General features: G+C 47.9%; 45 protein-coding genes, 1 pseudogene and 1 riboswitch (1 of these 47 only partly in view). Of the genes and pseudogenes, 36 read left to right on the top strand and 10 right to left on the bottom strand.

Annotated features, from left to right (window positions below; translation table 11 throughout):
• Nucleotides 1-53: 53 nt before the first annotated feature.
• From G9G53_RS18195 to G9G53_RS18060, 28 genes and pseudogenes are all read left to right on the top strand, one after another.
• Nucleotides 54-854 (top strand): DUF1836 domain-containing protein, encoded by an 801-nt coding sequence (locus G9G53_RS18195; RefSeq protein ID WP_039273781.1) that lies wholly within the window; start codon nt 54-56, stop codon nt 852-854.
• A 204-nt stretch (nt 855-1,058) separates the two neighbouring features.
• A complete protein-coding gene (locus G9G53_RS18190) occupies nt 1,059-2,000 on the top strand; it encodes a glycosyltransferase family 2 protein (RefSeq protein ID WP_029519255.1) in 942 nt (313 codons plus the stop codon).
• A 40-nt stretch (nt 2,001-2,040) separates the two neighbouring features.
• Nucleotides 2,041-2,994 carry a glycosyltransferase family 2 protein gene (locus tag G9G53_RS18185; protein ID WP_165149472.1) on the top strand — a complete coding sequence of 318 codons (954 nt, stop codon included), beginning with the start codon at nt 2,041-2,043 and terminating at the stop codon, nt 2,992-2,994.
• 73 nt (nt 2,995-3,067) lie between these two features.
• Nucleotides 3,068-4,447 (top strand): lipopolysaccharide biosynthesis protein, encoded by a 1,380-nt coding sequence (locus G9G53_RS18180; protein ID WP_029519252.1) that lies wholly within the window; start codon nt 3,068-3,070, stop codon nt 4,445-4,447.
• Nucleotides 4,422-5,396, top strand: a complete 975-nt coding sequence (locus G9G53_RS18175; protein ID WP_165149470.1) for a polysaccharide pyruvyl transferase family protein — start codon at nt 4,422-4,424, stop codon at nt 5,394-5,396. The genes G9G53_RS18180 and G9G53_RS18175 overlap by 26 nt, the downstream gene beginning before the upstream one ends.
• A 340-nt stretch (nt 5,397-5,736) precedes the next feature.
• Entirely contained in the window at nt 5,737-6,318 is a 582-nt protein-coding gene (gene def, locus G9G53_RS18170) for a peptide deformylase (RefSeq protein ID WP_165149468.1), read from the top strand.
• 170 nt (nt 6,319-6,488) lie between these two features.
• Entirely contained in the window at nt 6,489-8,279 is a 1,791-nt protein-coding gene (locus G9G53_RS18165) for a cache domain-containing sensor histidine kinase (protein ID WP_165149466.1), read from the top strand.
• Nucleotides 8,272-9,930 (top strand): response regulator transcription factor, encoded by a 1,659-nt coding sequence (locus G9G53_RS18160; protein WP_165149464.1) that lies wholly within the window; start codon nt 8,272-8,274, stop codon nt 9,928-9,930. The genes G9G53_RS18165 and G9G53_RS18160 overlap by 8 nt, the downstream gene beginning before the upstream one ends.
• A gap of 405 nt (nt 9,931-10,335) precedes the next feature.
• Nucleotides 10,336-11,742 (top strand): cytochrome ubiquinol oxidase subunit I, encoded by a 1,407-nt coding sequence (locus G9G53_RS18155; RefSeq protein WP_165149462.1) that lies wholly within the window; start codon nt 10,336-10,338, stop codon nt 11,740-11,742.
• Complete coding sequence (gene cydB, locus G9G53_RS18150) at nt 11,729-12,742, top strand: cytochrome d ubiquinol oxidase subunit II (RefSeq protein ID WP_165149460.1); 1,014 nt, start codon at nt 11,729-11,731, stop codon at nt 12,740-12,742. The genes G9G53_RS18155 and cydB overlap by 14 nt, the downstream gene beginning before the upstream one ends.
• Nucleotides 12,742-14,499 (top strand): thiol reductant ABC exporter subunit CydD, encoded by a 1,758-nt coding sequence (cydD, locus tag G9G53_RS18145; RefSeq protein WP_029519244.1) that lies wholly within the window; start codon nt 12,742-12,744, stop codon nt 14,497-14,499. Before cydB ends, cydD begins: the two co-directional genes overlap by 1 nt.
• On the top strand, nt 14,483-16,291 hold the full coding sequence (gene cydC, locus G9G53_RS18140) for a thiol reductant ABC exporter subunit CydC (RefSeq protein ID WP_029519243.1): 1,809 nt from the start codon (nt 14,483-14,485) through the stop codon (nt 16,289-16,291). The genes cydD and cydC overlap by 17 nt, the downstream gene beginning before the upstream one ends.
• Before the next feature lie 90 nt (nt 16,292-16,381).
• Complete coding sequence (locus G9G53_RS18135; protein WP_029519241.1) at nt 16,382-16,798, top strand: cupredoxin domain-containing protein; 417 nt, start codon at nt 16,382-16,384, stop codon at nt 16,796-16,798.
• Nucleotides 16,799-17,310: 512 nt separating this feature from the next.
• Nucleotides 17,311-18,324, top strand: a complete 1,014-nt coding sequence (locus G9G53_RS18130; protein ID WP_165149458.1) for an ABC transporter permease — start codon at nt 17,311-17,313, stop codon at nt 18,322-18,324.
• A gap of 15 nt (nt 18,325-18,339) precedes the next feature.
• Nucleotides 18,340-19,242, top strand: coding sequence for a carbohydrate ABC transporter permease (locus G9G53_RS18125; RefSeq protein ID WP_023990333.1), 903 nt, complete (start codon nt 18,340-18,342; stop codon nt 19,240-19,242).
• Nucleotides 19,243-19,316: 74 nt separating this feature from the next.
• The gene (locus G9G53_RS18120) at nt 19,317-21,011 is read left to right on the top strand and encodes an ABC transporter substrate-binding protein (RefSeq protein WP_165149456.1); all 1,695 of its coding nucleotides are present in this window, start codon (nt 19,317-19,319) and stop codon (nt 21,009-21,011) included.
• Nucleotides 21,012-21,117: 106 nt separating this feature from the next.
• Nucleotides 21,118-23,595 carry a glycoside hydrolase family 95 protein gene (locus G9G53_RS18115; protein WP_165149454.1) on the top strand — a complete coding sequence of 826 codons (2,478 nt, stop codon included), beginning with the start codon at nt 21,118-21,120 and terminating at the stop codon, nt 23,593-23,595.
• Nucleotides 23,592-24,937: pseudogene (locus G9G53_RS18110) on the top strand (GH1 family beta-glucosidase). Before G9G53_RS18115 ends, G9G53_RS18110 begins: the two are co-directional and overlap by 4 nt.
• A 216-nt stretch (nt 24,938-25,153) precedes the next feature.
• Nucleotides 25,154-25,402 carry a hypothetical protein gene (locus tag G9G53_RS18105; protein ID WP_061828909.1) on the top strand — a complete coding sequence of 83 codons (249 nt, stop codon included), beginning with the start codon at nt 25,154-25,156 and terminating at the stop codon, nt 25,400-25,402.
• A gap of 346 nt (nt 25,403-25,748) precedes the next feature.
• Nucleotides 25,749-26,732, top strand: a complete 984-nt coding sequence (gene cyoA / locus G9G53_RS18100; protein WP_061828908.1) for a ubiquinol oxidase subunit II — start codon at nt 25,749-25,751, stop codon at nt 26,730-26,732.
• A 25-nt stretch (nt 26,733-26,757) separates the two neighbouring features.
• Nucleotides 26,758-28,734: a cbb3-type cytochrome c oxidase subunit I gene (locus G9G53_RS18095; RefSeq protein WP_013311982.1), complete on the top strand. Its 1,977-nt coding sequence runs from the start codon at nt 26,758-26,760 to the stop codon at nt 28,732-28,734.
• Nucleotides 28,734-29,342 (top strand): cytochrome o ubiquinol oxidase subunit III, encoded by a 609-nt coding sequence (gene cyoC, locus G9G53_RS18090; protein ID WP_165149452.1) that lies wholly within the window; start codon nt 28,734-28,736, stop codon nt 29,340-29,342. Before G9G53_RS18095 ends, cyoC begins: the two co-directional genes overlap by 1 nt.
• On the top strand, nt 29,343-29,678 hold the full coding sequence (gene cyoD, locus G9G53_RS18085) for a cytochrome o ubiquinol oxidase subunit IV (protein ID WP_013311980.1): 336 nt from the start codon (nt 29,343-29,345) through the stop codon (nt 29,676-29,678).
• 204 nt (nt 29,679-29,882) lie between these two features.
• Nucleotides 29,883-31,007 carry an NADH:flavin oxidoreductase gene (locus tag G9G53_RS18080; protein WP_165149450.1) on the top strand — a complete coding sequence of 375 codons (1,125 nt, stop codon included), beginning with the start codon at nt 29,883-29,885 and terminating at the stop codon, nt 31,005-31,007.
• 158 nt (nt 31,008-31,165) lie between these two features.
• Nucleotides 31,166-31,534, top strand: a complete 369-nt coding sequence (locus tag G9G53_RS18075) for an ArsR/SmtB family transcription factor (protein WP_007432172.1) — start codon at nt 31,166-31,168, stop codon at nt 31,532-31,534.
• A gap of 188 nt (nt 31,535-31,722) precedes the next feature.
• Nucleotides 31,723-34,059: a heavy metal translocating P-type ATPase gene (locus tag G9G53_RS18070; protein ID WP_165149448.1), complete on the top strand. Its 2,337-nt coding sequence runs from the start codon at nt 31,723-31,725 to the stop codon at nt 34,057-34,059.
• A gap of 305 nt (nt 34,060-34,364) precedes the next feature.
• Nucleotides 34,365-35,816 carry a PEP-utilizing protein gene (locus G9G53_RS18065; protein ID WP_029519225.1) on the top strand — a complete coding sequence of 484 codons (1,452 nt, stop codon included), beginning with the start codon at nt 34,365-34,367 and terminating at the stop codon, nt 35,814-35,816.
• A 430-nt stretch (nt 35,817-36,246) separates the two neighbouring features.
• The gene (locus G9G53_RS18060; protein WP_049817084.1) at nt 36,247-38,229 is read left to right on the top strand and encodes a heavy metal translocating P-type ATPase; all 1,983 of its coding nucleotides are present in this window, start codon (nt 36,247-36,249) and stop codon (nt 38,227-38,229) included.
• An 88-nt stretch (nt 38,230-38,317) separates the two neighbouring features.
• Here G9G53_RS18060 and G9G53_RS18055 read toward each other — a convergent pair whose 3' ends face one another.
• Together G9G53_RS18055 and G9G53_RS18050 are read right to left on the bottom strand one after the other, a co-directional pair.
• The gene (locus G9G53_RS18055) at nt 38,318-39,841 is read right to left on the bottom strand and encodes a DHA2 family efflux MFS transporter permease subunit (RefSeq protein WP_165149446.1); all 1,524 of its coding nucleotides are present in this window, start codon (nt 39,839-39,841) and stop codon (nt 38,318-38,320) included.
• Nucleotides 39,842-39,850: 9 nt separating this feature from the next.
• Entirely contained in the window at nt 39,851-40,486 is a 636-nt protein-coding gene (locus G9G53_RS18050; RefSeq protein ID WP_025724158.1) for an HlyD family secretion protein, read from the bottom strand.
• A 134-nt stretch (nt 40,487-40,620) separates the two neighbouring features.
• Here G9G53_RS18050 and G9G53_RS18045 point away from each other — a divergent pair, with 134 nt between their 5' ends.
• Nucleotides 40,621-41,178 (top strand): NAD(P)H-dependent oxidoreductase, encoded by a 558-nt coding sequence (locus G9G53_RS18045; RefSeq protein ID WP_165149444.1) that lies wholly within the window; start codon nt 40,621-40,623, stop codon nt 41,176-41,178.
• 10 nt (nt 41,179-41,188) lie between these two features.
• A complete protein-coding gene (locus tag G9G53_RS18040; protein WP_165149442.1) occupies nt 41,189-41,650 on the top strand; it encodes a hypothetical protein in 462 nt (153 codons plus the stop codon).
• Between the two features lie 82 nt (nt 41,651-41,732).
• On the opposite strand, the gene G9G53_RS18035 is transcribed toward G9G53_RS18040, so the two are convergent.
• Complete coding sequence (locus G9G53_RS18035) at nt 41,733-42,464, bottom strand: ZIP family metal transporter (RefSeq protein ID WP_013311970.1); 732 nt, start codon at nt 42,462-42,464, stop codon at nt 41,733-41,735.
• Nucleotides 42,465-42,745: 281 nt separating this feature from the next.
• Here G9G53_RS18035 and trxB point away from each other — a divergent pair, with 281 nt between their 5' ends.
• The gene (gene trxB, locus G9G53_RS18030) at nt 42,746-43,687 is read left to right on the top strand and encodes a thioredoxin-disulfide reductase (protein WP_013311969.1); all 942 of its coding nucleotides are present in this window, start codon (nt 42,746-42,748) and stop codon (nt 43,685-43,687) included.
• A gap of 58 nt (nt 43,688-43,745) precedes the next feature.
• Entirely contained in the window at nt 43,746-43,976 is a 231-nt protein-coding gene (locus G9G53_RS18025; protein WP_007432162.1) for a glutaredoxin family protein, read from the top strand.
• Between the two features lie 93 nt (nt 43,977-44,069).
• On the opposite strand, the gene G9G53_RS18020 is transcribed toward G9G53_RS18025, so the two are convergent.
• Nucleotides 44,070-45,242, bottom strand: a complete 1,173-nt coding sequence (locus G9G53_RS18020; protein WP_165149440.1) for an ROK family transcriptional regulator — start codon at nt 45,240-45,242, stop codon at nt 44,070-44,072.
• 134 nt (nt 45,243-45,376) lie between these two features.
• On the opposite strand from G9G53_RS18020, the gene xylA reads away from it, so the two are divergent.
• Both xylA and xylB read left to right on the top strand, forming a co-directional pair.
• The gene (xylA, locus tag G9G53_RS18015; RefSeq protein WP_039273722.1) at nt 45,377-46,693 is read left to right on the top strand and encodes a xylose isomerase; all 1,317 of its coding nucleotides are present in this window, start codon (nt 45,377-45,379) and stop codon (nt 46,691-46,693) included.
• 58 nt (nt 46,694-46,751) lie between these two features.
• The gene (xylB, locus tag G9G53_RS18010; RefSeq protein WP_165149438.1) at nt 46,752-48,275 is read left to right on the top strand and encodes a xylulokinase; all 1,524 of its coding nucleotides are present in this window, start codon (nt 46,752-46,754) and stop codon (nt 48,273-48,275) included.
• An 86-nt stretch (nt 48,276-48,361) separates the two neighbouring features.
• Here xylB and G9G53_RS18005 read toward each other — a convergent pair whose 3' ends face one another.
• From G9G53_RS18005 to G9G53_RS17995, 3 genes are read right to left on the bottom strand one after another with little or no spacing between them, the layout of a single operon-like run.
• Complete coding sequence (locus tag G9G53_RS18005; protein WP_080658679.1) at nt 48,362-48,538, bottom strand: FeoB-associated Cys-rich membrane protein; 177 nt, start codon at nt 48,536-48,538, stop codon at nt 48,362-48,364.
• A gap of 37 nt (nt 48,539-48,575) precedes the next feature.
• Nucleotides 48,576-50,585: a ferrous iron transport protein B gene (gene feoB / locus G9G53_RS18000; RefSeq protein ID WP_165149436.1), complete on the bottom strand. Its 2,010-nt coding sequence runs from the start codon at nt 50,583-50,585 to the stop codon at nt 48,576-48,578.
• On the bottom strand, nt 50,576-50,821 hold the full coding sequence (locus G9G53_RS17995) for a FeoA family protein (protein WP_029519210.1): 246 nt from the start codon (nt 50,819-50,821) through the stop codon (nt 50,576-50,578). Before G9G53_RS17995 ends, feoB begins: the two co-directional genes overlap by 10 nt.
• A gap of 284 nt (nt 50,822-51,105) precedes the next feature.
• Here G9G53_RS17995 and G9G53_RS17990 point away from each other — a divergent pair, with 284 nt between their 5' ends.
• Nucleotides 51,106-52,233, top strand: a complete 1,128-nt coding sequence (locus G9G53_RS17990; protein WP_165149434.1) for a transglutaminase domain-containing protein — start codon at nt 51,106-51,108, stop codon at nt 52,231-52,233.
• Nucleotides 52,234-52,279: 46 nt separating this feature from the next.
• The gene (locus tag G9G53_RS17985; protein ID WP_029519207.1) at nt 52,280-53,656 is read left to right on the top strand and encodes an MFS transporter; all 1,377 of its coding nucleotides are present in this window, start codon (nt 52,280-52,282) and stop codon (nt 53,654-53,656) included.
• 130 nt (nt 53,657-53,786) lie between these two features.
• Here G9G53_RS17985 and G9G53_RS17980 read toward each other — a convergent pair whose 3' ends face one another.
• The 3 genes from G9G53_RS17980 to G9G53_RS17970 form a co-directional block, all read right to left on the bottom strand.
• Nucleotides 53,787-55,253, bottom strand: a complete 1,467-nt coding sequence (locus G9G53_RS17980; RefSeq protein WP_029519205.1) for an amino acid permease — start codon at nt 55,251-55,253, stop codon at nt 53,787-53,789.
• A 134-nt stretch (nt 55,254-55,387) separates the two neighbouring features.
• A riboswitch (Lysine riboswitch) is annotated at nt 55,388-55,590 on the bottom strand.
• A 121-nt stretch (nt 55,591-55,711) separates the two neighbouring features.
• Nucleotides 55,712-56,845 carry a virulence factor gene (locus G9G53_RS17975; RefSeq protein WP_165149432.1) on the bottom strand — a complete coding sequence of 378 codons (1,134 nt, stop codon included), beginning with the start codon at nt 56,843-56,845 and terminating at the stop codon, nt 55,712-55,714.
• Between the two features lie 289 nt (nt 56,846-57,134).
• A protein-coding gene (locus tag G9G53_RS17970) for an MFS transporter (protein ID WP_165149430.1) crosses the window boundary here: on the bottom strand, nt 57,135-57,671 show its 3' portion. The gene runs 696 nt beyond the window's last position; 537 of the gene's 1,233 nt are visible here — the last part of the coding sequence; its start codon lies off the right edge, out of view; it ends in the stop codon at nt 57,135-57,137.

The following is a 57,671-nucleotide window of genomic DNA, read 5'->3' as shown; positions in this document are numbered from 1 at the left end:
GGGCGTATGATGAGTTCAAATGAACTTGAAATGTAATAAAGGGAGGAAAGCAGATGGAGTCTTTTACCCTTACTCGTCGTGATATGGCCCATTTGCTGCTGGCCATGGAAGGTCGCCGCGAATTGCAGCCTTTGGCCGTTCTGCAGGACGCCTGGAGGCGCACTCATAGCCATCTCGCCCGCTCCGGGAGCGCAATGCCGACATTTTTATACACCGATGTGACACCTGTGCTAGATAAAATCATCAAGGGTAAGCACAGCGCAGCCTTTTCGCTGCAAGAGATTGTTTCCCTGGGGCAACTAGTCGAGTACAGCCATGTGTCACTAGCATCTATGCAAAATTGGGTCAAACGCGACTTCAAGGAATTTCTCGGCGCTCCGAAGATCGGCAAAAAATACTCGGTCAACCAGGCAGCTATATTGCTCATTGTAGAAGATTTAAAATCATGTCTTGATTTTGAATCCATTCGTCAGCTATTTCATATCCTGTTCCAACAGCCCGAAGATGATACGGACGATCTGATTCAGCCGGTCGATTTGTACGCTGCCTACTCAACTTTGTTTGAGGAGCTGGATGCGAACGGAGACCAACTGCTCGATGTTGCTGGTGCAGGCTATGTAAAGGATAACGGAGATTCCGTTACAGTACAGCAGCGTCAGGAAGGTGCGACAGAGGAGTTGCTGGTTCAGGCGGCTGATCAATACACCAGTCGTTTACAGCATTTGACCCCTAACCAGTGTGAAGCAGTGCGTAATACTTTGCTGGTGGCTGCAGTAGCGGTGCAAAATAGTTATTTTTTGTCCATGGCACGTCGGTATGTGAATGCGACGTTGTTTCTGGACTTCCAAGGGTAAATCAGGATTGGCATTAGAAGCCAATCCTATTTTTTTGCTCTTTTTAGAGGATTGTCTACCCTTTTGGAGACTGAAAAAGTATACAAAAGAGGTATATACACTAAAACGCTGTCAAAGATACAATAAACATATATAATCCAGCAATTGGAAAAACTTTGAATATCTCTTCCAAAGCATCTGGATACACACACAGGAGGTAATGGCATGTCCGATGTCTCCATCATCATTTGTACCCGCAACCGGATCGAAGACCTGACACGCTGTATACAATCTATTGCAGTACAACAGCAATTGGAGCATACGGCTGTAGAACTGCTGATTGTTGATGACGGCGATATTTCCGACCAACAGATCGAGCAGTACCGTCACATGGTATCCGGATTGCCTCAAAGCGTTTTGAAATATTATAAAAAAAGTCGTCCCGGCGTTTGGTTATCTCGCTATGAGGCCTTGTCCCTTGTGCGGTATGATATTGTGCTGTATTTTGACGACGATGCAGAACTGGACGATAAACTCTATATCCGGCGCTTGCTCGATACCTATGATCAGGATAAAACGATTGTGGGTGTTGGAGGGATTGCAAAGGGATTACATTCGAGCCGGGCAGGAAAGCTGCTGGGCGTTTTGACATTTCAGATGTCTTCATCCCTCGGCAAGCTCTCGCCTAGTAGTCTGGCAGGTTCTTTGCTGCGTTGGGGCGAAGCAACAGAGGTTTTCGATACAGAATTTTTCCATGGCTGCAATATGTCATTTCGGAGGGATGCGCTTCGGGACATGAAGCCGTATCCGTGGATGACCAGTTATGCTGTGGCTGATGATTTGTACATGTGCCAGTTAGCGAGCCGTTACGGCAAATTGGTTATCAATCCTGACTTAACCATCATTCATCATGAATCTCCAAGCTCGCGCGATAAGGCGGGCAAAGTAGCCAAGGCTACAGCGATTAACCACTATTATTTTCTTGCTTTGAAAAAGGCTGGAGTGATTCAGTATGGAGCCCTTTTATGGACCTTATCCTACTTGATGCTCAAAGAAACGCTGCGTCGCAATTTTAATGCCGCAGATGGATACAAGCAGGGGGTGTTGTTCATTCTGAACCCGCGCAAGCAAAAATATAACGAATATTTAGGCCCGGCGGTTCAGTAATCTGTTTTTTTACACATTGACAGGATAAAGGGGGAGTATGATGTTAAGCTTGTCCATTGCTCTGTGCACCCGAAATCGGGTTGACGATCTGACCCGATGCATCAATTCAATTGCCATTGGGGGAGCACCGGAGGCATGTGAAACCGAGCTATGGATTATTGACGACGGAGAACTGCCGAAGCATGTGCTGGAACGCTATGAGCGTCAGTTGGGCGGAGCGGGAATTACCTACCGATATCATCGTAAGGAGCAGCCGGGATTATGGTTATCTCGTGTAAAGACAGCTGAACTTGCGCAGGGTGACATTATTTTGTTCCTTGACGATGATGTTGAGTTGCCGAGCAACTATTTAAATGAGTTGATGCGTACCTATGAGGTTTACCCGCAGGCTGCTGGTGTCGGCGGTATTGCACAGGGAATGAGTAACAGCTTCATGGGAACGATTCGATGCTTGCTGTCATTCCAGCAGTCTTTGTCCAAAGGGAGGTTGTCCCTCAGCGGTCAGTCCGGCTCGATGTATAACTGGCATAAGGCCAAGAAGACGTTTAGAACCCAGTTTTTTCATGGCTGTAATATGTCATTTCGCCGTGAGGCGATTCGCAGTCTAGAGCCGGTACCTTGGTTGCAAAGCTATAGCGTAGGCGAGGATCTGTTACTTTCGCGCATCGCAATGAAAAGCGGCCCATTGTACATTAACCCGGCGCTTACGCTGCTTCATCACGAATCGCCGTCCTCACGCGACAATATGGAGCAGGTTACTTATATGCGGGTGATGAATCATATTCATTTACTGCGTGATGAGGGATCTGGGCCGATTGGTTATGCAGCGCTATACTGGACGACGTTGTATCAGATTTTGAGAGAAAAGCCCAAGAAAAATCATACTGCCATTCAAGGCTATAGAAGAGCGTTGAAAGCGATCTTTTCAAGTCCAAAGGATCTTGTTGGCGGGGGGCAGTTGCCTGAACGCAATTCCAAAAAAACGGTAGGCTGATGGAGGTGCGTCAAAAGACGCGATGCGAGCATAGAGACGAGAGGCTTAATAAGGAACAGGAGTTGGACGTAACATGAGCACATGGACAGCAGCAAGGAAAGTATTCACGGGTGACAGTCTCGCCAAAACGATCATGCGCACGAGCTTTAACAATTTTTTTGTGCTAATCGTTACGACCCTGACTTCCATCCTGACCGCACGTATGCTCGGAGTAGAGGGGAAAGGAGAACTGGCGGCAGTTCTGTTCTGGCCTACGCTGATCGGCAGTGTGTTGAGCTTCGGGTTACCAACGTCGTTAATTTATAACATCAAGAAGAAAACAGGCACGACGGAAGAATTGCTGGCGTTGTCGCTCTGGATTCAGTTGCCTGCCAGCTTGTTGGCAGGAGCGGTGGCCTGGATATGCATGCCGCTGTGGCTGAATGGTTATGGTGCGGACATCATCCAACTGTCCCAGCTTTATTGTGCGGCAGCCATACCGCTGGCAGTGCTTACAGCGCTGACGACAGCATTGTCGCAAGGGCTGGATCGATTTAGCGTATATAATGGTCTGTTGTTTTACTACCCACTACTGAATTTCATCGGTCTGGTGACACTGTGGCTGATGGGCTTGCTCAATGTGCAACTGGCTGGAGCAGTGAATTTTGCCGCGAGTTTCCTTGCACTAGTGTGGGCGTTCCTCCGTTTGCGCAAGTATATGAATTTGCGTACTTTCCGCCCATTTACCAGCCGCCAAGTGCTTCGTCCTTATTATAGCTATGGAGCGAGGGTTTACGGGATGGAGTTGATGGGGACGCTGTCCACACAAACGGACAAAATCGTTATTGTGGCACTGCTATCACCCAAAGCGTTCGGCCTGTACTCTGTCGTCTACGCCTTGTCTCGTGTGTTCAATGTAGTGCAAAATGCCGTCACTAACGTTACCTTTCCAAAGGTTACGGGAATGGAGCACAGCAAGATTGTCGAAACGGTAGGACGTGCTTTTCGCATCTCTATGGCTGCGATGCTAATCGTCATTGTGCCTGCTCTCTTCATTGGACGATACATGCTGGGTTTGCTGTACGGCCCCGCTTTTCTGGAAGCATCGCTAACGTTCTACCTGCTGTCACTGGAATGTATCATTGGTGGCGGCTCATGGATTCTGGCTTCGGCCTTTAACGCGCTGGGGCGTCCGGGACTGGTATTGTTCCGGCAAATTGTAGCCTATGCGATCACCGTCGGTCTGTTTTTTATTTGTACACCGATCTTCGGTCTGGATGGCATTGCGATTGCTTTGCTTGTAGGCGCTTGTGTTCGGTTGGCGTTCTCACTGTTCTCGTTCCCCATGTTTTTCAATGTTCCGCTATCACGGATCATTTTTGATAAAAGTGATATTACATTTGTCATTCAAACTATACAAAAGAAGCGCAGGAAGGGAGAACTGAAAGATGCCGAATTTGCATCCCATGGCTAAACTGAAAAATAAGCTGAGCGTCATTCTCGACGTAGTCCCCCAAGGTTCGAATATCATTTATGTCGACTATCCCGTCTATAATAACGGTGGGGATGTACTCATCATGAAAGGCACCGAGGCGTTCTTCAAGGATAATGGCATCCGTGTCCGTGCTCGTTATAGCGCCATGGATATTCCCGATCAGCTTCAAATTCCGGGTGACTGGATTATCGTGTGCCACGGCGGCGGCAACTTCGGCGATCTCTATTCAAATCACCAAAATTTGCGGGAACGCATCGTTCGCGATTTCCCTAACCACCGAATTGTGATTATGCCGCAAACGATCCACTTTCAATCTGAACAGAAGGCTAATGAGGTCGCTGCCCTGTTTAATGCTCACCCGGATCTACATATGTTTGTGCGGGATACTCGCTCTTATCAGTGGGCTAAGGACAAGCTGAACCAGTGCAGTATCACACTATGTCCTGATATGGCTCACCAGCTCTGGCCATTGAAGCCGACTACGGAAACCGTGAAGGACGTACTGTACTTCCTGCGTACGGATATTGAAACGGTGGGGGGCCAAAAAAAATTCGATGACGAGGCTGATGCCGCTCACCGTCTGGACTGGGATACTTTATTCACTCCGCTGGAAGTGAAGGGGATCGTCTATTTCCAAAAGTTTTACCGACTGAATAAGAAAATCGGCGGCCCGTTGCCTACCCGTACATTCTGGTACAAGTACACCGACCATCTCATGAACAAGGCGGTTACGCTGTTCAGTTCTTATCGCGAGGTTCGCACTTCACGGCTACACGGTCACATTCTGGCCTGCCTGCTTGATATGCCGCACGTTGTCATTGACAATTCCTACGGCAAGAACTCGCAATATTATAATACCTGGACACACCCGAATCCAAAGGCGAAGCTGTTTAGTGAAGCTCCAAGTGCGTTGGAGCAGCCATCTTAATAGTAAGAAAAATTATTTTCAAAAGCCTCCTGATCATTGAAATGATTTAGGAGGCTTTTATATAGAGACAAAATCATTTAATGTGATAAATAATAAAGGCAGTGTATATTTAATGACTTAATCTAAAAGAGTAGGACGCCCCCGTAGAGGTCTTTATTGCGCCAATTTCCCCCCCAAAAAACGTCGCTTTATTTTGACAATTCATTTCATGAATAGATATAATTTATGGGATAAAACTTGCAGAAAACCGGGAAATCCCACAGTTTTTGCACCGCATCACATATTACATGGCAGTACATCACATGAAAATATATTTATTTTAATGAATCGAGGCTGACGAATGAGTAATCAATCGATGGACATGCTTCTCACGAAGGATATCGTGCGTGAAGGGGAGTCTATTTTGCGTACGAAGGTTGATCCGGTATGCTTGCCACTATCTGAAGAGGATCTTCAACAGATGCAATGGATGCTGGATTATCTGAAAAATAGCCAAAATGAAGAGCTGGCTACCCGCTATGAACTGCGCCCGGGTGTGGGGTTATCTGCAAACCAGGTAGGTTTGAACAAAAGAATGTGCGCTATTTATTATGAAGATGGAGACAAAACGGTAGAGTATGCGTTGTTTAATCCGAAGTTAGTCAGCCACTCCACGTCCATGATTTATTTGGAGCAGGGTGAGGGGTGCTTGTCGGTAGATCGGTACGTAGCCGGATATGTACCGCGTTACGAAAAAATTCGTATTAAGGCCACTTTACCAGACGGAACACAGGAGCTATTGACGTTCAAAGGTTATGCAGCGATTGTTGTACAGCATGAAATGGACCATTTGGATGGTATTATGTTCTATGACCGTATCAACCCGGAAGATCCGCACAAGCTACCGCAGGGAGTGCATGTCGAACCTTTTGTACGTAAATAGTTTAGGAATCGTAAAGTGTGGTGACTCTGTTCGCCACATTTTTTAAATTTTGCAAAAAACATAGATATAGAGGTTACGAAGCATTAAACTGGATACATACATATAGGTCGAGATGGAGGATGTGAAAACACGCAAAAAAATGTAAGCGCTTATCTTGTGGGAGGGATGGCATGAATCGTGGAGTATGGCTTCTGATGAGTAATATGCGTATGCGGAATAAGCTGCTGTTCTCCTACGTACTAATTGTCATGATTCCGGTGCTGGTGGTTGGCGGCTGCGTTACTTTTTATTTGCGAGAACAGGCATTGAATAGTGCAATTGCCCAGACGGTAAACAATGTGGAAAAGATCAAGAGCCAGACGGCAAATTTACTGCGTGTGCCAACGGATATTTCAAATGGGCTCATGTTCGATAAAAGGCTGAGGGAGATGGCGAACCGACGGTATCCGGGTATGGTAGAGCTGATGAATGCGTATCATCAATACAAGGATTTTAATGAGTACACTCAGCAATATAGAGAGGTTGCTACCATTCGGTTCTATTCGTACAATCCGACGCTTGTCAATAATCTGGAGTTTATTCCAGTGGACTCTAACATTGAGCGGCAACAGTGGTTCCAGACGGCATTGAAGGGGACGGCGATTAACTGGTTTTACATTCAGGATAAGGAAGATAATCCGGTTAATCGCCTGAGCCTGATACGGCAAATTCCATTTCCTGAATACAATACCAAGGGAATTCTGATGATATCGCTGAGTCAGACCGAGTTGAATCATATGCTGAGCAAGGAGCCTTTTGAAACATTGATTACGGATCGTAACGGGATTGTGGTCGCAGCTACTCGCCCGCAGTCGGTGGGGCAGACGTTGGGCGATTTACATTTGGGCTTTGATGTCCAGCGTGCGGGTAAGGGGATATATGAAGCGAAAATCAACGGAATACCCTCCAACATCATTGTGGATGAGCTGCTGCCCGCCTCCAGTGTGAGCGGATTTACGATTATTTCAGTGTTTTCAACGGAGCATATTGTACAGGGAGCCAATCGAATCAGTCTGATTGGTGCTTTATGTGTCCTTGCAGTGCTGATTATGGCACTGATTCTGATCACCATCATTTCCTGGCTGATTACCAAACGCCTACAGCGGTTGAGCTATGAGCTGGGTAAGGTAGCCGCGGGCGATTTTCATGTGGTATCGAGTGTGGAGGGAAGGGACGAGATCGGGGATTTATCCCGCCGTTTCAACTATATGGTGAGTAGTATTCGCCAACTCATGGCGCAGGTCTATGAGACGAGTGAGCACAACAACAGGCTGGAATTGGCACAAAAGGATATCAAGTTAAAAATGATGGCCAGCCAAATTAATCCACACTTTCTGTTTAATGCATTAGAATCTATTCGAATGAAAGCACATCTGAATGGGGAAGCGGAAATTGCAACGACGGTGCGTTTGCTTGGCAGGCTGATGCGCCGGAATCTGGAGATTGGCAGTGGTAAAACGACGGTACTACAGGAGCTGGATATGGTGCGATCCTATTTGCAAATTCAGCAATTCAGATTTGGAAATCGCTTGATCTATGAAGTGAATTTGGAAGAAGATGCGACGGACATGTCGATTCCTCCCTTAATCATACAACCGCTGGTGGAAAATGCGGTCATTCATGGACTGGAAAATAAGGAAGAGCCGGTTACCGTGAAGGTAAATATTGCAATAGAACAAAGAAAGTTGAAAATTAAAGTAGAAGATGACGGGATCGGCATGGAAGCTGGGCAACTGACCCGTCTGCTAGCTCGGATCAGGGGGACGGATGAGCCGGAAGGGAGCAGTATTGGCCTGCGTAATGTACATCAACGTCTGACATTGATGTATGGTGAACGTTATGGATTGCATATTGAAAGCGCATTACAAGTAGGAACAACCGTATACTTTTCCATACCAAGGGAGGAAGAGTCGAATGTATAAAGCGATGATTGTAGATGATGAGCCTGCGATTCGTGAAGGATTGTCCTCCATTATTGACTGGGGGGATTGTGGCTTCCGTATTGTCGATACGGCAGGGAATGGACGTGAGGCTCTGGATAAGTTCGGAGAGCATCGACCGGAGCTGGTCATTGTAGATATTCGTATGCCCGGGATGAGTGGACTGGAGGTTATACGTAGTATACGTGAAAAGAACGGGGAGCCGTATCATTTTCTCATATTAAGCGGATATGCAGACTTTGATTATGCACGGCAAGCCATGGGCTTCGGAGTAGATGGCTATCTACTGAAGCCAGTTGATGAGGAAGAAATGACGTCAGAGTTGAAACGGGTACGGCAAAACATTGAGGACGAGAAAGAAGACGGCAAATGGGGAAGTCCACCTTCCCATGAGCGTAATTGGATCGAAGCGCTATTGTTTCCGGTTCATCGTGAGCATGCTCGCAATGCTGTGGAAAGCAACGATTCTCTGCACAAAGCATCCAAGCAAGCTGAACATCAAAGAGGTAACGAAAAACTTGGGCAACAGCCCGCGTTACCAGCGTTGGACTGGAGTAGCTATCAGATTATTCTGCTGGATTTGCGTATACCTGACTGGGATCGGCAAGTCCGGCAGTCGGCAGCAAAGCAGCGGCTAACAGAAATGTGCCATGAGCAAGGCAGAGGTATCGTGTTTGAGGCTGGAATATATATGGGTCTTTTGCTTCCCGCCACGTTAAAAACGGAGAAAGATGCTGTTCAGTTACTGGCTGCTTGGCGACAGGAGCTAAAGGCGTGGGCTACGGAAATTTATGCGGCTGCCGGTGATCCTGTAGCCATTCTTAACGACATTCCCAGATCTTTTGAGCAGGCACTGCGATTATTGGAGCGTACGTTTTTGTTCCGGGCAGAAAGAGTCATGCTTTCCGGAGACCTACACAAATTGGAGACAGTCGAGACTGAAATGAGTGGAACGTCTGATAGTGCCACAGATGATCCCCTACGTTATGCAGAAAAGCTGTACTATGCGCTAGATATGGCTAATAGTGAAGCTGCAACCCGTGTCATTAAGGAAATGGAAGGCCAATTTCCACGGATTTATCGTACAGAATCCGCAATCAAGGCGGCGTTCGCCCAAACATTCACACTGGCGTTGAACAAGTATGCAGCCGGACAGGATCACAGCCGAACCGTGCTGGAGGAGCACTCCAGCTTTATAACCGATGTATATGCTTATTCCACATTGGGCGAGCTGGTGGATCACTCGCTGGAGCATGTGTTGCAATGGATTGGACAGACTGATCCCGGTGGCAAGGACATCATCATGAAACAAATGATTGACTTTATTCATAGTCATTATGATGAAAATTTGCGATTGGAGTTACTGGCAGATATGTTTAATTACAATAGTGGCTATTTGGGCAAATTGTTCAAAAGTCATACTGGCGAGGCCTTTAATGCCTACCTGGATAAGGTGAGGATTGAGCGAGCAAGGGAGTTGCTTGCACAAGGAATTAAGGTACACCAGGTGGCGGAACGCGTAGGGTATGCGAACGCAGATTATTTTCATAGTAAATTTAAAAAGTATGCTGGAATGTCACCTTCCTCCTATCGTAATCGGGTTCAAAAGAACGGAGGAACAGATGGCTGTTGATAGAATCCCTAGGTTTAACGCTATGAAGTCTCTCTTGCAGATGTCGGAGGTACGACCTCCGAACGAAGAGAGGCTTTTTTTATGGCGAAAAAACAGATAGATCAATCGAAAATGTCACATTTATTATGGAGTTTAGGTCGTTTTCATCAAATCGCCATCATTATGACACAGCTTTGACACGATGTTCACATTTTCGATTCTATTTCATTTAAATTTATTCTATATAATGGGGATAATCTGAAGCCGGATCATGATAACCATAGTGAAGGTAGTTGAGTGAGTCATTTTCTAAAAAAGTGACCGCTGCATATGTAAGAATGTGAATACTATCACAAATGTAGAAGACTTCAGATTACAGACACTATAAATCAATGTTAAGAGAAGTGTAGGGGGAGGAGCAACATCATGGACGTATTGGATTTGGCACGGTTGCAGTTTGCAACCACAACGATTCTTCACTTTGTTTATGTGCCGATCTCCATTGGATTGTCGTTATTGGTGGCAATTATGGAGACTATGTATGTTATTAAGAAAAATGACTTGTACAAAAAAATGGCTCAATTCTGGGGAACGTTTCTGCTGATTAACTTTGCACTGGGCGTAGTCACTGGGATTTTGCAAGAATTTCAGTTCGGGATGAACTGGTCGGACTTTTCCCGTTTTGTGGGTGATGTATTTGGTACGCCGCTGGCGATTGAAGCGCTGCTTGCATTTTTCCTGGAATCGACCTTTATCGGATTATGGGTATTCGGTTGGGAAAGATTGTCCAAAACGGTCCATTTAATTTGTATGTGGTTGGTATCTATCGGTACGATGTTATCGGCATTGTGGATTCTAGCTGCTAATTCCTTCATGCAGCGTCCAGTAGGCTATGAGATTCAAAATGGACGTGCAGAAATGAAAGATTTTGCTGCTCTGCTAACGAATGAACAACTGTTATGGGAATTCCCACATACATTGTTTGCTGCTTTTGCGACAGGAGCATTTCTGATCGCGGGTATCAGTGCATGGAAGCTGATGCACAAAAAGAATCTGGACTTTTTTAAACCTTCTTTCAAATTGAGCATTATTGTTGCATTAATTAGTGCCATTGCTATTCCGTTGTTTGGTCATGGACAGGCTCAATATTTGGTGAAAACACAACCGATGAAGATGGCTGCCAGTGAGGGCTTATGGGAGAACAGTGGTGACCCCGCTCCTTGGACCGTTATCGCATGGATTGATCCTGGAAACAAGGAAAATTCCTTTGAGATTAAAGTTCCTTTTGCTTTGAGTTTTCTATCCTATAGTAAATTTACCGGCTCTGTGCCTGGTATGAATGAGCTGCAAGCCCAATATGAAAAAACGTATGGTCCGGGCGATTATATCCCGCCAGTACGTACCACGTTTTGGAGCTTCCGCATTATGATTGCGGCTGGATGTGGCATGATTGCACTCGCCTTATACGGGGCTTACCTGACGTTCCGTAAAAAGCTGGAAGGTTCACATCGCTGGTTCTTCCGTCTGATGATATGGGGGATATGCCTTCCATTCATTGGGAATACTTCAGGTTGGATCATGACTGAAATAGGTCGCCAACCGTGGACGGTATTTGGTTTGCTTCAAACGAAAGATTCTGTTTCGCCTACAGTTGTGGCAGGAGAAGTGCTATTCTCGTTCATCTCATTTACCACATTGTATTTAATTTTAACAGGTGTGCTGGCGTTTCTGTTTTACCGTACGGCTCGCAAAGGTCCAGATATTGAGCCACATCAGCAAACGGTAATTCATGATCCTTTTGCTCAAGGGGGTGACACCATTGTCGCTAAATGATTTATGGTTCTTATTGATCGCTGTGCTGTTTACCGGCTTCTTTTTTCTGGAGGGCTTTGATTTTGGCGTAGGAATGGCCACAGGATTGGTGCCGCGTAACGACCAACAAAAACGTTTGATGATCAATACGATTGGTCCATTCTGGGATGCCAACGAAGTGTGGCTGATTACAGCAGCAGGTGCAATGTTTGCCGCTTTTCCGCATTTTTATGCGACTATGTTCAGCGGATATTATCTCGTATTTGTGTTTATTTTGCTAGGTTTGATCTTGCGTGGAGTTTCTTTTGAGTTCCGCGGCAAGGCTGAAGGAAAATGGTGGACAGGAACGTGGGATGCCTGCATTCTGATTGGCAGCTTTCTACCGCCGATGCTGTTCGGTATGGCTTTTGCGGCTTTGGTGAAAGGTGTACCTATTCAGCAAAACATGGATTTGAAAGCTGGATTTCCCGATGTATTCAATGGATATACCGTATGGATTGGACTGACAGTGGTCGGAATGTGCCTAATGCACGGACTGACGTTTATTTCTCTGCGGACGATTGGAGAAGTACGGGATCGTGCTCGCGTGATTGCGTCCAAATTTCTTCCGGTATTGGGCATTTTACTTGCGGGCATGGTGGTATGGACTTATTTTGCAACGGATTTATTTGCGCGTCGCGGTCCCTTTATGTATGCTGCGGTAGCAGTCGGAATTGTCGCCTATGTGCTGACGTGGTACTTCCTGAAGCAGCGCCGCGAAGGATGGGCCTTCGGGATGACAGGTGCAGTGATTTTGCTGACCTTCGTTTCGTTATTCGTCGGTTTGTTCCCAAGATTTATGGTGAGCTCGATTAACAGTGCTTTTGATTTGACGATTTATAATGCAAGCTCCAGTCATTACACACTGAAAGCCATGACGATTGTTGCAGCAACGCTTTTACCCTTTGTGCTGGCTTATCAGGCGTGGAGCTATTTTGTTTTCCATAAGCGTCTCAGTGAGAAGGATCATTTGGAATACTAATGGATAAGGCATGGTTTGAATTAAAGGGCATTCGGCCAGTGATGCTGCTACTGGCTGCCCTTTCCCTGCTCCAGGGGGCCGCAGTGATTGCACAAGCAGTCTTCTTGGCAAAGGCTGTTACGATTTTGTTTGAACAAAATCCGCTGGTGATGGCTTGGCCGTCGCTGGCGTTGTTTTTCGCTGCTTTTGCAACGAGGCATACGGCGATCTGGCTGCAACGCCGGACAGCAGGCCGTTTTGCTGAAGCTTCAGGCGCTTCCTTACGGGAGCGTCTGCTTGCACGTTTGTTCGAACGGGGACCGGGTTTTGCAGCGCAGGAAGGTAGCGGCAAGTTGGTGACGCTAGCGCTGGACGGCATGGATCGTTTTCGCACGTATTTGGAACTGTCCATTCCTCGTATGATTGACATGATGGCTGTCACTATACTTGTACTTGTGTATGTTTTCACATTGGATGTCATTTCAGGTGTGATTTTGACGACTACGATGCCAATCCTGGTAGGCTTTTTTATTTTGCTCGGCTTGGCGGCGCGGAAGCAGGCAGACAAGCAGTGGCGTTCCTATCGTCTGTTATCTCATCATTTCACGGATTCGCTGCGCGGACTTCAGACACTAAGGTTTTTGGGTCGTAGCCAAGAGCATGGGGAAACGGTTGGGAAGGTCAGCGACCAATACCGCACGGCAACGATGCGCACGCTGCGGGTAGCGTTTCTTTCCTCATTTGCCCTTGATTTTTTTAGTATGCTATCGGTCGCATTTGTCGCGGTAGGCTTGGGTTTGCGCCTGATTAGTGGCTCGGTGGGTTTGGAGGCAGCGCTTGCGGTGCTTATTCTGGCCCCAGAATATTTTATGCCCATACGCCAGTTGGGATCAGACTATCATGCTTCACTGGATGGGAAGGAGGCTTGGGGAGCAATCCGCTCCATTCTCAGTAAAGAAGATGATGCGACCGAGCCGAATAAACAGGCAGTTAACGATAAAGGATTGGACATCACGGGACAGGACATTCTCGAGCTGTCCGATGTGTGCCTCCTTAATGAAGACGGTTCGGCTCGGCTTGAACATGTGTCTGCCAATGTTGAACCGCACATGAACATGATCGGCATCGTTGGAGCTAGTGGTGCAGGTAAAACGACGCTGCTTAGTCTGCTTGGCGGCTTTGCTGATCCCACTTCGGGCGAACTGCTCCTGAATGGATGCAGATTGGCTGGGGATGCAAAAGCTGAATGGCAACGGCATATTGCGTATATTCCACAGCATCCATACCTGTTTAGCACTTCTCTGGCAGATAATATTCGTTTTTATGAACCGGAGGCATCCAACCAGCAGGTGGAGTGGGCGGTTGACGCGGTTGGACTGCGTGAACTGGTAGACGGTCTTCCGGGTGGAATGAATGAGCCCATTGGTGAAGCGGGTAGGACGTTGAGCGGAGGACAGGCGCAGCGGATTGCATTGGCGCGGGCGTTGCTCAGTAACCGTCCGGTCATTTTATTGGATGAGCCTACGGCGCATCTGGATATTGAGACAGAGTGGGAGCTAAAACAGACGATTTTATCGGTTTTGAAACACAAAAGAGTGTTTCTTGCCACCCACCGGCTACATTGGATGCCAGATATGGACTGTGTCTGGATGATGAATCAAGGTCGTCTGGAAGAAGTAGGTTCCCATCAACAATTGATTGCCCGTAAGGGGGCATATTACCGATTGCTGACGGGGATGTCGGAAGGAGGGAACGGACGATATGAGAGTAACGGATAATAGCAGACAAGGCTGGTTTGTGACGTATCTGAGACAATATTTTTGGGCCTTTCTGCTAGCTGCTCTTTTGGGCGCGCTGGCCATTGGATGTGCGGGCGCGTTGCTTTTTACGTCCGGTCATCTGATTACCCGTTCGGCCTTAAAACCGGAAAATATATTAATGGTGTACGTGCCCATTGTACTTGTGCGGACGTTTGGCTTTAGTAAAGCGGTTATTCAGTACCTGGAACGCTTGGTAGGACATGATGCAGCATTGCGCCTTGTGTCCCGTATGCGAGTACGCTTATATCGGGCAGTGGAACCGCAGGCGCTGATGATTCGCAGCAAATTCCGTACGGGGGACCTCTTGGGTTTGCTGGCAGAGGATATTGAGCAGCTTCAAAACATCTATTTGAAGCTAGTTCTGCCTGCGTTATCGGCTTTGCTGATTTATGCAGCAGGCATCTCGGCGCTCGGACGGATGGACGGAACCTTTGCCTTGCTTATGGCGCTATATGGAGGATTTTTGCTTTTTATTGCCCCAGCTATCTCACTATGGACCTCACTCGCCAAACGGCGAATGTTCAAGCAGGAACGGAGTAAAGCCTATCAGGACCTGACGGATGCTCTGTTCGGCATGAGTGATCTGGTGCTGAGCGGACGGACTGGGCATTTCCTGAGTACCTTTACACAACGGCACAATAGGGCTGCCGTGATGGAAAATTCACTTCGCCGGAGCGAGTGGCGTTCTCATTGGATAGCACAATGCGTTGTAGGCGGCGGGATTGTGATTATGACTGTGTGGGCCGGAGGCCTAGTAGCACAGAATCGAATAGAAGCCACATGGTTGGCATCCTTTGCCCTTGTGGCTTTTCCATTGCTGGATGCCTTCGTTCGCGCTGGAGAAGCAGTGGTGCATGCGCCGGAGTATCAGGATTCCCTTCGACGGTTGAAGGATTCGGAGAAAGATACACATACACCTGTGTCATCATCGCTTCCGGTTACTGGGGATGCAGGACACCCAGCAGCAGGCCGCACAGCTGACACTATAGATGAGCAGTCTACCGCTCTGGGATTGGGCAACGGAGGAGACCTGCTGCTGAACAACGTAAGCTACCGCTATGCGGCAACGCAGGAATGGAGCGTGCGTGATATCTCCTTGCACGTACCGCAGGGGGGCAAGGTTGCATTGCTTGGCCGCAGTGGTGCGGGCAAGTCCACGCTACTGAACCTGATTCAGGGAGCATTGCAGCCTGATGAAGGTAGCGTCACTGTCGCAGGGATTCCCGTATATACAGGTGGAGCATACTCCAGTTTATTTGCGGTGCTAAACCAGCAGCCATATTTATTCGATACAACGGTAGCGAACAATATTCGGCTGGGACGACCCGATGCTACGCTGGATGAGGTGCGTGCAGTGACGGAGCAGGTAGGGCTTGGAACTCTAATTGATTCTTTGCCGGAGGGCTACGATACCCGAATGCAGGAGACGGGCCTTCGTTTTTCCGGTGGAGAAAAACAGCGAATTGCACTGGCGCGGATATTGCTGCAAAATCACCCGATTGTTTTGCTGGATGAGCCGACAGTGGGGCTTGACCCGCTGACAGAGCATGAGCTCATGCAGACGATGTTTCGTGTGCTGAAGGGCAAAACATTGATCTGGATCACGCATCATCTGACGGGGATGGAGCATATGGACGAGGTGATCTTTATGGAACAGGGCACCATTTCCATGCGCGGCAGTCATGAGCAGCTGTGGCAGGAGCAGTCTCGTTACCGTAATCTGTATGAGCTGGATCATCCGAGCCTGTGAAATGAGGTATTTAAAATTTTGATTAACTTTTATATACTGGTTAGAGTTGATGCGTCACATGTAGACATTCAACTGGAGGGGCTGATATGAATGAAAACACTTATCTCTAAGCATTGGCATTTGATGCTGATTGGTTTTGTAGCCCTGAGCATGGGCGGGTTTGTCTTGTTTTATTTTCAGGGGAGCGTGTCGTCATTTCCGGTCATTCAACCTAAACAGGCTCAGGAAGAGCCAGACAAAACTAAATATGAGATTGTTACAGTGGGTGTAAAAGGGGACGGTTTCTATCCTAAAAATATTGAAGTGAAAGCCGGCGTTCCAACCAAAATCAATTTCAAGAAAATGACATCCTTCACTTGCATTGATGAAGTGCAGTCGTTGAAGATCGGAATGGACGTTTACCTGGATCACGAAAATAATTATTTTACCGTCCAGGACTTGAAACCAGGCGTATATGAGTACAATTGCGGTATGTACATGTACTACGGGACGATCACAGTAAAATAAATCAAAAAAGCTTTCTGGCACATTGATGCCAGAAAGCTTTTTTTCCTTCAATCAATCATTAGGTTAATTGCGACAGTGTGTATATACCATCCACCACCTGTGGTGCAGTATGCATTATCCCTTTTGCATTATGCTTTATCCTTTACCCTTTACCTCTGATCAGCTTACATTGCTGATCTTTTGTTTTTTACAAGACTTCTTTCAGGGAATTTACATTAGAACGGAACAGGCGGAATGTGCTGGACAAGCGAAGCGGTCGCCTTAAAGCTTTCTGCAGGAAAGTTCGCATCGCAAGCATAAACTGTCCCCGGCTTTCTACCTTTGTGTGCTTATTCAAGAAATCCGGGGACAACAGCGATGGGAAGCACCATCCGCATGCGTAGTGGCACGAATGTAATTTTTTTCATCCCATATATCTAATTTTGAACTGATTTTTCTCCTAATTCGTCGGGTATCCGCTTCCAAGCCAGCAAAGTATGATAATAGTATCTAGAGATGAGGAGGAGCTTGTTATGGGATCTTCAACTGAAACCGCTTCCAGTAATGGTGCTGTGATTCCTGAATCCAACCGGGGAAGACCGCGCAAGGCTCGCGGCCCGAAGCCTGAACGTGGTAGAAAAGGCTTGTGGGACAGTGTGAAGCAGCAAAAGTATCTTTATTTTATGTCCATTCCTTTCGTCATATGGGTGTTTGTTTTCAGCTATCTTCCGCTCTGGGGCTGGACGATGGCGTTTCAAAATTATAAGCCAGCCAAATCTTTTTCAGACCAGAAATGGGTAGGGCTGGATAACTTTATTGAGCTATTTCAGGATGAACGATTTTATCTGGTATTACGTAATACGCTAGCGATGAGCCTGATGGGGATTGTATTTGGTTTTGTCGTACCGATCTTCTTTGCAATTCTGTTAAATGAGCTGCGTGGTATGCTGTTCAAACGGTTTGTGCAGACAATATCCTACCTCCCGCATTTTGTATCCTGGGTAGTTGTGGCCGGTTTGGTCACCAAGATGCTGTCCATTGACGGAGGCATTGTCAACGATGTATTGGTAGCGCTTCATATTGTGGATGAACCGATTCAGTTTATGGCAAAGGGGAGTTGGTTCTGGTACATTGTAACCGCTTCCGATATATGGAAAGAGACAGGTTGGAATACGATTATTTATTTAGCTGCAATCACCGGAATTGATCAAGAACAGTATGAAGCATCGCGCGTGGATGGAGCGAGCCGCTGGAGACAGATGTGGCATATTACACTGCCGGGTATCCGCTCGACGATTGCCGTTCTGTTCATTATGGCGATTGGACATCTGGTGAGCAACGGTTTTGAAAAGCAGTTCTTGCTTGGCAATAGTCTCGTGACAGATTATTCCGAGGTGCTGGATCTGTACGCGCTCAATTACGGGATTAATTTGGGTCGCTTCTCTTATGGGACGGCAATTGGTATTTTCAACTCACTGGTTAGTATTCTGCTGTTGTTTACGGCGAACGGTATATTTAAAAAACTGACCAAAGAAAGCATCATGTAGGGAGGGAGAAGCGAAATGACGAATAAGGCATTTAATGCTACCCGGTCTGAGAAGCTGTTTGACCTATTTAACTATATCCTCATGGCTCTGATCGTGGTGTTGACGCTGTACCCGTTTCTGAACGTACTTGCGATTTCCCTGAACAATTCAACGGACACGGTTCGCGGTGGTATTTATATATGGCCCCGCCAATTTACGCTCGAAAATTACAAAACGATTTTCCAGTACGATGGTCTTCTTCAGGGACTGCAAATATCTATTCTTCGTACTTTGGTCGGAACAGTACTCGGATTGATCTGCGCGTCTATGCTTGCTTTTACATTGAGTCGGGTCGAGTTTCGCGCTCGTAAGTTTATTTCTACGTTTTTGGCGTTGACGATGTATTTTTCTGGCGGGATGGTGCCCGTGTTTATTTTGATGCGTGATCTGCATCTGCTGGGTTCGTTTTGGGTGTATATTTTCCCAGGCTTAATTAGCGCTTTTAACGTGTTTGTTATTCGTTCCTTTATGGACGGTTTGCCGTATGCGCTGCAGGAGTCTGCCAAACTCGATGGGGCAAATGATTTTACGATTTACTGGAGAATTATTTTGCCGCTGTGCAAACCAGTATTGGCAACGATTGCTCTTTTTCTGGCAGTAGGTCAGTGGAATGCTTGGTTTGATACGTATTTGTATAATGGTGGGGCGCCGCAATGGACGACGCTACAGTATGAGCTGATGAAGATACTGCAAAGTACGCAGCAAGGCGGCTCCAGTATGACGAATAGTAACGATATGGCTAAGCAAATGGCTCAAATTTCACCAGAGTCGATTAAAATGGCAATCACGATTACGGTTACGCTCCCCATCCTGATGGTATATCCGTTCTTGCAAAAATATTTTGTAGGCGGTATGACGCTGGGAGCAGTGAAATCATAAAAACCGGGATTCCGGTAGTGAAATAGAAGTTATTTGCAGGAGAAGTCATCATAGGAATATAGGAGGATTTATACATGAAAAAACACTGGTCCAGATTTGCACTGATTCCCTTCCTCGTAGTGTCACTTACCGCACTCGCAGGTTGTGGAGGAAGCGATAAAGCAGCGAAGGAAGGCACATCCAGCAGCACAGACCCGATTACGTTTAGCTTCTTCGGAGCAGATACAAGCCCGCAATGGAATGGAATGAAGGATGAAATAGGTAAGGAAATTACCAAAAAAACAGGTGTAACCTTGAATGCGGAATTTGATGTCAGTGGTGGAGGTGGAGATGACCGAATTGCTTTAATGGCAGCAAGTGGAGAATACCCGGACTTGGTTTCTCCTAAAGCGAATATTAACAAGCTTGTGGATGCGGGGGCCATGATTGATCTGACAGATCTGATCAACGATCACGCACCCAATCTCAAAAAGCTGTATGGACCCTATATGGATCGTTTGAAGTACAGTAATAAAGATCAATCCATCTATGTTCTTCCTACGTATGCAGGGGTGGGGCAGGAGAGTTTTGACGCAACGGGCGGATTTGAAATTCAACATAAGGTGCTCAAAGAGTTAGGTTATCCAAAGGTAAGAACGCTACAGGATTATGAAAACGTACTCAAAACCTATGCAGCCAAGCACCCAACGATCAATGGCAAAAAAACGATCCCACTCACGCTGGATGCAGACGACTGGAGAATTATGATTACCGTAACGAATCCTGCCTTCCAGACGACTGGAGCGCCGGACGATGGTGAATATTTTATTGATCCCACAACGTTTGAAGCGAAGCTTCATTATAAACGTCCAGAAGAAAAGGAATATTTCCGTTGGTTGAACCACATGTACAATGAAGGGCTGCTCGATAAAGATTCGTTTGTGCAAAAAAGTGATCAATACAAATCTAAAATTGCCAGCGGCCGTGTCCTCGGTCTGATTGACCAGGAGTGGGGTTATCAGGATGCTGAAAATGCGTTAAAAGCGTCAGGCAAGGCCGATTCCAGCTACGCGCATTTTCCAGTTACACTTTCGGAGGAATACAAAGATCGTTCCTTTCAGGATACGGGCTTCACGTCCGGTTATGGAGTAGGTATTACAGAAAATTGCAAGGACCCGGTGCGGGCTATTAAATTCCTGGATTATTTAGCTTCCGATGAAGGACAGGTGTTAGTGAACTGGGGGATCGAAGGCAAGCATTATGAGATCAAAGATGGCAAACGCATCATTCCTGCGGATGTGCTGGAGCAAAAAACGAACAATGCAACCAGCTTCAGTAAGTCTACTGGTATAGATTTGTACACGCTCATCAGCGGACACTATGGTGACGGCGTGAAAGACCCTACAGGCAACTACTATACTGCCAAATTCCCGGAGCAAATTATCGCGGCTTATTCGGAGCCGGAGAAAGAATCACTTAAAGCGTATGGCGTAAAAACGTGGAAAGATCTGTTCCCGGACAAGAAAGAATTTGATGTAAAGCCTTGGGGCGCAGCCTATAACCTGACAACAGACAATGAATCTAACTATAACGTTACATTCAAAAAAACGACCGACATTATCCGCAAACGTATACCCGAAGCTATTTTAGCACCAGCTTCCAATTTTGATACGGTATACGACAACATGATTAAAGAACTGGATGCCGCCGGAGCTGTCCAAATGGAACAGCAATACACGCAACTGGTGAAGGACAGAGTGGAGTTATGGAGCGGTAAGGCTTCTAAATAGCTGACTGCTTTTAACGAAATTTTGAATGCGGGAATGACAGAGCGCTTGTCCTTATGGTCTATACGGGATTAGCGCTCTGTTTGATCTTGATGGGGGAGGGTTTGATGTGACGAAAGGCAAAAGGCCACAGTCCCTGCGTTTATGGTATCGCCAACCTGCTGAGGTATGGGAGGAAGCATTGCCAGTCGGTAATGGAAGGCTGGGAGCTATGGTATTTGGCGGAATCAGAGAGGAGCATTTGCAATTAAACGAGGATACGCTCTGGTCCGGGTTTCCCAGAGACGGCGTTCAGTATGATGCATTGCGGTATTTGCAACCTGTCAGAAAGCTGATTGCAGATGGAAAATACAAGGACGCGGAACAACTGATTAATACGAATATGCTAGGTCGCGATACGGAAGCCTATCAGCCTTTGGGAGATTTGTGGATTACGCAGGAGGGCCTAGGGGAAATTGCGCATTATGAACGGGAACTGGATTTGCTGACTGGAACGGCAGCGGTCACTTTTCAAAGTGATGGAGTCCGCTATACCCGTGAAGTTATCGCCAGTGCGCCAGATGGAATCATGATGGTGTCACTGACTGCGAATAAGCTTGGGGAGATCCATGCATCTGTGCGCATCACTTCCCCCCATCCTTGTGAAGACGAGGTTGGAGAGGATGCACATTTTGGTGATTCATCCAAATGGGATAGCGATAATGACGATCCATCCGATGAGTCGATCAGAGACTTTATTACGTTGACTGGACGAGTGCCCAGTCATGTGGAATCTAATTATCACGGTGATCATCCACAGTCTGTCGTTTATGAAAATGATTTGGGGATGGCTTTTGCAGTTCAGGCGAGGGTTATTCCTGAGGGAGGAACCTTGACGAAGGGTGCTGATGGAGCACTGATCATCTCGGGCGCGGATAAAATTACGGTGTATTTGGCAGCAGCTACCGGATTTCAGGGATTTCACGCTATGCCGAATAGTGATGCAACGGAATCAGCAGAAGCATGTCAAGTCATTTTAGACGAAGCAATTTCGCTGGGAAGTGAGCAGGTGTGGCAACGCCATGAACAGGATCATCGAAAGCTGTTTGACCGCGTTGCATTAGAACTGGGAGGTGATACTCTAACCGATGAGTCCGTTTTACCGACTGATCAGCGATTGGAACTTTATCAGAAAGGTCAGGCCGACCCGGGGCTGGAAGTGCTGTTATTTCAGTATGGCCGCTATTTGCTCATGGGCAGCTCGCGTCCGGGGAGTCAGCCTGCCAATCTTCAGGGCATCTGGAATGACCGGGTGCAGCCGCCGTGGAACAGTAATTATACAACCAATATTAATACGCAGATGAACTATTGGCCCGCAGAAGTATGCAATCTTGCCGAGTGCCATGAACCATTGCTGCACATGATTGGAGAAGTGGCCCGTACGGGACGGAGAGTATCCTCCATCCATTATGGTGCTCAAGGGTGGGCAGCTCATCACAATGTGGATGTGTGGAGATACGCTGGACCTTCAGGGGGCCATGCCAGTTGGGCATTTTGGCCGCTTGGGGGTGTATGGCTAACTGCTCATCTATGGGAGCGCTATCTGTTTACCCTGGATACAGCCTATTTGGCAGAACAAGCTTATCCACTCATGAAGGGGGCGGCAGCCTTTTGCATGGATTGGCTCGTGGAAGGCCCGGAGGGTTGGCTTGTGACATCCCCATCCACATCACCTGAAAATAAATTCAAAACGCCGGATGGCGAGGAATGCAGTATATCTATGGGCTCCACCATGGATATGACGCTGATTCGGGAGCTGTTGGGTAACTGCATTCAAGCTGCGGACCTGCTGGAATTAGACGATGAGTTCCGCAACCGCTGTGAGGAGACACGGGCACGGTTAATGCCCTATCAAATCGGACGTCACGGCCAGTTACAGGAATGGTTTATCGATTTTGAGGAAGCGGAGCCTGGGCATCGACATGTTTCGCATCTATATGGGTTGTACCCCGGTCGACAAATTCACATCCGTGATACCCCGGAGCTGGCTGAGGCGGCCCGCATATCGCTGCGTCGACGGCTTGATCACGGTGGTGGTCATACCGGATGGAGTTGTGCCTGGTTGATTAACCTGTACGCTCGGCTGGAAGATGGCGACGCCGCACATCGGTATGTTCGCACGTTGCTGTCGCGATCGATCTATCCTAATTTATTCGATGCTCACCCGCCTTTTCAGATCGACGGTAATTTTGGTGCGACGGCGGGGATTGCAGAAATGCTGCTACAAAGCCGTCCGGGAGAGCTGACGTTACTGCCTGCCTTGCCAACGGCATGGTCGGAGGGACGGGTTAGTGGATTGAAGGGACATGGCGGGATGACGGTCGGCATGGAATGGTCTGGTTCCAGGCTCGTCCGTGCTGAATTGACCGTGTCTGTCCCGACGGGAAGCTGCACGATTCGCTATTCACATCCGTTTAGCGCAGATGCTCGTCAGGCTCTGCCTGATCCTGAGCATGGAGGATTCATTTTGTCATGGATTTTTACCAAAGAGCAGGAAATAACGAACAGACCTACGATTATAATTAGAGGAGAGGAAGAGACAATATGACCATTTTTCAATTTCCGCAGGACTTTATGTGGGGGACCGCAACGGCAGCTTATCAAATCGAGGGAGCTTATGAGGAGGATGGGAGAGGTTTGTCGATCTGGGATACCTTTGCCCATACACCTGGCAAAGTATTCAACGGTGATAACGGCAATTAGCTTGTGACAGCTATCATCGCTACGAGGAAGATATCCGCCTAATGAAGGAACTGGGCATTCGTACATACCGTTTTTCAGTGTCCTGGCCGCGTATATTTCCCAATGGTGACGGTGAAGTCAATCAAGAAGGATTGGACTATTATCATCGCGTAGTCGATTTGTTGAACGAAAATGGGATTGAACCGTTTTGTACACTGTACCATTGGGATCTGCCTCAAGCGCTTCAGGATGCTGGAGGATGGGAGAATCGTCGCACGATTCAAGCATTTGTCCAGTTTGCAGAAACGATGTTCCGCGAGTTCCACGGTAAAATACACCATTGGCTAACATTCAATGAACCATGGTGCATCGCCTTTTTATCTAATATGCTGGGTGTTCATGCCCCGGGTCTGACAAATCTTCAGACAGCCATTGATGTAGGACATCATTTGCTAGTTGCGCATGGTCTTTCTGTGCGCCGTTTCCGCGAGCTGGGCACCAGTGGCCAGATCGGTATCGCTCCCAATGTCTCCTGGGCTGTTCCTTACAGCACATCTGAGGAAGATAAAGCTGCTTGTGCGCGCACCATTTCCCTGCACAGTGACTGGTTTCTTCAACCTATTTATCAAGGCTCGTATCCTCAGTTTTTGGTAGACTGGTTTGCGGAGCAAGGAGCCACCGTGCCTATTCAGGATGGGGATATGGATATTATCGGCGAGCCTATTGATATGATCGGTATCAATTACTATGCTATGTCAGTTAATCGTTTTAATCCTGAAGCCGGGTTTCTTCAATCTGAAGAAATCAATATGGGGCTACCTGTAACGGATATCGGTTGGCCAGTGGAGTCGCGTGGGCTGTACGAGGTACTGCATTATTTGCAAAAATACGGTAACCTCGATATTTATATCACAGAGAATGGGGCTTGCATCAACGATGATGTCGTGAATGGCAAGGTTCAGGATGACCGTCGTATTTCGTATATGCAGCAGCATTTGGTGCAGGTACACCGGGCTATTCATGACGGCCTTCATGTCAAAGGATATATGGCATGGTCACTTATGGACAATTTTGAGTGGGCAGAGGGATATAATATGAGATTTGGCATGATTCATGTCGATTTCCGCACACAGGTCCGCACCCCGAAGGAAAGTTACTATTGGTATCGAAATGTAGTAAGTAATAACTGGTTGGAGACCAGACGTTAAACGAAGAGCGATTTAATAATATAGCAAAGATAGACCTGTCTTCTCTCCCTTTTGTTTGAACACTGGGTCTTCCGGGGTAATAATAGTCAAGATATGCAGAGGGTTGTTTTAGGTATGTAGAGACCAAAGGGAATAAAGAAGCAAGATAAGTGCATACTGACAAAAATACCGGACGAGGGCGTTAAAAATTATTTTAGACCGAAGGGAGTGGAGGGTATGGCTGCAAATTTTAGGAAATCAGGATCAACTGACGGGCAAATGAGCCGGACGGTATCTGTTATCGCTTGGATCGCCTGTATTGCAGGTATTATCCTTATTTTGCTTGATATAGGTAATTTAACTGATCGGAATATATATTTAATGACAGGTATTGGCTGCGTTGTTGCCGGGATTTTTATTTTTCTAGTTGGGAAATCATTTGTCATTGCACGCAAGAAGGAAGACCAGGAAAACGGCCGCAGTTAATACAATTTAAAAATGATTTAAAGCAAATATATGCTGAAAACAACAATGTGGGGCTTCGAGCAGTGGAGGATGATAACTGTAAGGAGTCCCGCTTTTTTCTTTAATATAACTTCTTTAAGATACACAAATAACGTTTTTATTATGTCATCTTTGTATTAATAAGAAATTTTGAATTTGCAAGATAAATTTTATTTTTAGAGATGTTTTTCACAAAAAACGGACAAATAATCGACAATTCTGTTAACAATAAAAAAAGTGGCCACTTTTCTGCTATCTTATATAGGGGCAACATTACAGGAGTTCGTAAAGTTTTGAGTAATTTATTATTTAAGGAGAGGGGAACAACATGAACAAAAAACCAAAAGCGATTATTGCGTTGGTTTTGACCGTGCTCACGGTAGCATTGCTCATTTGGACGTGTTTTTATGCTGGCGGAAAATACGTTGTTTTCGATCCGAAAGGACCTGTTGGGCAAGCACAAAAAGAGCTGATCATTCTTACAACGGCATTGTCTGCGCTAATAATTGTACCGGTCATGATTTTGACTTTCTTCATCATTTGGCGGTATCGTGATACACCGACAAACAAGGTGAAGTATCAACCCCACTGGGATGACAGCAAAAAGCTGGAGACTACATGGTGGGCTATTCCAATTATCGTTATCTGTATTATTGCGGTCATTACTGCAAGATATACCTACTTGCTGGAGCCTTCCAAGCCGTTGGCAAGTACGCAAAAGCCAGTAACCATTCAAGTGACTTCACTGGACTGGAAATGGCTCTTTATGTATCCAGAGGAAGGTATAGCTACAGTTAACCAAGTTCACATTCCTAAAGGTGTTCCAGTCCGTTTTGAACTGACTGCTGACGCCCCGATGAACTCGTTCTGGATTCCGCAATTGGGCGGACAAATCTACACCATGTCAGGCATGGCTATGAAACTGCATTTGCAGGCCGATCACGAAGGAACTTACTTTGGTTCGGGTGCAAACTTTAGCGGTGAGCATTTTGGACAAATGCGTTTTGATGTAGAGGTCCAGTCGGATGAAGAGTATAAAAACTGGGTCGCTGACATCAAGAAGCAGTCTAAGCCGCTAACGAAAGACGGCTATTTGGCGCTTGCAAAACCAGGTTTGTCCCAGCCTGATGAGTATTCTTCGATTCCAGATGGCTTGTTCAAAGACATTGTTAACAAGTATGTAGTGGAGGGTGCTTCTAACCCACATGCTGGGCATGGTGAAGCTACATCCACAGAAGGTTCTTCTCAGTCCGGCACAGAAGATCATGCGGCAATGGACATGAGTCATATGAATATGAGCGGACACAATTAAATGATTATAGGGAAGGAGGCCCCCAATGCTTGACAAAATAAAAGAGTTTGCATCCACTTTCTTCGTTACTGGAGACCCAATGATCTATGGAGCGGACGTCTCCATCGCATTAGCGACGATCGGGATCGTGTTTGTGCTCACTTATTTCAAAAAATGGGGCTGGCTTTGGAAAAACTGGTTGACTACTGTTGACCATAAAAAAGTCGGTATTATGTATATTCTTGCGGCCATCTTGATGTTATTCCGCGGAGGCGTGGATGCATTATTGATGCGTGTTCAACTGGCTACACCGGATGTTACACTTCTGCATCCTGAGCATTACAACCAGATTTTCACAACTCATGGCACGATCATGATCCTGTTTATGGCGATGCCGTTGATGTTTGGTTTGTTTAATATCGCTGTACCTCTTCAGATTGGTGCGCGTGACGTTGCGTTTCCTTTCCTGAACGCATTGAGCTTTTGGCTTTTCTTTATGGGAGCAATGTTGTTCAACCTGTCCTTCGTTATCGGCGGTTCGCCAGATGCAGGTTGGTTGAGTTATCCACCGCTTTCAGAACTGCAATTTAGTCCAGGCGTCGGTCAGAACTTCTATATCTGGGGTATTCAGATTTCGGGTATAGGTTCATTGGCTACGGGGATCAACTTTATTGTGACCATTATTAAAATGCGTGCACCTGGTATGACTTGGATGAAAATGCCTGTCTTTACGTGGTCCGTATTTTCGTCATGTGTTATTATCATTTTCGCATTCCCGATTCTGACGGTTACTTTGGCATTGCTGTTCCTTGACCGCTTTGGAGGAGGACACTTCTTTACGCTTGATTTCGGCGGTAACCCGATGATGTATATCAACTTGATCTGGATGTGGGGTCACCCTGAGGTATACATTGTAGTTTTGCCTGCCTTCGGTATTTATTCCGAGGTCATCAGCGTATTCTCCAAAAAGAAATTGTTTGGATACAAGTCCATGGTTTACGCCATGTTCATTATTGCGATCTTGTCCTTCTTCACGTGGGCGCATCACTTCTTCACGATGGGATCAGGCGCAGATGTTAATGCATTCTTTGCGATTTCGACGATGGTTATCGCAATACCGACAGGGGTTAAAGTATTTAACTGGCTGTTCACGATGTATCGGGGTAAGATTACATTCAAGACTCCTATGATGTGGTCAATTGCTTTTATTCCGAACTTCTTGATTGCTGGTTTGACGGGCGTCATGTTGTCTGTAGCGCCTGCTGACTTCCAGTTCCATAACAGTTACTTCCTGATCGCTCACTTTCACTCCGCTCTGATTGGTGGTGTAGTGTTCGGTTACTTGGCAGGTCTGTACTATTGGTGGCCTAAAATGTTCGGTTTTACATTGCCTGAAACGCCTGGTAAATGGGCTTTCTGGTTCTGGAACATCGGTTTCTATGTATGTTTTATTCCACAATATTCTCTCGGTCTGATGGGTATGACGCGTCGTCTGAGCACTTACGGCTGGGATACCGGCTGGCAGCCGCTTAACCTCGTTTCAACCGTTGGGGCATTCCTGATGGGGATTGGGTTCTTGTTCCAGGTTCTTCAAATTCTTCTGGGTATCAAGAATTATCGCAAGCTGAAGGATACAACAGGCGACCCTTGGGGTGGTCATACGTTGGAATGGTCGATTCCTTCACCTGCACCAGAATACAATTTTGCTACCATTCCACAAGTAGAAGAACGTGATGACTGGTGGGCAGAAAAAGATAAACGTGCAAAAGGTATTTTCAGAAAGCAACCGCCAATTGAAGCGATTCATATGCCGAAAAACTCGGCGATTCCATTCATTATGTCGGTATTCTTTTTCATTGCAGGTTTCGGGTTCGTATTCGGATGGTCGTTCTTCTATATTCCAGGGCTGATCGGTGTGGCAATTTGTATGATTTGCCGTTCGTTCTTCTCCTATGATGGCGACTACTATATCCCTGCGGATGAAGTAAAACGCACGGAAGCGGCAATAAGGGGGTCTGTATAATGGCACAAGCTACAGCACATCACAGCCATGATCATGACCACGGGCATCACGATCCGCAAGAATTGAAGATGCTTGGTTTTTGGATCTTCCTCGTTACGGACGTAATCCTGTTCAGTACCTTGTTCGCAACCTTCGTCGTCCTTCGGAACAACACAGCCGGAGGACCGGGTGGCGCAGAGCTGTTTAACATGACGGGCGTTATTATTGAAACGTTCCTCTTGCTCACGAGCAGCTTCACAAGTGGTCTGGCTGTGTTGGCCATGAACAAAGGAAGCATGAAGGGATTAATTAACTGGTTAATCGTGACGGCGATCCTGGGTCTTGGTTTTATCGGTTTTGAGGTTTACGAGTTTGTTGAGTTGGTACACGAAGGAGCCAATTTTGGAACCAGTGCGTTCTTGTCGGCATTCTTCACTTTAGTCGGAACGCACGGACTTCACGTTTCGTTAGGTCTGGTTTGGATGATTGGACTCATGTTCCAGTTGAAAAAACGCGGGCTTACACCAGAGACGAAGGGGAAAGTTTCGGCATTGAGCTTGTACTGGCACTTTTTGGACGCTGTCTGGATCTTCTTGCTGACAGTCGTCTATTTGATGGGGGTGATGTAGATGGCACAGCATCAAACAGGAGCGGGTTCGCATGGTCATGATGATTCTCACGGTTCAGTGAAATCCTATGTTATCGGGTTTATTCTGTCCATCGTACTGACCATCATTCCTCTCGGTGTGGTTATGAATCATATGTTGAGCCGCACTTCGACCATGGTTGTTATTTTAGCCGCGGCAGTGCTACAATTTCTGGTTCAGCTTTTCTTCTTCATGCACATTCGTGAAAGCAATGGACCACGTTGGAATGTCATGACTTTGATTTTCGGTGTAGTTATCCTGTTGACCGTCGTTGGTGGTTCTGTATGGATTATGGAATACAACATGGTAGCACACTAATAAGTCAGGATTTTTGCAAAATCACTCAAGTACAAACGAATTAGGAAAGAGGAAGCGGACGTAGAGCCGCTTCCTCTTTTTTTTGTGTAGCTAATTAAAATTAAAACTGTGGCTTCTTGAACTCAAGTTTACATATGTGTAAAATGGAATTGTATAACAGTAGAGTGAAAACGATAATACTAGTGGAGAGCGGAGGAAAAAGTAATGAACACAGAAATACTGTTTAAACCTTTTAAGGCAGGTAATTTAACTCTTCCCAATCGGATTGTTATGGCGCCAATGACACGAAATTTTTCTCCTCAAGGTATTCCAGGGCCTGACGTGGCGGTGTATTATCGTCGGCGTGCAGAAAATGCGGTTGGTTTGATTATTACGGAGGGAACTGCTATTAATCATCCCGCAGCTGTAGAGCACACCAGCATTCCTAATTTTTATGGTGAGGGATTAAAGGGGTGGGCCAAGGTAGTCGAGGAGGTTCATGCGGTAGGTGGCAAGATTATACCGCAGCTCTGGCATGTGGGTACAGCTCGCCAAATAGGTGCGGATAACCAACCGAATCCCGAGGCATCGCCTGTCGGCCCGTCCGGTATTTCTCCTGCCGGTGAAAAGGTAGTTGAGCCGTTGACCGAGACCGAGATTGCTGATATTATCGCAGCCTATGCTCAGGCCGCTGCCGATGCCCAGCGAGTGGGTTTTGACGGTATTGAGCTTCATGGAGCACACGGCTATTTAATTGATCAGTTTTTCTGGGACAAAACGAATAAGCGTATCGATCAATATGGAGGCAATTTGGTCCAGCGTACTCGATTTGCGGTGGAGGTCATTGAGGCTTGTCGTCGTGCAGTAGGGCCGGATTTCCCAATTATACTGCGATTCTCCCAGTGGAAGATGTACCACTATGAAGAAAAGCTGGCACAGACACCTCAGGAACTTGAACAGTTTCTCGCTCCATTAGTGAAGGCAGGAGTGGATGTGTTCCATTGCTCAAGCCGCCGTTTTTGGGAACCGGAATTTGAAGGGTCTGATCTAAACCTGGCAGCTTGGACGAAAAAGATAACAGGCAAGCCAGTTATTACTGTAGGCTCGATTGGTTTGGAGAAGGCCTTTTTGAGTGATTTGGAAAAAAATAATAATCGTCAAACCGATCAATCCAGTAGTGTAGAGGCAAGATTAGAACAGCTCGTGGGGCAAGTAGAACGAGAGGAAGCTGATCTGGTTGCGGTTGGGCGTGCTTTGCTGGTTGATCCAGCGTTTGCGGTGAAGTTACGTGATCAACAAATAGAAGAAATTATTCCTTACAGTGATGAAGTATTAAAAACGTTGAATTAAGCTTTATTAAGCTCTATGTAGTGTAAAGCTATAGCGTTAGGCAAGCATTGAGACTTGGAAGTTTTCTGTTACAGGGCAAGCTGTAATATAAGCTATTCGTAAACTCTACGAATTTGCTATAATAGGAGCATCAAGTCGAAATACACGGGGTGAAAAGGATGAATTCTGAAACGGAAGCTTTGGATTGCGAGCCGGCTTGTCACGGTTCAGATCAGGAAATCGAGCGCATAAAATCTTCCCTAGTTGAGGATTCCATCGCATACAAAATGTCGGAGCTGTTTAAAGCACTGGGTGACCCGACACGAATTAAGCTGATTTATGCCCTGGCACAAAAAGAACTGTGTGTCCATGATCTGACCCAGGTGTTGAACATGGGACAATCTGCGGTATCCCACCAGCTTCGTTATTTGCGCAACCTGCGTATTGTCAAACGACGCAAAGAAGGCAAAACGGTGTTTTATTCACTGGATGATAATCATGTGGAGCAGATCTTTTTGCAAACCCATCAACACATATCACATCAATAATCTTTTGGGATAAAACAACAGAGGGCGCCAAGCGATTGGCGCTCTTTTGGCGTTTGTCCGTTGAAGTCGATTTTTTTGTTAAAAAGGGCTAGATGTCATTGACTTTTGACCCTGATCCTGAATATAATGACCTTAATAAATAATATATGAACAGTTGCTCATATATAGTTAATTGGAGGCCAATGATTATGGATGCTCTAAAAAGAACGGAACGGCATGAATGGATTTTGGAAGGTTTGGATTGCGCCAACTGTGCGCTCAAGATTGAAAATGGAGTCAGTAAAATAGAAGGGGTCATGGATTGCTCGGTCAATTTTGTTACGAAAACGTTGACGATGACCACAAGTTCGGATCAAAAAGAAGAGGTTTTTCGCCAGACGGAACGGAAGGTTCATAGACTTGAGCCACATGTTCGGATGGTGGTAAAAAGTGCCCGTGGCCACCTACATGAAGACAGTCGAAGCCATGCTGGTGCAGTACAATCAGATAGCGTAGAGGATTGTGCATGCGGTCATGAGCATAATGATGAAGGTGAAGGACATACACAAGAGCATCACAACCACCATGCAGAGCACAAACATGGTGAATCCACCCATGCTCATTCACATTCGCATGGAGATGATAGCCACGCTGGGCATACGCATGATCACGGTACGGACGGTATGCGCCGCATGATTGCGCGTTTGGCTATTGGTGCGGTCGTTGCGGCTGTTGCCTGGTGGTTACCTGTTGAAGGTGTAGGCAAGCTGGCCTTATTTTTACTGGCATATATCATCGTTGGCGGTGATGTTGTCTTGCAGGCTGCACGCAGTTTGGTACGTGGAATGGCCTTTGACGAATACTTCCTGATGACGCTGGCTACTGTTGGTGCATTTGCGATTGGGGAATACCCGGAAGGCGTAGCTGTCATGTTCTTTTATCAAATCGGAGAGCTGTTTCAAGGCATCGCAGTTAACCGTTCACGTAAGTCCATCAGTGATCTGATGGATATTAGACCGGACTATGCGAACCTGAAGACGGCTGAGTCCGTACGGAGAGTGTCTCCAGAAGACGTTCGCATTGGGGATTTGATTGTGATTAAGCCAGGCGAGAAGATCCCACTGGACGGTAAAGTTGTAGATGGTAAATCGCATGTGGATACCTCTGCGTTGACTGGTGAATCGGTGCCTCGTACTGTGGAGCCAGGAAGTAGCGTGTTGAGTGGATTTATCAATACGAACGGACTTCTAACGGTAGAGGTTAGCAAAGAGTTTAGTGAATCCGCGGTCTCTAAAATTTTGGAATTAGTGCAAAATGCGAGTGCCAAAAAAGCGCCGACTGAAAAGTTTATCACGAAATTTTCCAGATACTATACTCCCGTAGTGGTTATTGTAGCGCTGTTGTTGGCGGTTGTTCCACCGCTTGTTGTGCCAGGTGCACAATTTGCAGATTGGGTGTACCGTGCGCTTGTTTTCCTCGTTATTTCTTGTCCATGTGCGCTGGTAGTATCTATTCCACTGGGCTTCTTTGGGGGAATCGGGGCAGCCTCTCGTTCAGGTATTCTGATCAAGGGTGGGAATTATCTTGAAGCTCTGAATCATGTAAAATACGCTGTTTTTGATAAAACAGGCACACTCACCAAAGGTGTTTTCCGTGTAACAGGGATTTATCCTGCCGGAGATTTTACAAACGAAACCCTGCTCGAAACCGCCGCTTTGGCGGAGCTGCATTCGACACATCCTATTGCTGCATCTTTGCGTGAATCCTACGGTAAAGAACTCAGAGCAGAACGGGTTCAGCAGTATAGTGAAATATCCGGTCACGGGATTCAGGCACAAATAGATGGTCGTCTGGTATCGGCCGGGAACGCCAAGCTGATGAAGCGGGAACATGTTGCTTTTAACGTGGCGCAGCAAGCAGGGACGCTGGATGAAGGAACGGTCGTACATGTGGCGGTAGACGGAACGTATGCCGGGTGCATTCTGATTTCAGATGAGGTTAAGGAAGACGCAGCCCAAACGGTTACTTCACTGAAAAAGTTGGGTGTGGTGAAAACCATCATGCTGACGGGTGACAATCGGACAGTTGCCGAGGCTGTAGGACGACAGCTGGGTTTGGATGAAGTAAGGGCAGAGCTGTTACCTCAGCACAAAGCCGAAGCCATCGAGCAGTTGTCTGCAAGTAAAAAAACGAGCGACAAAATTTTGTTCGTGGGCGATGGAATCAATGATACACCCGTACTGGCGCTGGCCGATGTCGGTGTAGCGATGGGTGGCTTGGGTTCGGACGCTGCGATTGAGGCGGCAGATATCGTAATCATGAACGACGAGCCTTCAAGGCTGGTTACGGCCATCCATATCGCCAAGCGCACACGTCGTATCGTATGGCAAAACATCATTTTTGCACTAGGTGTCAAAGCTGTGTTTCTTACGCTGGGAGCATTCGGTATTGCTACGATGTGGGAGGCTGTATTTTCCGATGTAGGTGTAACATTGCTAGCCGTATTGAATGTGATGCGTGTATTGAAGGTTCGTTCTTACGAGTAAAAAATAAACACCCCCGGGTTAACATCGGATGTAGGCATCCTGTGAAAACCGGGGGTGTTTATTTTATAGGTTCCTTTTTCGAGTGGTCTTGTACCAGCAGTATAGAGATTACTTGTGGGTTGTAGGGGAGCTGTGCCCAGATGTATAAATGCGTGGCGTGCCTAATACGTTAAGGTAGGGGCTTTACAAGTAAGGCCCATGTAAGATTCGGTTGCTCCATTATGAGTAAGCGTTTTCCTTATTTGGAGGGGTACTCAAATTCGTGTGTGCCAACTTGCTGACGGAAGAAAGGATGGATTAATAGCATGGAGGCTAAACTGATGCATGTATTCGCAGAGCTGTTGGGCGGCAAAAACAGCCGGGATCTCAAAGATCCAGAGTCGGTTATGGAGACTGCTGCACAGAGGTTGGCTATGGAGACGCTAAGGGCAGGCAGCCATGAAGTATCTGCTACGCAGGGGGAAGATCCGTTGGGCTGGCTGGTTGGTTTAGCTGAGCAGGGCGTAATCAGCCGAGCGGAGGCTTTGATGGCTGCGAATCCCGAATTACTTGGGGAAACGATGCTGAATAGCGGCAACGATATTGGGCAAGCAATGGGTACACTCCTAAAATGGAGCGATGAATACAGACGTACCTTCATACGGATTTATGCCGATGCTCCTACAAGTATGAGTCGTATAAGTACAGAGACAGCATCAGAAATAGGCAGTTTCGACGGTTATAGTCTTCTGCATGGCCCCTTGTCACAGGCCTCTGGCCGCGTTGGGGAATTATGCTATGCCTATCTGGACGTAGCTGAGTCTGGACAGACGATTCATGCCCCTGACGGGGAGCCCGACCCCATCCTTATTCCCGGCTCTCGTGCATCTGACACGTACAAAACCTTTAACCAGGCATCTGGCCTGCCTGGATTGTGTGAGCATTTGTCCCGCCGGATTATCAGCTTGCTGGAAACAGAGTATGAAGGCTTATTCGAGTCTCTGAACGGATCGCCACTCACTGTTGCCCTAATGGAGCAGAACAATGCAGTGGGTATTGGCAGCTTGCAAGATATGCAGCTGGAGGCATTACTGCGTGCGGCGTTGCGGAGCGTGCGGCAGGGGGGAGAACCCAAGCTGGAGATTATGGTACGCAATCCGGCTGACGTGGACGAATTCCGGGCAACCCGAGACTGGATTGACGGCGTTGCGGAGCAGACCTTATGCGGACGTCTTCGGTGCATTCCATATCGGGTAGGCGTGCTTTTGACAGTTGCCCCGTCTTTGGTGCCTAACATAAGCCCAACATGGAACAAGGAAGCCGCACGGTCGGAGGAGTCAGCCAACCCCAATAACATATCCAAAGTGGGTGCACGACATATCAAGCAGGTGGCTCAAGCTGCAGATCTGACACGTTTTGCCGATACGGTCATTTTAGAAGTCATACCAACTCCATCCGATGATATTAGGACTGAGGATCAGTTGATTCCACCCGGTGTCGATGGTCATGAGAATACTAGTGATACGATAAAATGCATAATGGAAGCTGTTCGACGTGTAAAGCCCGAGCTTCCTTTATGGGTAGCAATAGATGAAATTAACCAGTCTCTGGATGGGATTTCGATCTGGGAGAATGAGCTGACGGGGGTCATTTGCCCGGACACAGCAGTTCCCGCCGCACGCCTTGCAGCTGCGCGTTTGGGACTGCAACAGCCCGCAGATCGTCAGCGCACTTCTGGGGCTGCACACAACCATGCGTGGAAGTTTCCTTTAGCCTGAAGATAACCTGAATTCATGTAATAGAGGATTTTGCAAAAATCCAATAAGCGATTTTCAAAGAACAAAATATAGATCGAAATGGCCTAGTTCGTCTATATATTACACTTTGGAGCGACTGGAATCGATTTTTGTAAATCCTGAATCGGATGCTCTAAATATGGAGGATACCTGCGGTGTTTGCGCGGGTATCTTTTTTTATTTAGACCATTGCTGGTTTACAAGTGGAAAAGAAAAGGTATATAATAAAACAAAAGTTTCTCTAAACCAAAATAATTGTATAGACGCAAAAATGATTATCATTCTCATTTGCTAAACATGCTGCTTCGGGCTTCCCGAAGCAGCATGTGCTATTTTAGGGCACTTAACAATGGATATCATTCTCAATGAGATGCTAGTACAAGGAACAAAATATGGAAAGGAACGTGACATGATGCAAGCTGTTCAACGATTACAAGATACATTGTCTCCCTCTAACCGAACCCTTTCAAAAAACAGTGGCAGCGGACGACCCGGTCCGAATCGTAAGCCGCAATTTCAGCTTAAAAGTATGCTGAAAAACAAGGAGATGCAAGCTGCTCTAGGTAGTGGATTGCTGATGTTGATGGCATGGGGAGTCTCACATTGGTGGCAATGGCTATCGGTCATTCTGTATGTGGTGTCCTATGCCCTTGGGGGCTGGTCCAAAGCCAGGGAAGGAGTCGAAACACTGATCCGAGAACATGATCTGGATGTTAACCTGCTCATGATTGCTGCCTCCCTAGGAGCTGCGGCCATTGGCTATTGGAATGAAGGAGCCATGCTGATCTTTATTTTTGCACTCAGCGGTGCGCTGGAGAGCTATACCACCGAGCGTAGTAGTAAGGATATTTCTGAGCTTATGGCGTTGAAGCCGGAAACGGCTTTGCGCTTGTCTCGCGAGGGGACCGAAACGGTCGGCATTGAGCAGCTGTTGCCAGGCGACCTGCTGCTGGTGAAGCCGGGCGAACTGATTCCGGCGGACGGCCGAATCTCTAAGGGCGTTTCGGCAGTGAATCAGGCATCGATTACCGGTGAATCTATTCCGGTAAATAAGGTGGAAGGTGACGAGGTATATGCGGGCACCATTAATGGAGAAGGGGTGCTATATGTGGAGGTTAGTCAGTCCTCAGAGAACACTTTATTTTCGAAAATCATTCGTATGGTGGAAGAGGCTCAGACCGAAGTTCCTGATTCCCAGCGTTTTATTAAAACGTTCGAATCGGTGTACGCTCGAATTGTTGTTGCTGTCACGCTGATCGTCATTGCCGGTGCACCCATAGCATTAGGCTGGACGTGGGCAGCAGCGTTTTACAAGGCTATGGTGTTCCTCGTCGTGGCCTCCCCCTGTGCGCTCGTATCATCCATTATGCCAGTAATGCTATCGGCCATTTCCAACCGTGCCCGACGGGGCATCCTGTTCAAAGGTGGTGCACATGTGGAGAATATGGCATTGACTTCTGTTGTTGCTTTTGACAAAACAGGCACGTTAACGATGGGGTCACCTGTCGTCACGGATTGGATTACCGCCGCAGAATACGATGCCGATGAGTTATTGCATATGGTCGCCACAATTGAAAGCTATTCTTTGCATCCACTGGCGCGAGCGATTGTAGCCAAAGCCGAAGCTGATTTGGGACAGAGAGATCTTCTTCCAACCGAAGAAGTGCAGGCACTCACCGGATGGGGAATGGAAGGCATCATAGGTGGGGTGAAGTGGAAAATTGGGCGTACAAATGTACTGGATGAACCTGGTTCTCTGGCAGAGCCAAAGTGGATGGAGAGTCGGGCCCGGCTGGAAGCTGAGGGTAAAACCGTATCCATCATCCTCGCGAATGATCGGATTGCCGGAATGCTGGCACTACGCGACGAGCTGCGTCCGCAGGCCCAAGAGTCCGTGAAACGACTGCAAGCGCAGGGTATCCGGGTTGTCATGCTAACCGGGGACCGTCCAGAAACGGCCGCTGTGATCGCGGCGCAGGCCGGAGTTGACGCCGTGTATGCTGGCTTAATGCCGGAGGACAAAGTCAGCCATATTCGCATGCTGCGGGAGCAGTACGGGCATGTCGTCATGGTCGGCGACGGTGTGAACGACGCTCCTGCGTTGACAGCGGCAACCGTAGGACTAGGCATGGGGATGCATGGCAGCGGAGCCGCACTGGAGGTCGCAGACGTTGTGCTGATGAACGATGGAATCGAGGAGATTGCTCCGACGGTAGCACTGGCCCGCAAGGCGCAGCGGGTGGTTAAACAAAATATGATCTTTGCGGTAAGTGTCATTTTGCTGCTTGTGATCAGCAACTTTGTGCAAGATATAGCCCTGCCATTTGGGGTTATTGGGCATGAAGGTAGCACATTACTGGTTATTTTGAATGGCCTGCGCTTATTACGGTCATAGGGCTAATAATCACAAGAAGGAGCATTCATCCTCTTAAAAATTCAAGGGGTGAATGCTCCTTCTTTTGCAGCCTCGCAACGCTGTACGTCTATCTTCGTCGTGGCGTAGACCGTCGTAAGAACAAGGAAAACAATAGCCCTGCCAGCGCAATCCCTGTAGCAATGATAAAGGCATCATTAATGCCATGGATCGTCGATTCCGTAACAGCATTTCGGTACACCTGTTGTAGCGCTAACGATGAACCACTTTCTGTTGAAATGCCCGCCGTTTGCGCGAGGGTTTGTCCCAACTGTGCTATCCCTTCGGTTAAAGGAACATTGGCGGTGGTAGCGACATTCGCATAATCCGCTACATGAATCGTGGTTCGGCTGCTCATTACAGTAATGAGCCAAGCGGTACCGATAGACCCGGCAATTTGCCGTACTGTATTGGACATGGCTGTACCATGGCTACCGAGATGGGGAGGCAACTGGTTTAGCCCTTCCGTCTGGACGGACATCATCAGCAGTGACATTCCGAAGCTGCGAATCGTATAGATGATCATAATATGTCCGTAGGTGGTGGCGTCGGTTAGCAGACTGAACTCCCATGTCGTGACTGCCGTAATGATCAGCCCAATGATCGCCAACGGCCTTGCGCCTATACGGTCAAATACTGCCCCTGATATGGGTGACATCACACCCATCAGCAGTGCACCCGGCAACAGCAGCAGACCGGATTGCAACGGTGTAAAGCCGCGTATATTTTGCAAATAGATTGGCAGCAGCAGCATACCGCCAAACATCGTCATGTTGACGGTAGCCCCGACTAAGGTTGATACAGTAAAAATATCATATTTAAACACACGGAACTCCAGCATCGGCTGTAGCATGTTCAGCTCGCGCACGATAAACAATACAATAAACACAATCCCGGCAGCGAGTGTGAGTATTACTGTATTGCTACCCCAGCCTTTGTCCCCAGCTGAACTAAAGCCATACAGCAGGAAGCCAAACCCAAGGGTGGAAAAGATGGTTCCCAGCAGGTCAAAGTTCGGTTTCGTTAGCTTGGATACATTTTTGAGCCAGCGTATGGCAAACAGAATATCAATGACCGCCAGCGGAATAACAAGTAAAAATAGCAGCCGCCAGCTGTAATGCTCCACAATATAGCCGGATAAAGTTGGTCCAATCGCCGGGGCAAACATCATGGCGATTCCCATAGTACCCATGGCAGCGCCCCGTTTTTCTGGAGGAAACACAGTCAGGAACACGTTCATCACCACAGGCATGATGATGCCTGCTCCGCTGGCCTGGATAACACGTCCAACCAGCATAGGCGCAAAGCCGGTACTGGCAGCACAGACGACAGACCCGGCAGTAAATAACCCCATCGCGGAGATGAACAGCGCACGTGTTCCGAAGGACTCAATCAGAAAAGCAGTGATAGGAATCAAAATCCCGTTGGTTAACATATATCCGGTGGAAAGCCATTGAACGGTTGTGGCAGACACATTGAAATCATTCATTAAGTGTGGAATGGCCACGTTAAGCAGCGTTTGATTCAAAATCGAAATGAAGGCGCCTAGCAGCAGCACGGACAGAATACGTCCGACGGACATTTTTTGATCCATGACAGCCCCCTACTTGTGAACTCTGATAGTCGCACTCATTCCCGGGATAATACCCAGCCCCTTGTAACCTTGAATGGAAATATTGACAGGCACGACCTGCGTCACCTTGGTATAGTTGGCAGTGGTGTTGGAAGTGGGCAGTAGTGAAAAAGTCGATGCGGTCGCCAGGCCGATCTTTTCGAGTTTACCGCTCAGGGACGTATCCGGGTAAGCATCAATATATACATCTACGGTTTGTCCTACTTGAAGATCCTGTACAGCCGTTTCGTCTATATTGGCGGTAATCCATAAATTGTTTAGATCAAAAGCCTTCGCTAAAGGCGTGCCTGCCCCAACAATTGAGTTGTTGACCGCAGATTGCTGCACGATGGTACCATCGGTTGGAATCGTAACGCTAATTCGGCTTCCGCCTCCTTCTACATTACCCAGTGTGCTTCCAGCGGTGTAGGTTTTACCAACTTCAGCATTCCAGCCTGTGAGCTTGCCAGCGCCTGGAGAGGCAACGGTAACCGCTTGTCCACTCACTTGGGCATTATCGGTTTTTATGTAGTTGGCGGATTGATTGTAGTAATAGGCGGCGGCTCCACCTCCTGCCAGAATAATGATAATAACTAGCAAGTTGACTAATATGGCGCGTGAATTCATGTGTTAACATGCCTCCCTAGTTCTTGGATTTTCAAAGTATGCGTCAAACGATTCATAATATTCAGATGGATTTTGGGCAAGGTTAAGAGCGCATGCGAAAAGGATGATTTTGCTGACAAAGGATGATGCGCATAATGACGACGACCAGAATCATGATTGTATATGACAGTGAAAATGGGCATACCGAACGTCTCGCACGCTCAATTGCAGAAGGAGCACACCTTGAGCACACGGAAGTGTTGTTAAAGCATGTAAATGAGGCCGATGTGAATGAGCTAGTGAGTGTGGATGCGATCCTATGGGGTTGTCCGGGGCATTTTGGTACGATCAGCAGCGGTCTGAAAAGCTGGATTGATAAGCTGGGGTATCTGTGGGCGCAGGGCAAGCTGGTGGACAAAATCGGCGCTGTGTTTTGCACAACCGCTACCGTTCATGGTGGATTGGAATCCACACTTCTGAATTTGATTACTCCAATGCTTCATCAAGGCATGATTATTGTAGGACTGCCCGCCAATATTACGGAAAATGCATTATACGGCTCCTATTACGGCGTAGGGATAACATGTCCGGTGGAGACTGACCCCAATGGACCACCTAATCTTCCAACGGGTGATGATCTTGCACTAGGCCGCTCTTTGGGCAAACGGGTCGCTGAAATAGCGGGACGGTACCGTAGCGCTGAAAGAGAATAGGAGGCTACCGATGACCATTGCTTTTATCGTAGTAGCTGCGGTTGCCTTTATTTTTTTGCTGGTATTTAATACGAAGATGACGCGCAAGTCCTCTTCCAAGACTCGCTCTACCGAAGAGGACTCACGGCAAAGAAGCAAACGTCCTTATCCTGTACAGGTGGAACCCGAGGCGCGTGAATGGATAGATCCTGCGCAAGAGACGCCTCCTAAGGATATCGATGTCGAAGAGCATCATGCGGAGGAACAACACAAGGTGCCTGATATCCAGACGGATAAGAAGGTGGAAAAAGATCGCGAGAATATTAAAGATGCTTACGGAGATCAGGATTATCGTGCGGCTTTACGTGGTTTTACCAAAAAGGACGAAGAAAAGGAAAGACGTTCTCCAATATCCAATGGAGAGAAGGAGACTTACAAAAGTGAGGACGAGCAGTACCGTGAAGCACTGCGCTCCATGAACCAAAAAAAATGACGTATCTCCATATGAACATGCCAAAAAGGCTGCTTATCTGTCTGGATTACAGGCAGATAAGCAGCCTTTTTGTGTTGCTCGGCTATAGCCATTCGGTTAGCCCAATCATCGTAATTAAGCCGAGAATAAAAGAGAATGTGGCGATCCGCTGGTTGCCATCCCCGTGACTCTCGGGAATCAGTTCCTTGTAGACGATAAACATCATGGCTCCGGCGGCAAAAGCAAGGCCGTAAGGTACCAGTCCGTTCACCCAGCTACTCAAATAAAAGCCGATCAGACTCGTAATGATTTCCACAGCTCCGGTGAGGGTAGCAATGCCCAAGGCCTTGAAACGGCCGATGTTTTGATTCACAAGGAACAACGCTACGATAAAGCCTTCCGGGGCATTTTGCAGGCCGATAGAGAAGGCGATCAGATTGCCGAGATTGTGAGTCTCACTCGCATAGCTGACCCCAACAGAGAGTCCTTCCGGTAAATTGTGCAATGTAATAGCTGCGATGATGAGAAAAGATTTGGATTCCAGTTGAAAGGTCTTGGAATCTGGGTCCTCCAAATCCGCATGGGGAATGTACATCTCCATCACCAGTAATACGAGGCAGCCGAGCAGAATTCCCGCAGTCAGCACGAACCAATTGGAATGCTGGATCGCTTCGGGAATGAGGTTATACACGGAGGCAGAGGTCATAATTCCTGCGGCATAAGCCAACAGAACATCGCGAAGCCGATGCGTGATATTACGCATAAACAGTATGGGCACGGCGCCGAGTCCAGTGGACAGGGCAGAAATAAAGCTACCTACAAAAACGTCATTCATAATCGGGATAATCCCTCCATACCTGATTTATCTTTAAGCTTCGCTTCATGAAAACTTCATTTGACTGTTTACAGCTATTTCCGCATAATGAAATTAGGATTTAGAATCAGTCTAAGTCATAAAAAGCTACAAAACAAGTGATTCGTTTTTGTAATATCCGGGTGTCCACATTTTGGGATAAGCTTCTGGCGGAATTACTTTTAGAGTATATGCAGTTGCCCAGCGCCCGGTTCCGAAAACTCGTTATATAATACTTATGATATTTTAGGAGGAACCAAGATATGTACAAGTCCATTATTATAGGTACCGGCCCTGCCGGTTTGACCGCTGCAATTTATCTGGCACGCGCTAACATGAGCCCACTGGTGATCGAAGGACCACAGCCAGGCGGACAATTAACTACGACTACGGAAGTTGAAAATTTCCCAGGTTTTCCGGAAGGAATCATGGGACCCGATTTGATGGATAATATGCGTAAGCAAGCGGAGCGTTTTGGCGCTGAATTCCGCACAGGCTGGGTAAACAAAGTAGACACAACTGCTCGTCCATTTACTTTGGATGTAGAGGGTTTGGGTGAACTGGTTACTGATACGCTGATTATTTCCACAGGAGCGACTGCCAAGTACCTGGGTATTCCCGGTGAACAGGATAATATCGGACGTGGCGTAAGCACTTGCGCAACATGCGACGGCTTCTTTTTCCGTGGCAAAGAAATTGTTGTCATCGGCGGCGGAGACTCTGCACTGGAAGAAGCCAATTTCCTGACTCGTTTTGCCTCTAAAGTAACGTTGGTGCATCGTCGTGAAGAAATGCGCGCCTCCAAAATTATGCAGGATCGTGCTCGTGCGAACAACAAAATTGAATGGGCGCTTAATCGTACTCCTGTAGAAGTGATTGCGGACGAGAACGGAGTCACTGGCTTGAAAGTGCTGAATAATGCAACAGGTGAAGAGGAAGTTATTACGGTTAGCGGCGTATTCGTGGCGATTGGTCATCATCCGAATACGGGCTTCCTCGAAGGACAAATTACAACGGATGCGAACGGTTATATCGTCGTAAATCCGGGTACTTCCGAAACAAACGTGCCTGGCGTATTCGCTTGTGGCGACGTACAGGATACACGCTACAGACAAGCAATTACCGCAGCAGGTAGTGGCTGCATGGCTGCTATGGACAGCGAGAAATACATCGAAAGCCTGGAGCACAGCGCACTGGCCCTGTAATGATCCACGCAAGTTTGAATAAATATGATGTAACAAAATAAATGATGAGGTGATATTCATGGAAAAAGCAATCGTATACACATCTACAAACTGCCCGCATTGCCGTCAAGTAAAAAGCTACTTGAGTGAAAAAGGCGTGGAGTACGAAGAACGCAACATTGAAACCAATGAAGCTTTTGCTCAAGAGGTTTGGGATATGGGCATTCGTGCCGTTCCATTGACTTTGATCGGAGAAGAACGTATTTCCGGTATGAACAAAACCAAGTTTGAAAAAGTGTTGAACGCTTAATCCAACCTAACAGCAGACGACGGTCCTATGATCGTTATATGGTTAAGAAAAGGCTCCTATCGCAGCTACATACTGCAATGGGGGCCTTTTTACTTATAAGGACACGCGTACACGCCCGAGAAAAGGAGCGGTTGCTGCATAGGCGGCGCCTAGCATCGTCGAACGGCTGCCAAGCGTGGAGAAACGAATCTGTAGTTGCCGACGGTGATAGGGCAAGGCACGTTCGTCAATCACTTCACGCATACTTTGCTCCAACCAAGGTCTGGCTTCCGCCAGTGGACCGCCAATGATAAGCATCCCGGGGTTAAGGCTGTTCACAATGCTGGTAATACCCACACCCAAATATCGTCCAATATCTTCAAGGACGCTTAATGTACTCGCTTCACCTTGCTGAGCAAACGGCAGTAATTCCGCTGTATTATGTGCAGGCAGTTTCAATGTGGATGATGCATACGCCTTCTCTGAAGCATACAGCTCCCAGCAGCCGCGACTACCACAGGAGCAGAGCCGTCCGTTCCAATCAATGGTCATATGACCCGTCTCTCCGGCGTACCCCCAAGCTCCTTGATACGGTTTGCCGTCAATGATAATCCCGGCCCCGATTCCAGACCCTGCACTGATGTAGACCAGATCCCGCACCAGCTGTCGGTGATCGCCGTCCATACCATAGTACAACTCGCCCTGCGCGCCGACGTTGGCTTCGTTATCTACTACGACGGGCAGACCTAGCTCAGCCTCAAGCTGCTGCCGCAGCGGAACCCCTTCCCAGCCCAGATTGGGTGCGAACAGCACGGTTCCGGTCTCATCCACCATACCCGGTACCCCCAGTCCAATGCCGACAATACCATGAGGGGAGGGAGGAGTGACCTGCATAAGCTCCTGAACGAGCTTTCGAATCTGTTCCATAACAAAGGCGGGATCATGCTGGGTTAGAGAAAAGGTAAGCTCCGTTTCAATGGTACCTGCCAGATCGGTCAGAGCGCCCTTGATGTACTGTACGCTGACCTCAATACCGAGTACAAAGCCTGCACGGCTATTGAACAGCAGCATTAAAGGCTTACGCCCACCGCTGGATTCTCCTAATCCTGTCTCATACACCAATCCATCGGTAATGAGCTCTGCCACCAGATTGGAAACGGTTGCCTTGTTTAATCCAGTTTGACTGGATAACTGTGCCCGGGATAGCGGAGCATGAAGGCGAATACGCTCCAGCACAATGGATTTATTCAGCTTTTTGACAAGCGCCTGATCGCCAGTGACATTCATGGTTCATTCACTTCCTGTTGGTGTAATTCCTGATATTATATCATAAAAACAAACTTAGTTTAAGCAATAGACAAAGTCTTTTGGCTGTGCTAGAATCGTTTTTGTAAACGTTTACTATAAAGGAGGAACTTATAATGGCTTATTTCGAACAGGTATCTAAAATTAACTTTGAGGGCAAGCAATCCGACAATCCTTTTGCGTTCAAATTTTATAATCCACAGGAAATTGTAGCGGGAAAAACGATGGAGGAGCATTTACGTTTTAGCATGGCCTACTGGCATACACTGGTTGCAGGCGGCTCCGATCCTTTTGGTGTAGAAACAGCGGAACGTCCATGGTCCAAGTTTACCGGGCTGGATTTGGCGAAGGCACGTGTGGAAGCTGCCTTTGAACTGCTGGATAAGCTGAATTTACCTTATTTCGCTTTCCACGATGTGGATATTGCACCGGAAGGCGCGTCATTGAAGGAATTTTACAGCAATCTGGATACCATCGTGGATCTGATTGAGGACCATATGAAAGCTACGGGGAAAAAACTGCTGTGGAACACGGCGAACATGTTTAGCCATCCACGTTATTTGCATGGGGCTGCCTCGACTTGCAATGCAGATGTATACGCACACGCAGCTGCTCAGATTAAAAAAGGACTGGAAGTGGGCAAACGTCTGGGCGCAGATAACTATGTTTTCTGGGGAGGCCGTGAAGGCTACGAAACACTGCTGAACACGGATTTGAAGCTGGAGCAGGACAATTTGGGACGTATGTTCCATATGGCCGTAGACTATGCGCGTGAAATTGGCTTTGACGCTCAGTTCCTGATTGAGCCAAAACCGAAGGAGCCAACGAAGCATCAGTATGATTTTGATGCTGCGACGACGATTGCTTTCCTGCAAAAATATGATCTGGATCAACATTTCAAGCTTAATCTGGAAGCTAATCATGCCACCTTGGCGGGTCATACTTTTGATCATGAAGTGCGTGTAGCACGGATTAACGGCATGCTGGGATCACTGGATGCAAATCAGGGAGATTTGCTGCTGGGCTGGGATACGGACGAATTCCCGGTTGATCTGTATGATGCGACCCTGACGATGTATGAAGTGCTGCAAAATGAAGGCTTGGGCCGTGGTGGTATCAACTTTGATGCCAAGGTGCGCAGAGCATCGTTTGAGCCAGAAGACTTGTTCCTCGCGCACATCGCAGGTATGGATACGTATGCGAAGGGGTTGAAGGTAGCTGCCAAACTGATCGAGGATCGTGTGTTTGAGGACTTTATTGAGAAGCGCTACAGCAGCTTTAAAGAAGGTATTGGAGCAGACATCGTATCCGGAAAAGCAACGCTTGCTTCTCTGGCTGAATATGCTCTGGCGAACGAAACACCACGTAAAAACGTATCCGGTCGCCAGGAATATCTGAAAGCAACATTAAATCAATACATTTTGGCTGACTAATACCAGAATTCTATATATGTAATAGAAGCTGCACGATAACAGGGAAGGAGGTACTCCAATGCAGGAGAAGCTAAATCAGGAGCAGGAGCGCTATGTCATCGGCGTAGATTTGGGTACCAGCGCGGTCAAAACGGTGCTGGTTAACCGCAAGGGGCAGGTGGCTTATGAAACCTCTCAGTCTTATCCGCTCCATCAGCCGAAGGCAGGATATAGCGAACAGCATCCTGAGGACTGGGTCAGTGGCACGTTAGCATCACTGAAACAGCTTGTGGAGAAGGCCGGAATCGGCGGCACAGATGCCGTAGACGGTATTAGCTTTTCGGGACAGATGCACGGGCTTGTGCTGATTGACAAGGAAGGCCAAGTGCTTCGTCCGGCTATTCTGTGGAATGACACGCGTACGACAGCACAATGCCGTCGTATTGAAGAACAGCTCGGGTCGGACCTGCTGAATATCGCACGTAATCGCGCGCTGGAAGGCTTCACGCTGCCCAAGCTGCTGTGGGTGCAGGAGCATGAGCCAGACGTGCTGGCCCGTGCGGCACATTTTATGCTACCCAAGGATTATGTGCGCTACTGTCTGACAGGAGAGCTGGCGACGGAGTATTCGGATGCGGCGGGTACGCTGCTGCTGGATATTGCGAACAAGCAGTGGAGCGAAGAGATCGCTGCCGCGTTTGATCTGCCGTTGTCGCTGTTCCCATCGCTGGTGGAATCCTTTGATCAGACGGGTACGCTATTGCCGGAGATTGCGGAGCAGAGCGGGCTTTCGCCTGAAACGAAGGTCTTTGCAGGTGGGGCGGACAACGCATGCGGCGCGATTGGTGCCGGCATTTTGAGTGAAGGCCGCACCCTATGCAGCATCGGCACCTCAGGGGTTGTACTTTCTTATGAGGAACGCAAGGATATTGATGTGCAGGGGCGGGCACATTTTTTTAATCATAGTGAGCAGGATGCTTATTATATTATGGGGGTTACGCTCGCGGCCGGATACAGCTTGACCTGGTTTAAGGATACCTTTGCACCAGAGCATTCTTTTGATGCACTATTGGCAGATGTGAATTCTATTGAGCCGGGCAGCCAAGGGCTGCTGTTCACGCCTTATATCGTTGGCGAACGTACACCTCATCCGGATGCAACCATTCGAGGCAGCTTTATCGGGATGGATGCGGGACATAAGCTTGCGCATTTTACACGAGCGGTACTGGAAGGAATAACGTTTTCGCTCAAGGAATCTATAGATATTCTTAGAGGGACGGGCAAAACGGTGAATGAAGTGATTTCCATCGGCGGCGGTGCGCGTAATGAGGCATGGCTGCAAATGCAGGCAGATATTTTTAACGCGGATATCATCAAGCTGGAAAGCGAGCAGGGACCTGCCTTGGGGGCGGCCATGCTGGCTGCTTATGGTAGTGGCTGGTTTGAATCTCTGCAAGCGTGTGCTGAAGCATTTCTGCATGAAGCAGCGAGATATTCGCCGAACCCGGACCGTGTGGCACAGTATGAAGGTCTATACGAGCTGTATCGTGAAGTTTACTTGCACACGCGAGAGCTAAATGAGCATTTGGCAGTGTATCGCTGAATACGGTGAGCTTTAAGCGTAAATAAGAAGCGGCTTCGGGTGTAAGAAACCCCCGAAGCCGCTTTTCATGTGATGATGAGTTGGAATTAAATACTTTTCTTGATTTTCGCATAATCTTCATGCATAGAGCTGGCTGCACAACCCGGACATGACTTGCTCGACGAACACCCCGCACAGGCGCCTTGACGGCTTTTTCGCAAAAATCGTACCAGCACCCACGCACTATAACCGAGGATCGCCAATAAAATGATGATATTGATCATGGAATTCACTTCCTTTTATTTACTATAGGGCCTGACTTTAACCCCAACCTAATAATCTGCCGCATTGATAGATCAAGACGGCAATGATATATGCAACGGCCAAAGGATAGATCACAGAAAATGCGGTCCAACGCCACGAAAGGGTTTCTTTACGAATGACCGCTACCGTAGCCAGACACGGAACATACAACAGAATGAACACCATAAAGCTAAGAGAGGCAAGCGGTGTAAAGGCATGTCTGACTTGTAGTTCAAGTCCCTGCATATCAGGAACGTGGTAAATAATATTCATCGTTGATACGACAACTTCCTTGGCCATAAAGCCTGTGAGCAGGGAAGCGCCTGCTTGCCAGGTGCCAAAACCGAGAGGGGCCAGTAATGGAGCGAACCAACCTCCCACGGTGGCAAGCAGGCTGTCATCCATTTCTACCCCGAAACCTTGCGGACCGAAATTGGACAAGAGCCAGATACCAACGGAACCTGCAAGAATAATCGTTCCAGCTTTACGGACAAAGCCTTTGACCTTCTCCCATGTGCTGCGGAATAGCGTAAGAGCCTGCGGCACTCGATAGGGAGGAAGTTCCACGATGAAGAGGGAGGGTTCACCCGACAAAATGGATACTTTGGAAAAAATTTTGGCAAGTATAAGTGAAACGATGATTCCTAACACATACATCAGCATGATGATGCTTGCCGCATGTGTTGGGAAAAATACACCCGCAAACAACGCATATACCGGCAGGCGGGCCGAACACGACATAAAGGGCACCAGCAACGTGGTAATGAGACGTTCTCTGGGCTGTTCAATGGTGCGTGCCGCCATAATCGCAGGGACATTGCAGCCAAATCCGATGATGAAGGGAATGAAGCTTTTCCCGTTTAAGCCCACGGCTTGCATCAGACGATCCATGAGTATCGTGACCCGTGCCATATACCCGGAGTCTTCGATCACCGAGATAATCAGAAATAAAATAGCAATTTGAGGCAGAAAAACAAGCACACCCCCGACTCCAGCCACGATGCCGTCCACGACTAGACTTTGCGTAAAGGCAGACGCGTTCAAGTGAACGAGTAATTCAGAAATCCAACTGCTGAGTGCACCTGAAAAAAATCCATCCAGCATATCTGAAAGGATCGTACCCGCCCAATCGAAGGTGAACTTGAAGGTAGCGTACATCAGCAGCAAAAAGATCGGAATCCCCAGATACCGGTGAGTTAATAGTGCATCTAGCCTATCCGTTAGGCTGTGCGGCTTGAGCTTGGAGGTGTCGAGTGCCTTGGTACACAGATCAGCAATCCATGCTGTTCGTACAGAACGAATATGCTGAGCAGGCGTGATGGCACAGCCTTCACTGAGCAGCTCTTCTTCGCAACGGCGAATACGCGCAGTTACTTGTTCACGCTGCACCTCATCTGTCATCCATTCCATGACGACAGGATTGTTTTCCAGACATTGCAGTGCGGCCCATCGGAGTTGCGGTACAGATGCATTCGGCAGTAAGTTGCAAATATCATGAATAGCCGCTTCGACGGCTGGGCCGTAATCCAGTTGAAAAGTATTGGATGCATGTCTTACTTCTCGAAGAGATGCGAGCATTTGCTTACTTCCACTACCTGTGCGTGCCACCATAGGAATGATGGGAACGTTCAATTGTTCAGCCAACAATTCCTTGTTTACGCGAAGACCCGTGGCATCAGCTACGTCAGTCATGTTTAAGCCAAGTACAAGGGGACGGCCATATTCCAGTAGTTGTACGGTCAGATACAGATTACGCTGGAGCTGGGAGGCATCCACGATATTGATCAGGGCCGCAGGCGGCTCTTCCAGCAAATATCGGGTTGCAACACCTTCATCCAGCGAAAGAGGGAGTAAAGAGTAGGCACCTGGCAAATCCACCAATACGGCAGACTTGTCACGCAGGAGCCCTGTTTTCTTTTCCACGGTGACGCCGGACCAGTTCCCTACTTCTGCATACGTACGAGTCAGCTTGTTGAATAATGAGGTTTTTCCTGTATTGGGATTGCCAAATAGAGCGATCATGTCCATGTCGGAACGACCTCCAGTTGTTTCACTTGATTTTGACGGAGGCCGACCAGTTGGCCGTTGCATTCAATGACGATCGGGCCGCCCAATAAACTGATTTTTTTTAAGCGTATGATGGAACCTTCGTTGATGCCCATGTCTGTCAAGCGGCGGCGCAATGAGGGATGAAGAGGGTCAAGGGATTGCAAACGCACAGTCTGACCTAGTGGCGTACGAAGAAGTGAAATACATTCTGGCATGGTGTTCAGCCTTTCTGATCTAGAATGAGAATCAATATCATTTACTTCCGATGCCAGTACCATATCATGAGGATACTTAGATTGCTGTGATAAAATTCGCTGCGAACGACATGTTTGCCCCTTGCTCCCATCTGTTATATCGCCGAGTATGTGTGTCGCAACCTGTCTTTTTAACTGTCCCATTACTCGTCTGCAACCGACAAAACTAGAGCGCTTGGGGCAACTGTTTTTATGGTAAGATAGAGCTGTTTATAACTATGCTAAGAAGGGCAGGAACGCTCTGTATGAACAGAAAAATCGGGGTTAGGCTTGTAAAATGTCTGGTTGCGGGTGCAGCGCTGGCTGTGTTGCTGCCGCAGGCTGTGGAGTGGGGCAGCAATGTGTATGCGGCGTCGATCAAGCCGGCTCCATCGGTATCATCGCAGCAGCTTCAGAACAAGCTTTTACAGGCAATGGCTACGCGGAGTGAAACGCTGACCTTTACATATCAAGGGCGAGTGAACGGTCTCAAACAGCAATTACAGACGGCCATCCAACAGGCCATGGAGAGCGATCCGTATGTGAATTATACGACCAAAAGCTACGCATTCAGCTATACAGGCACAACGACCTCCGCTCAGGTTACGATTCGTTTAAGCTACCGGGAGACGAAGGAACAGACAGCTTATGTGGATAGCACAGTTAAAGCGGTGCTGGGGGATATTATTACGAAGGGAATGACGGATCATGAGAAGGTGAAGGCCATCCATGATTGGATCGTCGTTCGCCTGAAGTATGATGAAGCACAGCAAAAGTACACAGCCTACGATGGCCTGAAAACGGGAAGCACGGTCTGCCAGGGTTATTCACTGCTAGCCTATAAAATGCTGGAACGTGCAGGCATTACGAATCGGATTGTGGAAGGTAGAGCAGGGGGACAGCTGCATGCATGGAATCTTGTTTTATTAGATGGTCGATGGTATCACATGGATACGACATGGGATGATCCAACCCCAGATCGCGCGAACGAAGTAAGCACTTCATATTATCTGCTGACGGATACCGAAATGCGGCGGGATCACTCATGGGTGAAACCGTATCCTCAGGCGAATACATCGTATCGGGAAACCTTATCAGCACTGGTAGCTGCCGGAGGATCAAAGGCTGCTGTGTATCAAAAACTGTACAATACCCTCGAATATCCGCTGCAAGATGGTAAGGGTCTGGTTAAATCATCCGCCGACATCAAGGAACAGGTGCGTAAGATTGTAAATAAGGGAGGGACGACGCTTACCTTCGCCTATCAGGGAACAGAGCGAAGTCTCAAGGAGGATTTACAGTCCTTATATCAACTCGGCTTAAAATCCATTTCTTATCAGATTACGGACCTTGGAAGTACCGGCAATCTTCGGGTAACCCTGAAATGGACCTAATCATCTGCTGTAAAAAGCTACATTAACAAAGGAGTATTTTATTTATATGCACAGGCGTTCCTTTACCTATTTGCTTGGCACGCAGACCATGTCCAATGCGGCCGACATTCTTTATATTATGGCACTTGTGTCTTTGGTTTTTCATGAAACAGACTCCATCTTCTCTTCGGTGCTCGTTCCGTTGCTGCGAATGGGGGCACAGATGATCAGCGGCTTTTTAGCACCGCTCATTTTGGCCCGATTCCAGCTTCCTTTTATTTTATTCGTTTCTCAGTTCGGGCAACTGGCTTTCTTTGCTGTTCTGCTGGGCCACTTGTGGTCAGCAGGCACGGAGCCGATATGGGTGATTGTGTTTACGTTGGTGGCAGCCATGTCCTTTCTGGACGGATGGACTACGCCTGCGCGTAATGCGCTGATTCCTCGCCTTGCGTCCGGGGAAGGACTTATGCGGGCAAACAGTCTGGTATCGGTCAGCGATCAGACGGTGCAATTAGCGGGGTGGGGGCTTAGTGGTGTGCTCGTAGCCATGCTAGGTTCGGAAAAAACACTACTGGTTGCTGGCGGATTATATATGATAGCCATGATCTTCACCAGCCTGATTCGAGATCCACTAGAGGGCAAAGCTCATTATTTGCTGCAACCTGGAACAAGGGTGCGAGGTGGAGATGTCTCAGTTTTCGAAGCTCTAACTGAACCCGGGCAAGGGCATCATGACTTGCCTCCTGCACAGTTGGAAGATACACTATATGGCCCGGAATCTGAGAGCCCCACACTACCTCCCAAGCGTAAAAAGGAAATACTTCGTGAAGGCTGGAGCCTCATCGGAGCCAGTCGCAGACTGAAAGCTCTTATTTTTATGGATATGATTGACCTTCTAGGGGGTTCGGTTTGGGTAGGCGCGTTCACGCTTGCTTTCGCTCAGCAGGTCTTGCACAAAAGTGAGGCATGGTGGGGATACATCAATGCAGCGTATTTTGCAGGAGCGATTGGCGGCGGTATCGTGGTCCTCGCCTGCGTCAAGTATTTGCAGCGCAGACTGCTGCCCGCCATGTTGGCGGGGATGGCAGGTTATGGGCTGCTGACAGCTTGGTATGCACTGAACACATTACCGCCACTAACGCTGCTTATCGTGCTGTTGATGGGACTACCTGCGGAAATGTCCGTCGTATCCCGCCGTACGATGATGCAAATGAGTGTGTCTGTACATGATTTGCCTAAGGTGCTGTCCGCCCAGGCTACGCTGACAAGCCTAACGTTTTGTATTTCGCTGCTTTTAATGGGCTGGATTGCAGATCATTTGGGTATCGTTAATTTGTACTTGTTTTCAGCAGGGTTGACGCTGATTGCTGTCATATACGGTATTTTTAGTCGTCGTGCCTTATCTATGTCTTTATCAGCTGAAGTAGCTGCTTCTTCCAAATAAACAGAAAAAGAAAAAGAAAAGGCCCGTCTCCGGGCATATACAGGTGAACATGCGGATAAACAGTCTTGGACCAGGTTTACCAGCGTGTTCTCCCTGATATGTGGAGACGGGCTTTTTTTAATGTCTTCTATTATTTATCCGAAGAAGCATCCGGGCTCAAATCACATTCTTTTAATGGCACGATTTTAGTACGTTTGGTCCATTTGTAGCCGAGCCACAGCAGAAGGAATAGCGGCACACTCATGTACGTAGCGATCATCGTTTTCCAGTCAATCTCCTGTCCGGTGAAGGCATCCGCCCCTTGCCCGATAATGACAATGATACACAGAGCGAAGGCGAACAACGGGCCAAATGGGAACCAACGGGCTTTGTATGGAAGCTCACTCAGACTGTGACCCTGTGCATTAAAGGCACGGCGGAAACGATAATGGCTGACTGCAATTCCGACCCACGTAATAAATCCGCACATTCCAGAAGCATTCAGCAGCCAGTTATAGACTACACCGTCTCCATACAGGGAGGCGAGAAAGGCTAGCATACCGACAGCGGTCGTGATCAGCAGCGCGTTCATAGGAATGCCGCGTCTATTGATACGTCCGAGGAAACGCGGGGCTTTACCTTCTCGTGCCAAAGCGTACAGTACCCGAGTGGCCGCGTACATACCCGAGTTACCTGCCGACAATACGGAAGTCAAAATAACGGCGTTCATAACAGAGGCAGCAATCGCAAGCCCTGCTTTTTCAAATACGAGCGTGAACGGGCTGACCCCGATATCACTGATATCTCCCCGCAGCAGATTCGGATTGGTGTACGGAATGATCAATCCAATCACGAGAATTGCGAGAATATAAAAGAACAAGATGCGCCAAAAGATTTGACGGATGGCGCGCGGCACATTTTCACGCGGATTTTCGCTCTCTCCAGCGGCTACCCCAATCAGCTCCGTTCCCTGAAAGGAAAAGCCCGCTGCCATGAATACGCCCAGTACAGCAAAGAATCCACCATGGAACGGGGCGTCTCCTACCGTGAAGTTGGCAAAGCCGACCGCAGGACCACCCATAATGCCGAAGATCATCAGCACACCTACAGTCAAAAAGATGACCACAGTCACAATTTTAATCATGGCGAACCAGTATTCAGACTCACCGTAGCCTTTGACGGTCAACGCGTTCAGTGCGAAGATTACGGCCAGGAATAACAGACTCCACCAGGCAGAGTGACTTTCCGGGAACCAGTATTTGATCAGCACGGTCGCTGCTGCCAATTCGGCAGCAATCGTCACCGCCCAGTTGTACCAGAAGTTCCAGCCCATGGCGAAACCAAAAGCCGGATCGACGAAGCGACCTGCATAGGTGTTAAAAGAGCCGGATTCAGGCATAAATGTAGCCAACTCACCGAGGCTGGTCATAAGGAAGTAGACCATGAGGCCAACTGCTGCATAAGCCAGCAGGGCACCACCGGGTCCAGCTTCGGCAACTGCGCCTCCACTGGCGAGGAACAGACCTGTTCCGATAGAACCGCCGAGGGCGATCATCGTCATATGGCGGGCTTTGAGACTTTTACGCAAGGTTCCGTCAGATGTTGCTCTGTGTTGCACGTTCAAACACTCCTTCATGAAATTGTATTTCATGTCAGGGCAAGAGCTAGAAGGAGGGGGAGTATATAAATCAAAAAACCGCAGGGAATACGCCTGCGGTTTTGTCTATGCATTCCGCACCATACCTTCTTCTATAACAAGATAGCTCAACACACGTGTCTGTGTTAGGACAGCGTGTGACAGTTCTGCTCCTTTCGGTTAGCAGCCCCAGCATTCGGAGTATTTACAAAGAGTCAGCTCCGCATACTTCGGCGGGTGTACCTTTCCACTGGAATCTCAGACGGCTCTTATCGTCTCCTCCGGTGTACCGATTACATCCGCGACCTCTACCTCATCATAAAACAGGGTTGATGAGGTGTATGACATGATATTTTATTGTATAGCGAATTACAGTATATCGTACCTGTACATCTTCTGACAATCGACAATTTTTTGAAAATCACTCGTAGAATCTTAAATTAAGAGTTCCGCTTGGCCATCTGCTGCCAAACTGTGCCTGCGGCTTGTTCGCCTGATTCGATGCGTTCCAGCGCCATTTTAGCCTGTAGACTGACCTCGAATTCGGGATCATCGACCGCCTTCTCCAACGCATCACGCGCATCCTCGGTTCCCACCTCGTATAAAAAACGTGCCGCCCGCCAGCGCACCAACTTGCTGCTATCCGACAGGGCTCCGATCATTGCACTGGTAGCGACCGGATCGCCGATGTCCGACAACGTGTCGCCTGCGGTGCGGCGTACTGCCGCTGAAGGATCGCGCAGCGCCTCGGCTAGCAGTTCCATCGCCTCCGGTGAGCGAATATCGCCCAGATAGACGACGCCCAGTCGCCGCAGCTGCATTTTGTCGTCATGCAGCGCTTGCCGGATAAGCGGCAAATGCTCGGGCGTCGGGTCCAGCCGATCCAGCGCAGCGTAGCGTGTACGCCAATCTTCGTGTTGCAGGGCCTGCTCCAGCTCGGCATCGCTCCACTCGCGGCGTTCCTCCACGAATTCGCTGTTGTTTGCGCCGTGGGCAATCGCTTGTTGGATAATCTGCTCCAGCCGCTCTTGTGGAAAGGCTGCCTCCAGTTCCTGCTCAACCTCACGTGCAATGTCCGGCAGTTCACCATAGCGGACGCCGTAATCACTCAGCTTGCGTTCCTTAATCAGCGTTGCGCTCGCTACACGGGTAACGGCTTGCACAAAGCGGTCGGACAAGGAGATTCGTTCCTCCTGATGCCCTGCCTTGACTCGAATTTGCATAGGAAGGCCGCGAAAAAATTGCACAAAAACCTGTGCCTCGCCAAACGCTTCTCCAGAGGTTTCCTCTGGCAAATCCCAATTGGCGTCAGCGCCTTCCTCGCCTAGCTGATCTCGGACTTGACCCAGAATGGTAGACCAATCTGCATTCCCTTTGCGGTCAAGGGCTACAAAATCGGTCGTGTGAAACACGCTTTTGACCCCTTCAATGCCCAGCATGCGCCGGATAAATGGGGGAGCGGAACGCTCATTGTCTCGTGTATATGTTCTGCGGATACCCGCTTCCAGTCGCTCATCCAGATGCAGCATCATGGTGTTCGGACTGGGAGTTGGCTCGATAGATGTTATTTTCATAGCTCAGTACAGCCTCCTGTTCAAAAGTTCTCCATATATAGCTTATCTGTATTGTAACTCATTCTGCGAATGTCTCCAAAGAGAAGTTCGCGTTTCACAGGAAAATGCAATGACATATATCACGATGATTCATATAAACATGGCTGATGAATATGGAGGTTTTTTTAATAAAAACAGGATGCTATATAAGCCGAACTCGAAAAATTAACATGAAACGGAGTAGGCGGAATGGTGCTGTACAAGCGTAGCGGTCGCTTTTGTCCCCGGATTTCTACCCTAATCATAGGCTTTATTCTAGAAATCTGGGGGCGATGGGAAGCACCATCCGAATGCGCAGGGAGGCGATAAATCCCACAGACAGAACTGCCGCCAGCAGCATAAATGTAGTCATCTGATTGCCGCCATTCCCCATCAAACGAATGGAGAGCATAGGAGCTAGACTTGTACCGGCAAACAGGATGAAGGTATATAGTGAGACAGCTATAGCTCTCGCTGCACCGCCGAGCTGGCCGACGATTGCTATGAGTGAAGGAACACTCAGGGCAATGCCGCTGACAAAGCATACACTCAACACCACGATAGTCATAAGAGAGTGTGTCATTCCCATCAGCGCCAAACTCAGAATGGAAAGAATAAGAGCTGTACGTAATATAAGGTGCACACCGTATTTCTGGGCTAGCTTTCCTGCGAATGGTGAAAGGAGCATGCCGATGATACCAGCGGATCTGACATAAAGCATCTGTCGGCTATTCAGGCCAAATTCAGGGCCGCCAAGATAGTTACCCAAAACCGTATACATGCTCACAAAGGACATCAGGAGAACAAA

It is taken from the genome of Paenibacillus sp. EKM206P (assembly GCF_011066155.1).
GTDB classification, from domain to species: domain Bacteria; phylum Bacillota; class Bacilli; order Paenibacillales; family Paenibacillaceae; genus Paenibacillus; species Paenibacillus polymyxa_D.
Note: the sequence above shows the minus strand (reverse complement) of the source record. Positions and strands in the feature narration are given on the sequence as shown.

Coding starts and splice junctions, on each gene's coding strand:
- G9G53_RS18195 (WP_039273781.1), top strand. CDS start 54: ATGGAGTCTTTTACCCTTACTCGTCGTGATATGGCCCATTTGCTGCTG.
- G9G53_RS18190 (WP_029519255.1), top strand. CDS start 1,059: ATGTCCGATGTCTCCATCATCATTTGTACCCGCAACCGGATCGAAGAC.
- G9G53_RS18185 (WP_165149472.1), top strand. CDS start 2,041: ATGTTAAGCTTGTCCATTGCTCTGTGCACCCGAAATCGGGTTGACGAT.
- G9G53_RS18180 (WP_029519252.1), top strand. CDS start 3,068: ATGAGCACATGGACAGCAGCAAGGAAAGTATTCACGGGTGACAGTCTC.
- G9G53_RS18175 (WP_165149470.1), top strand. CDS start 4,422: ATGCCGAATTTGCATCCCATGGCTAAACTGAAAAATAAGCTGAGCGTC.
- def (WP_165149468.1), top strand. CDS start 5,737: ATGAGTAATCAATCGATGGACATGCTTCTCACGAAGGATATCGTGCGT.
- G9G53_RS18165 (WP_165149466.1), top strand. CDS start 6,489: ATGAATCGTGGAGTATGGCTTCTGATGAGTAATATGCGTATGCGGAAT.
- G9G53_RS18160 (WP_165149464.1), top strand. CDS start 8,272: ATGTATAAAGCGATGATTGTAGATGATGAGCCTGCGATTCGTGAAGGA.
- G9G53_RS18155 (WP_165149462.1), top strand. CDS start 10,336: ATGGACGTATTGGATTTGGCACGGTTGCAGTTTGCAACCACAACGATT.
- cydD (WP_029519244.1), top strand. CDS start 12,742: ATGGATAAGGCATGGTTTGAATTAAAGGGCATTCGGCCAGTGATGCTG.
- cydC (WP_029519243.1), top strand. CDS start 14,483: ATGAGAGTAACGGATAATAGCAGACAAGGCTGGTTTGTGACGTATCTG.
- G9G53_RS18135 (WP_029519241.1), top strand. CDS start 16,382: ATGAAAACACTTATCTCTAAGCATTGGCATTTGATGCTGATTGGTTTT.
- G9G53_RS18130 (WP_165149458.1), top strand. CDS start 17,311: ATGGGATCTTCAACTGAAACCGCTTCCAGTAATGGTGCTGTGATTCCT.
- G9G53_RS18125 (WP_023990333.1), top strand. CDS start 18,340: ATGACGAATAAGGCATTTAATGCTACCCGGTCTGAGAAGCTGTTTGAC.
- G9G53_RS18120 (WP_165149456.1), top strand. CDS start 19,317: ATGAAAAAACACTGGTCCAGATTTGCACTGATTCCCTTCCTCGTAGTG.
- G9G53_RS18105 (WP_061828909.1), top strand. CDS start 25,154: ATGGCTGCAAATTTTAGGAAATCAGGATCAACTGACGGGCAAATGAGC.
- cyoA (WP_061828908.1), top strand. CDS start 25,749: ATGAACAAAAAACCAAAAGCGATTATTGCGTTGGTTTTGACCGTGCTC.
- G9G53_RS18095 (WP_013311982.1), top strand. CDS start 26,758: ATGCTTGACAAAATAAAAGAGTTTGCATCCACTTTCTTCGTTACTGGA.
- cyoC (WP_165149452.1), top strand. CDS start 28,734: ATGGCACAAGCTACAGCACATCACAGCCATGATCATGACCACGGGCAT.
- cyoD (WP_013311980.1), top strand. CDS start 29,343: ATGGCACAGCATCAAACAGGAGCGGGTTCGCATGGTCATGATGATTCT.
- G9G53_RS18080 (WP_165149450.1), top strand. CDS start 29,883: ATGAACACAGAAATACTGTTTAAACCTTTTAAGGCAGGTAATTTAACT.
- G9G53_RS18075 (WP_007432172.1), top strand. CDS start 31,166: ATGAATTCTGAAACGGAAGCTTTGGATTGCGAGCCGGCTTGTCACGGT.
- G9G53_RS18070 (WP_165149448.1), top strand. CDS start 31,723: ATGGATGCTCTAAAAAGAACGGAACGGCATGAATGGATTTTGGAAGGT.
- G9G53_RS18065 (WP_029519225.1), top strand. CDS start 34,365: ATGGAGGCTAAACTGATGCATGTATTCGCAGAGCTGTTGGGCGGCAAA.
- G9G53_RS18060 (WP_049817084.1), top strand. CDS start 36,247: ATGCAAGCTGTTCAACGATTACAAGATACATTGTCTCCCTCTAACCGA.
- G9G53_RS18055 (WP_165149446.1), bottom strand. CDS start 39,841: ATGGATCAAAAAATGTCCGTCGGACGTATTCTGTCCGTGCTGCTGCTA.
- G9G53_RS18050 (WP_025724158.1), bottom strand. CDS start 40,486: ATGAATTCACGCGCCATATTAGTCAACTTGCTAGTTATTATCATTATT.
- G9G53_RS18045 (WP_165149444.1), top strand. CDS start 40,621: ATGACGACGACCAGAATCATGATTGTATATGACAGTGAAAATGGGCAT.
- G9G53_RS18040 (WP_165149442.1), top strand. CDS start 41,189: ATGACCATTGCTTTTATCGTAGTAGCTGCGGTTGCCTTTATTTTTTTG.
- G9G53_RS18035 (WP_013311970.1), bottom strand. CDS start 42,464: ATGAATGACGTTTTTGTAGGTAGCTTTATTTCTGCCCTGTCCACTGGA.
- trxB (WP_013311969.1), top strand. CDS start 42,746: ATGTACAAGTCCATTATTATAGGTACCGGCCCTGCCGGTTTGACCGCT.
- G9G53_RS18025 (WP_007432162.1), top strand. CDS start 43,746: ATGGAAAAAGCAATCGTATACACATCTACAAACTGCCCGCATTGCCGT.
- G9G53_RS18020 (WP_165149440.1), bottom strand. CDS start 45,242: ATGAATGTCACTGGCGATCAGGCGCTTGTCAAAAAGCTGAATAAATCC.
- xylA (WP_039273722.1), top strand. CDS start 45,377: ATGGCTTATTTCGAACAGGTATCTAAAATTAACTTTGAGGGCAAGCAA.
- xylB (WP_165149438.1), top strand. CDS start 46,752: ATGCAGGAGAAGCTAAATCAGGAGCAGGAGCGCTATGTCATCGGCGTA.
- G9G53_RS18005 (WP_080658679.1), bottom strand. CDS start 48,538: ATGATCAATATCATCATTTTATTGGCGATCCTCGGTTATAGTGCGTGG.
- feoB (WP_165149436.1), bottom strand. CDS start 50,585: ATGGACATGATCGCTCTATTTGGCAATCCCAATACAGGAAAAACCTCA.
- G9G53_RS17995 (WP_029519210.1), bottom strand. CDS start 50,821: ATGCCAGAATGTATTTCACTTCTTCGTACGCCACTAGGTCAGACTGTG.
- G9G53_RS17990 (WP_165149434.1), top strand. CDS start 51,106: ATGAACAGAAAAATCGGGGTTAGGCTTGTAAAATGTCTGGTTGCGGGT.
- G9G53_RS17985 (WP_029519207.1), top strand. CDS start 52,280: ATGCACAGGCGTTCCTTTACCTATTTGCTTGGCACGCAGACCATGTCC.
- G9G53_RS17975 (WP_165149432.1), bottom strand. CDS start 56,845: ATGAAAATAACATCTATCGAGCCAACTCCCAGTCCGAACACCATGATG.